This is a genomic window from Streptomyces sp. NPDC059037 (assembly GCF_042740015.1).
GTDB lineage: Bacteria > Actinomycetota > Actinomycetes > Streptomycetales > Streptomycetaceae > Streptomyces.
The window spans coordinates 1-46709 of sequence record NZ_JBHYIG010000033.1 but is presented as its reverse complement, the minus strand read 5'-3'; the positions used below and the strand labels follow the sequence as shown (position 1 = coordinate 46709).

38 protein-coding genes and 1 pseudogene are annotated in these 46709 nt (G+C 71.0%); 27 read left to right on the top strand and 12 right to left on the bottom strand.

All coding sequences use genetic code 11. The annotated features are described in order from the left end of the window. Positions 1-145 precede the first annotated feature (145 nt). Positions 146-979 (top strand): PIG-L family deacetylase, encoded by an 834-nt coding sequence (locus ACFWY6_RS10260; RefSeq protein ID WP_384687761.1) that lies wholly within the window; start codon positions 146-148, stop codon positions 977-979. Here ACFWY6_RS10260 and ACFWY6_RS10255 read toward each other — a convergent pair. Together ACFWY6_RS10255 and ACFWY6_RS10250 are read right to left on the bottom strand one after the other, a co-directional pair. Next, positions 979-1080 (bottom strand): annotated as a pseudogene (locus ACFWY6_RS10255) (ThuA domain-containing protein); the annotation flags it as partial. The gene ACFWY6_RS10260 and the pseudogene ACFWY6_RS10255 overlap by 1 nt on opposite strands. Before the next feature lie 76 nt (positions 1081-1156). Beyond that, the gene (locus ACFWY6_RS10250; RefSeq protein ID WP_384687763.1) at positions 1157-2146 is read right to left on the bottom strand and encodes a LacI family DNA-binding transcriptional regulator; all 990 of its coding nucleotides are present in this window, start codon (positions 2144-2146) and stop codon (positions 1157-1159) included. 287 nt (positions 2147-2433) lie between these two features. Here ACFWY6_RS10250 and ACFWY6_RS10245 point away from each other — a divergent pair, with 287 nt between their 5' ends. From ACFWY6_RS10245 to ACFWY6_RS10230, 4 genes are all read left to right on the top strand, one after another. Then, on the top strand, positions 2434-3360 hold the full coding sequence (locus ACFWY6_RS10245) for a carbohydrate ABC transporter permease (protein WP_384687760.1): 927 nt from the start codon (positions 2434-2436) through the stop codon (positions 3358-3360). 5 nt (positions 3361-3365) lie between these two features. After that, positions 3366-4304: a carbohydrate ABC transporter permease gene (locus ACFWY6_RS10240; RefSeq protein WP_384687759.1), complete on the top strand. Its 939-nt coding sequence runs from the start codon at positions 3366-3368 to the stop codon at positions 4302-4304. 61 nt (positions 4305-4365) lie between these two features. Next, complete coding sequence (locus tag ACFWY6_RS10235; protein WP_384687758.1) at positions 4366-5703, top strand: ABC transporter substrate-binding protein; 1338 nt, start codon at positions 4366-4368, stop codon at positions 5701-5703. 39 nt (positions 5704-5742) lie between these two features. After that, the gene (locus ACFWY6_RS10230; protein ID WP_384687757.1) at positions 5743-7794 is read left to right on the top strand and encodes a beta-galactosidase; all 2052 of its coding nucleotides are present in this window, start codon (positions 5743-5745) and stop codon (positions 7792-7794) included. A 54-nt stretch (positions 7795-7848) separates the two neighbouring features. Here the strand turns inward: ACFWY6_RS10230 and ACFWY6_RS10225 are convergent, their stop codons facing one another. From ACFWY6_RS10225 to ACFWY6_RS10215, 3 genes are all read right to left on the bottom strand, one after another. Further along, on the bottom strand, positions 7849-9351 hold the full coding sequence (locus ACFWY6_RS10225) for an RICIN domain-containing protein (protein WP_384687756.1): 1503 nt from the start codon (positions 9349-9351) through the stop codon (positions 7849-7851). Positions 9352-9418: 67 nt separating this feature from the next. Continuing rightward, positions 9419-10423, bottom strand: coding sequence for a cellulase family glycosylhydrolase (locus tag ACFWY6_RS10220; RefSeq protein WP_384687755.1), 1005 nt, complete (start codon positions 10421-10423; stop codon positions 9419-9421). Positions 10424-10800: 377 nt separating this feature from the next. Continuing rightward, entirely contained in the window at positions 10801-11625 is an 825-nt protein-coding gene (locus tag ACFWY6_RS10215; protein WP_384687754.1) for a phytanoyl-CoA dioxygenase family protein, read from the bottom strand. A 100-nt stretch (positions 11626-11725) separates the two neighbouring features. On the opposite strand from ACFWY6_RS10215, the gene ACFWY6_RS10210 reads away from it, so the two are divergent. The 4 genes from ACFWY6_RS10210 to ACFWY6_RS10195 all read left to right on the top strand — a co-directional run bounded on the left by ACFWY6_RS10210 (position 11726) and on the right by ACFWY6_RS10195 (position 15978). Next, on the top strand, positions 11726-12490 hold the full coding sequence (locus ACFWY6_RS10210; protein ID WP_384687753.1) for a helix-turn-helix domain-containing protein: 765 nt from the start codon (positions 11726-11728) through the stop codon (positions 12488-12490). 132 nt (positions 12491-12622) lie between these two features. Further along, positions 12623-13411, top strand: a complete 789-nt coding sequence (locus tag ACFWY6_RS10205; RefSeq protein ID WP_384687752.1) for a hypothetical protein — start codon at positions 12623-12625, stop codon at positions 13409-13411. Positions 13412-13495: 84 nt separating this feature from the next. Continuing rightward, positions 13496-14332 carry a cyclase family protein gene (locus ACFWY6_RS10200; protein ID WP_384687751.1) on the top strand — a complete coding sequence of 279 codons (837 nt, stop codon included), beginning with the start codon at positions 13496-13498 and terminating at the stop codon, positions 14330-14332. Continuing rightward, complete coding sequence (locus ACFWY6_RS10195) at positions 14329-15978, top strand: thiamine pyrophosphate-binding protein (protein WP_384687750.1); 1650 nt, start codon at positions 14329-14331, stop codon at positions 15976-15978. The genes ACFWY6_RS10200 and ACFWY6_RS10195 overlap by 4 nt, the downstream gene beginning before the upstream one ends. An 18-nt stretch (positions 15979-15996) precedes the next feature. Here the strand turns inward: ACFWY6_RS10195 and ACFWY6_RS10190 are convergent, their stop codons facing one another. The 3 genes from ACFWY6_RS10190 to ACFWY6_RS10180 all read right to left on the bottom strand — a co-directional run bounded on the left by ACFWY6_RS10190 (position 15997) and on the right by ACFWY6_RS10180 (position 19829). Further along, positions 15997-18255, bottom strand: a complete 2259-nt coding sequence (locus tag ACFWY6_RS10190) for an MMPL family transporter (protein WP_384687762.1) — start codon at positions 18253-18255, stop codon at positions 15997-15999. A gap of 132 nt (positions 18256-18387) precedes the next feature. Next, on the bottom strand, positions 18388-19038 hold the full coding sequence (locus ACFWY6_RS10185; RefSeq protein WP_384687749.1) for a YceI family protein: 651 nt from the start codon (positions 19036-19038) through the stop codon (positions 18388-18390). A gap of 167 nt (positions 19039-19205) precedes the next feature. Next, entirely contained in the window at positions 19206-19829 is a 624-nt protein-coding gene (locus ACFWY6_RS10180; RefSeq protein ID WP_384687748.1) for a hypothetical protein, read from the bottom strand. 138 nt (positions 19830-19967) lie between these two features. Here ACFWY6_RS10180 and ACFWY6_RS10175 point away from each other — a divergent pair, with 138 nt between their 5' ends. After that, the gene (locus ACFWY6_RS10175) at positions 19968-20474 is read left to right on the top strand and encodes an NUDIX hydrolase (protein ID WP_384687747.1); all 507 of its coding nucleotides are present in this window, start codon (positions 19968-19970) and stop codon (positions 20472-20474) included. A gap of 2 nt (positions 20475-20476) precedes the next feature. Here ACFWY6_RS10175 and ACFWY6_RS10170 read toward each other — a convergent pair whose 3' ends face one another. Both ACFWY6_RS10170 and ACFWY6_RS10165 read right to left on the bottom strand, forming a co-directional pair. Next, positions 20477-20992, bottom strand: a complete 516-nt coding sequence (locus ACFWY6_RS10170; protein WP_384687746.1) for a flavin reductase family protein — start codon at positions 20990-20992, stop codon at positions 20477-20479. Further along, positions 20989-22578, bottom strand: a complete 1590-nt coding sequence (locus tag ACFWY6_RS10165) for a tryptophan halogenase family protein (protein WP_384687745.1) — start codon at positions 22576-22578, stop codon at positions 20989-20991. The genes ACFWY6_RS10170 and ACFWY6_RS10165 overlap by 4 nt, the downstream gene beginning before the upstream one ends. Before the next feature lie 254 nt (positions 22579-22832). On the opposite strand from ACFWY6_RS10165, the gene ACFWY6_RS10160 reads away from it, so the two are divergent. From ACFWY6_RS10160 to ACFWY6_RS10140, 5 genes are all read left to right on the top strand, one after another. After that, positions 22833-24293, top strand: a complete 1461-nt coding sequence (locus tag ACFWY6_RS10160) for a flavin monoamine oxidase family protein (RefSeq protein WP_384687744.1) — start codon at positions 22833-22835, stop codon at positions 24291-24293. After that, positions 24294-27518: a ferritin-like domain-containing protein gene (locus ACFWY6_RS10155; protein WP_384687743.1), complete on the top strand. Its 3225-nt coding sequence runs from the start codon at positions 24294-24296 to the stop codon at positions 27516-27518. A 24-nt stretch (positions 27519-27542) separates the two neighbouring features. After that, positions 27543-28799, top strand: a complete 1257-nt coding sequence (locus ACFWY6_RS10150) for a cytochrome P450 (protein WP_384687742.1) — start codon at positions 27543-27545, stop codon at positions 28797-28799. A gap of 149 nt (positions 28800-28948) precedes the next feature. Continuing rightward, positions 28949-30850, top strand: a complete 1902-nt coding sequence (locus ACFWY6_RS10145) for a BTAD domain-containing putative transcriptional regulator (protein ID WP_384687741.1) — start codon at positions 28949-28951, stop codon at positions 30848-30850. Between the two features lie 196 nt (positions 30851-31046). Then, positions 31047-33923 (top strand): ATP-binding protein, encoded by a 2877-nt coding sequence (locus ACFWY6_RS10140; RefSeq protein ID WP_384687740.1) that lies wholly within the window; start codon positions 31047-31049, stop codon positions 33921-33923. A 35-nt stretch (positions 33924-33958) separates the two neighbouring features. On the opposite strand, the gene ACFWY6_RS10135 is transcribed toward ACFWY6_RS10140, so the two are convergent. Together ACFWY6_RS10135 and ACFWY6_RS10130 are read right to left on the bottom strand one after the other, a co-directional pair. After that, complete coding sequence (locus tag ACFWY6_RS10135; protein WP_384687739.1) at positions 33959-35014, bottom strand: methyltransferase; 1056 nt, start codon at positions 35012-35014, stop codon at positions 33959-33961. Continuing rightward, positions 34977-35642 (bottom strand): TetR/AcrR family transcriptional regulator, encoded by a 666-nt coding sequence (locus ACFWY6_RS10130; RefSeq protein ID WP_384687738.1) that lies wholly within the window; start codon positions 35640-35642, stop codon positions 34977-34979. Before ACFWY6_RS10130 ends, ACFWY6_RS10135 begins: the two co-directional genes overlap by 38 nt. A 171-nt stretch (positions 35643-35813) precedes the next feature. Between ACFWY6_RS10130 and ACFWY6_RS10125 the strand changes: the two genes are divergently transcribed. The 12 genes from ACFWY6_RS10125 to ACFWY6_RS10070 all read left to right on the top strand — a co-directional run bounded on the left by ACFWY6_RS10125 (position 35814) and on the right by ACFWY6_RS10070 (position 46585). Further along, positions 35814-37283 (top strand): MFS transporter, encoded by a 1470-nt coding sequence (locus tag ACFWY6_RS10125; protein ID WP_384687737.1) that lies wholly within the window; start codon positions 35814-35816, stop codon positions 37281-37283. Positions 37284-37411: 128 nt separating this feature from the next. After that, positions 37412-38119 carry a SchA/CurD-like domain-containing protein gene (locus tag ACFWY6_RS10120; RefSeq protein ID WP_384687736.1) on the top strand — a complete coding sequence of 236 codons (708 nt, stop codon included), beginning with the start codon at positions 37412-37414 and terminating at the stop codon, positions 38117-38119. Continuing rightward, positions 38116-38517: a cupin domain-containing protein gene (locus ACFWY6_RS10115; protein WP_384687735.1), complete on the top strand. Its 402-nt coding sequence runs from the start codon at positions 38116-38118 to the stop codon at positions 38515-38517. Before ACFWY6_RS10120 ends, ACFWY6_RS10115 begins: the two co-directional genes overlap by 4 nt. Continuing rightward, positions 38514-39779 (top strand): beta-ketoacyl-[acyl-carrier-protein] synthase family protein, encoded by a 1266-nt coding sequence (locus ACFWY6_RS10110; RefSeq protein ID WP_384687734.1) that lies wholly within the window; start codon positions 38514-38516, stop codon positions 39777-39779. The genes ACFWY6_RS10115 and ACFWY6_RS10110 overlap by 4 nt, the downstream gene beginning before the upstream one ends. Next, positions 39776-41029 carry a ketosynthase chain-length factor gene (locus ACFWY6_RS10105; protein ID WP_384687733.1) on the top strand — a complete coding sequence of 418 codons (1254 nt, stop codon included), beginning with the start codon at positions 39776-39778 and terminating at the stop codon, positions 41027-41029. Before ACFWY6_RS10110 ends, ACFWY6_RS10105 begins: the two co-directional genes overlap by 4 nt. Before the next feature lie 36 nt (positions 41030-41065). Then, positions 41066-41305, top strand: a complete 240-nt coding sequence (locus tag ACFWY6_RS10100; RefSeq protein ID WP_361815651.1) for an acyl carrier protein — start codon at positions 41066-41068, stop codon at positions 41303-41305. After that, positions 41302-41793, top strand: a complete 492-nt coding sequence (locus tag ACFWY6_RS10095) for an SRPBCC family protein (protein WP_384687732.1) — start codon at positions 41302-41304, stop codon at positions 41791-41793. Before ACFWY6_RS10100 ends, ACFWY6_RS10095 begins: the two co-directional genes overlap by 4 nt. Continuing rightward, a complete protein-coding gene (locus ACFWY6_RS10090; protein WP_360772621.1) occupies positions 41790-42131 on the top strand; it encodes a TcmI family type II polyketide cyclase in 342 nt (113 codons plus the stop codon). The genes ACFWY6_RS10095 and ACFWY6_RS10090 overlap by 4 nt, the downstream gene beginning before the upstream one ends. A gap of 43 nt (positions 42132-42174) precedes the next feature. Beyond that, on the top strand, positions 42175-43452 hold the full coding sequence (locus ACFWY6_RS10085; RefSeq protein WP_360772623.1) for an NAD(P)/FAD-dependent oxidoreductase: 1278 nt from the start codon (positions 42175-42177) through the stop codon (positions 43450-43452). Beyond that, the gene (locus ACFWY6_RS10080; protein WP_384687731.1) at positions 43452-44792 is read left to right on the top strand and encodes a cation:proton antiporter; all 1341 of its coding nucleotides are present in this window, start codon (positions 43452-43454) and stop codon (positions 44790-44792) included. The genes ACFWY6_RS10085 and ACFWY6_RS10080 overlap by 1 nt, the downstream gene beginning before the upstream one ends. Next, the gene (locus tag ACFWY6_RS10075) at positions 44704-45474 is read left to right on the top strand and encodes an SDR family NAD(P)-dependent oxidoreductase (RefSeq protein ID WP_384687730.1); all 771 of its coding nucleotides are present in this window, start codon (positions 44704-44706) and stop codon (positions 45472-45474) included. Before ACFWY6_RS10080 ends, ACFWY6_RS10075 begins: the two co-directional genes overlap by 89 nt. Positions 45475-45550: 76 nt before the next feature. Next, positions 45551-46585, top strand: a complete 1035-nt coding sequence (locus ACFWY6_RS10070; RefSeq protein WP_361815668.1) for a methyltransferase — start codon at positions 45551-45553, stop codon at positions 46583-46585. The last annotated feature ends 124 nt before the right edge of the window (positions 46586-46709 follow it).

Below are 46709 nucleotides of genomic sequence, written 5' to 3'. Positions count from 1 at the left end.
GTACTCATGCGGCCGAGCCGGGACCCTCCGTGCTTGTGGTACCTTTTGCCTCGCCCGTTTTCCCGCCGGAGCCGCCGGTCCCCGGGTGCGCGGTACACACGCCGCGCACCCGGATCGAGATGTACTTCTGCAGGAGGAAAGTCTTATGACTGGCCGGCCCTTGACGCTCATGGCAGTACACGCCCACCCCGATGACGAGGCCACCGGAACCGGAGGGGTCCTCGCGCGGTACGCGGCGGAAGGCATCCGCACGGTTCTCGTGACCTGTACCGACGGCCGTTGCGGTGACGGACCGGAGGGTGCCAAGCCGGGCGACCCCGGGCACGATCCGGAGGCCGTCGCCTTGATGCGCCGTCAAGAACTCAAGGAGAGCTGTGACGTCCTGAAGGTCGGCGATCTGGAGCTCCTGGACTATGCCGACTCCGGGATGATGGGCTGGCCGAGCAACGACGCCCCCGGAGCCTTCTGGCAGACCCCCGTGGAGGAGGGCGCCGCCCGACTCGCGGAACTCATGCGGCACTACCGGCCCGATGTGGTCGTCACGTACGACGAGAACGGCTTCTACGGCCACCCCGACCACATCCAGGCCCACCGCATCACGATGGCGGCGCTGGAGATGACCGAGCTGACACCGAAGGTGTACTGGACCACGATGCCCCGCTCGGGGATGCAGCGGTTCGGGGAGATCATGCGCGAGTTTCACCCGGACATGCCGGAGCCGGATCCTGCCGAGGCCGCCGCGATGGCCGAGATCGGGCTGCCCGACGACGAGATCACCACGTGGGTGGACACCATCGATTTCAGCGGTCAGAAGTTCGACGCGCTGGCCGCGCACGCCAGTCAGGGCGAGAACATCTTCTTCCTCAAGATGGGCAAGGAGAGGTTCGGCGAGTTGATGGGCATGGAGACCTTCGTACGCGTCAAGGACACCACCGGCGCGACCGTACCCGAGAACGATCTCTTCGCCGGACTGCGCTGATCCGTCTGTCCGGCAGCGCGCAGCAGGACGCGGACGTCCGCGTCGCGCGGGTGGGAGGTGAAGTCGTACCACTCGTCGGTCCAGGCCCGCTCCGCCGGCAGGTGTGAGGTCGCCGGGTGCGCGGGGTCCTCCGCGTGAACACCCCCGGATCGCCGGTCGTCTCCGCCGCGAACCCGGTCAGCGCGCTGGTGGCGGGGCGGTGCTCGCGCGTACCACGAGTCGGGTCGGCACCAGGGTGGTGCCGTGCTCCGGTTCGCCGTGTTTGACCTGGTGCAGCACGCGGTCCACGCAGCGGCGGCCCACTTCGCCGAAGTCCTGGTGGACGGTGGTCAGCGGCGGCTGGAACGAGCCGGCTTCGGCGATGTCGTCGAAGCCGACCACGGAGACGTCGTCGGGGACCTTGCGGCCGCGCTCGTTGAGGGCGCGCAGCAGGCCGAGTGCCATCTGGTCGTTGGCCGCGAACACCGCGGTGCACTCGGCGCGTTCGGCGAGTTCGAGGCCGGCGCGGTAGCCGGACTCGGCCGACCAGTCGCCGCGGACGAGTGAGGGCGGCGTGCGGCCGGCCTGCACCAGCGCCGCGCGCCAGGCTTCCGTTCTGCGCTGGGCCGCGTACGACTTCTCGGGTCCCGCGAGGTGCCAGACCGTCTCGTGGCCGAGGTCGAGGAGATGGGCGATGGCCTCACGGGTGCCGCCGACCTGGTCCGTGTCCACGACCGTGTACCGGTCTCCGGCGTCGGAGTCGGCGACGACGACCTTCACGTGCGGCGGCAGCGACAGGCGCGCGTCGTCGAGGAGATGGACCTCCATGATGACGATCGCCGCGTCGATGGCCAGTTCGCCAAGGCGCGAGAAGGCGCCGCGGACCTCGTCCTGGGTCGGCACCGCGACGGGCAGCAGCGTGACCGCGTACCCCTCCTGGGCGGCCGAGGCGGCGATCGCCTCCAGGGTGCGGACGTTGCCCGTCGTGGAAAGGGTGAAGGTGATGACGCCGATGGTGCGGAACTCACCGCTCTTGAGGGCGCGGGCCGCGCTGTTGGGGCGGTAGTCGAGCTCTCTCATCGCGGCGAGGACCTGCTCGCGGGTGGCTTCGTTGACTCCGGGGAAGCCGTTGGAGACACGGGAGACCGTCTGGGAGGAGACCCCGGCAAGCCGGGCCACGTCCGCCATCGACACGGAACGGCGTCGTGCGGGGCGGCTCGCGGGGCTGGGCCCGTCGCCCGGCGTCCGCGACGCCGGGGTGTGTTCGTCTGTGCCGTCCACGCTCTCCCTCACCAGGTGCCGCCCTTCGTGAGCAACCCTTGACCGCTCATCTGGAGGCAGTGTAGACATGCCGCCATCGAATGTTTACGTAAACATAACGCCTGACCCGCGCATAGGTCGAGCCGCTCAACCGGCCTGGGACGTTTACGTGAACTGCGGTTTCGGTTTGGCGAAGCACAAGCGAGGGACGCGAGATGACGACGCTTCAACCGCCGGCGGCAGCAGCCCCCCGCCCGGCCGGGCCGCCGCCGCGGCGCACACGCCGCTCATGGAGGGGATGGGGGTTCATCGGGCCGTTCCTGCTTGTCTTCGCGCTGGTCTTCCTGGCGCCGCTGCTGTACTCGCTCTATCTGAGCCTGTTCCGGACACAACTCATCGGCGGCACCACCTTCGTGGGCCTGGACAACTATCAACAGGCCTTGCAGGACGGCCAGTTCTGGGACGGCGTCGCACGCGTGGGCCTCTTCCTCGCCGTCCAGGTGCCGATCATGCTGGGCATCGCCCTGTTGGTGGCGCTCGCGATCGACAGCGGCCGCCTGTACGGCAAGGACTTCTTCCGGATCTCCGTCTTCCTGCCGTACGCCGTACCCGCGGTCGTCGCGACGCTGATGTGGGGCTTCATGTACGGGCCCCGCTTCGGCCTGGTCGGCGACATCAACGACGCGTTCGGCGTCCATCTGCCCGACCCGCTCTCGTCCGGCCTGGTCCTGGCGTCGATCGGCAACATCGTCACCTGGGAGTTCGTCGGCTACAACATGCTGATCTTCTACTCCGCGCTGCGCGTCATCCCGCACTCGCTCTACGAGGCGGCGCAGATCGACGGCGCCGGCCAGTGGCGGGTCATCTCGGCGATCAAGCTCCCGGCGATCCGCGGCGCCCTCGTCATCGCCACGATCTTCTCGATCATCGGCAGCTTCCAGCTCTTCAACGAGCCCGCCATCCTCCAGAAGCTCGCGCCCAACGCGATCACCACGGACTACACCCCGAACTACTACACGTACTCGCTGTCCTTCTCCGGCCAGCAGCACAACTACTCCGCGACGGTCGCCATCGTCATGGGCGTGCTCACCATGGTCGTCGCCTATGTCGTCCAGCTGCGCGGCATGCGCAAGGGAGCGTGATCCCCATGACGGGACCGAGCACCACCACCGCTCCCCGGCCCGCGGCACGGCCGCGCACCACCACACCGCGTCTGCGCACCCCGCGCCGGCACACACCCCGGCGCCCCCGGCGCAGCGTCCTGCTCACCTTGCTCACCGGCGTCGTCCTGCTCTACAGCCTCGTCCCGCTCCTGTGGCTGCTGATCAGCGCCACCAAGACCCAGGAGGGGCTCGCCGGTTCGTTCGGCCTGTGGTTCGACGGGGACTTCGCCCTGTGGGACAACATCACCGAGACCTTCACGTACCAGGACGGCGTCTTCGGCCGCTGGCTCCTCAACACCCTGCTGTACGCGGTCGTAGGCGCCGGCGGCGCCACCTTCCTCGCCGTACTCGGCGGATACGCGCTCGCCAAGTTCGACTTCCCCGGCAAGCGGGGCGTGTTCGCGGTCGTCATCGGCGCGGTCGCGGTGCCCACCACGGCGCTCGCCGTCCCGACGTTCCTGATGTTCAGCGAGATGGGTCTGACCGACACCCCGTGGGCCGTCATCATCCCGTCCCTGATCTCGCCGTTCGGGCTCTACCTGATGTGGGTGTTCGCGACCGAGGCGATCCCCACCGAGCTGATGGAGGCCGCCCGCATCGACGGAGCGAGCGAGCTGCGCACCTTCTTCCAGGTCGCCCTGCCGCTGCTCGCCCCCGGCACGGTCACCGTCCTTCTCTTCACCACGGTCGCGACCTGGAACAACTACTTCCTGCCGCTGATCATGCTCAAGGACCCCGACTGGTACCCGCTCACCCTCGGCCTCGACGCCTGGAACAAACAGGCGGCCACGGCAGGCGGCGAGGCCGTCTTCAACCTGGTCGTCACCGGCTCGCTGCTCACCATCGTGCCCCTCATCGCCGCCTTCCTGCTGCTCCAGAAGTACTGGCAGTCCGGCCTCGCCGCCGGAAGCGTCAAGGAGTAGGCGCCGGTCTGCAGGCGCGGTCGCTCATCCTGTCGAACCACGACGAAGTGGAAGTATCGCCATGCCCAAGCACTCCCGCCGCTTGCTGCGCGGACTTGGTCTTCTCACCGTTCTCGCTCTGGGGGCGACCGCCTGCGGGTCGGGCGACGACGACTCCGCCCAGAAGAAGGTCGGCGCCTCCGACATCAAGGCCGCGCTGAAGAAGGGCGGCACCGTCACCGTGTGGGCGTGGGAGCCCACCTTGAAGCAGGTCGAGGCCGACTTCGAGAAGAAGTACCCGAAGGTCGACGTCAAGCTGGTCAACGCGGGCACCAACAACGACCAGTACAAGGCGCTGTCGAATGCCGTCTCGGCGAAGAAGGGCGTCCCGGACGTCGCGCAGATCGAGTACTACGCACTGGGGCAGTACGCCCTGACGAAGCAGGTCGCCGACCTTTCGGCGTACGGCGCGGACAAGCTGGCCGGGTCGTACTCGCCGGGCCCGTGGAACGCGGTGAAGTCCGGCGGCGGCGTCTACGGCCTGCCCATGGACTCCGGCCCGATGGCGCTCTTCTACAACAAGAAGGTCTTCGACAAGCACAAGATCAAGGTGCCGACGACCTGGGACGAGTACGTCGAGGCCGGCCGCAAGCTGCACAAGGCCGACCCGAAGGCGTACATCACCAGCGACGTCGGTGACGCGGGCCTGACCACCAGCCTTCTGTGGCAGGGCGGTTCGCGGCCGTACAAGGTCGACGGCACGAAGGTCGGCATCGACTTCACCGACGCGGGTGCCAAGAAGTACACCGACACCTGGCAGAAGCTGATCGACGAGAAGCTGGTCTCTCCCGTCAGCGGCTGGAGCGACGACTGGTACAAGGGCCTGGGCGACGGCACCATCGCCACGCTGACCGTCGGCGCCTGGATGCCCGCCAACTTCGCCTCCGGCGTCAAGGGCGCCGCGGGGGACTGGCGTGCCGCACCGCTGCCGCAGTGGACCAAGGGCGCCGACGTGAGCGCCGAGAACGGCGGCAGCTCGCTGGCCCTGCCCGAGCTGGGCGAGAACAAGGAACTGGCGTACGCCTTCGTCGAGTACGCCAACTCCGGTGCCGGCGTGGGGACCCGCATCAAGAACGGCGCCTTCCCGGCCACCACCAAGGACCTGAACTCCTCGTCCTTCCAGGACACTTCGTTCCCCTACTTCGGCGGCCAGAAGGCCAACAAGATCTTCGCCGAGTCCGCGAAGAACGTACCCACCGACTGGAAGTACCTGCCCTACCAGGTGTACGCCAACTCGATCTTCAACGACACCGTAGGCAAGGCCTATGTCTCCGACACGAAGCTGTCGGCGGGCCTGAAGTCGTGGCAGGACGCGTCCGTCAAGTACGGCGGCGAGCAGGGCTTCACCGTCGAGAAGTAGCCCGCCCCGCTTGATTCCCGTTCCTCTGAAAGGACGTGCATGACCGCCCCTCTCACCTCCCGTTTTCCGTACGCGAAGGGCCCCGACGGCAGCCGGCGGATCGGTTACGGCGCCGACTACAACCCCGAGCAGTGGCCGCGGGAGGTGTGGGAGGAGGACATCCGGCTGATGCGCGAAGCCGGAGTGAACGTCGTCTCCCTGGCGATCTTCTCCTGGGCCCGGCTCCAACCCACCGCCGACGGCTGGGACTTCGGCTGGCTCGACGAGGTCATGGACCTGCTGCACGCGGGCGGCATCGGTGTCGACCTGGCCACCGCGACCGCCTCCCCGCCGCCGTGGCTGACCACCGCGCACCCGGAGATCCTGCCGGTCACCGCGACCGGCGAGACGGTGTGGCCCGGCGCCCGGCAGCACTGGCGGCCCACCTCGCCGGTCTTCCGCGCCCACGCGCTGAGCCTGGTACGGGAGTTGGCGACCCGGTACGCCGGTCACCCCGCCCTGATCGCCTGGCATGTCAACAACGAGCTGGGCTGCCACAACGTCTACGACTACTCCGACGACGCGGCCCGCGCCTTCCGCGCCTGGCTGCGTGCCCGCTACACCACCCTCGACGGGCTCAACCACGCCTGGGGCACGGCCTTCTGGTCCCAGCGCTACAGTGACTGGGACCAGATCCTGCCGCCGCGCCTCGCGGCCTCACACCCCAACCCGACCCAGCAGCTCGACTTCAAGCGCTTCTCGTCGGACGCCCTCAAGGAGCACCTGATCGCCGAGCGCGAGGTGCTGCGCGAGATCACCCCGGACGTCCCCGTCACCACCAACTTCATGGTGATGAGCGGCACCAAGGGCATGGACTACGCGGACTGGGCGGCCTCGGGCGCGCTGGACTTCGTCTCCAACGACCACTACGTCGTCCCCGGAGCGCGGGACCGCGACGAACTGTCCTTCTCCGCCAACCTGACCAGCGGCATCGCGGGCCACCGCCCCTGGTTCCTGATGGAGCACTCCACCAGCGCCGTGAACTGGCAGCCCGTCAACCTGGCCAAGAATGAAGGGGAGTTGGCCCGTGACTCGCTGCTGCATGTCGCGCACGGCGCCGACGCCGTCTGCTTCTTCCAGTGGCGCCAGTCGGCGGCGGGCGCCGAGAAGTACCACTCGGCGATGGTGCCGCACGCCGGGGCCGACAGCGAACTCTTCCGTTCCGTCACCGAGTTGGGGCGCACGCTCCAGGCCCTAGCGCCGCTCGCCGGTTCCGGGCGTGAACCCGCCCGCGTGGCCGTCCTGTTCGACTGGGACTCCTGGTGGGCCGGCGAGCTCGACTCCCATCCCACCTCGCGGCTCGACTACCACCGCGAGGCACTCGACTGGTACGCGGCACTGCTGCGCCTCGGCATCCGCGCCGATGTCGTACCCGCCCACCGCACGGACCCGTCCTCGTACGACGTCGTGATCGCCCCCGTCCTGCATGTGGTGCCGCAGACGCTCGCCAAGGAGCTCACGCGGTACGTCGAGGGCGGCGGCCACCTCGTCACCACGTACTTCTCCGGTGTCGTCGACGAGAACGACCACATCTGGCTCGGCGGCTACCCCGGAGCCCTGCGCGAGCTGCTCGGCATCCGGATCGAGGAGTTCGGGCCGCTGCTCGACGGCGACTCCGTGGACCTGGACAACGGTGCCACCGGGAGCATGTGGACCGACCGGATCGACGTGACGGGACCGGACGTCGAGGTGCTCGCCCGCTATCGCACCGGCGCCTACGTCTCCCGCCCAGCGGTCACGCGGCGCCCGACGGGCCGGGGGTCGGCCACGTACGTCTCCACGCGCCTCGGGGCCGAGGGCCTGGCCGGACTGCTGCCCGAGCTGCTCGCCCCGGCGGGGGTGACCAGTGAACTCCCGGAGCAGGCAAGGGGGTTGGTCGAGCTCGCGGTGCGCCACGACGCGGAGAACCGCTATCTCTTCCTGGTCAACCGCGGGGACGAGTCCGTAGCACTGCCCGAACTGAGCGGCGACGTGCTCCTCGGGCAGAGCTCCTCCGGCAGTCTCGTCCTGCCGCCTCGCGACGTCGCCGTCCTCCGGCAGTCCGCGACGTGAGCGTGTGCCCTACGGCTGAGTGCCGTAGGGCTCAGGAGCAGGGCTCAGGACGATTCAGGCGCCCGCGCGCCTCCACCGCTGGTTGTCGGCTTCGCTGGCGCAGGTCCACTGGACCAGCGCGGCACCGTCGTTGCCTGACCTGTTCTGTACGTCGAGGCACTTGCCGCTGTGCCGCGCGACGAGGCGGACGCCGTCCCCGGTGGTGTCCTCCACCGTCCAGCGCTGGCTTTCGGCCTCGCCGCAGGCGGACTGGACGACGGCCGCGCCGTCGTCGCTGGAGGCGTCACGGACGTCGAGGCACTTCCCGCTGTGCCGGAGCATCGCGCGCACTGTGCCGTCCCCCGAGTCCCGCAGCCAGAACTGCTGGTTGAGGCGCCCCTGCGCGCAGGACCACTGGACCGCGGCCGCGCCGTCCCCCAGGGACTCGTCGGCGATGTCGGCGCACTTCCCGCTGTGCTCCGCGGTGAGCGTCTCCCAGGTGCCGGTGCCGCTCACCTTGCCGGCCTCCGCGTCGACGGAGATCTGCGGGTAGTAGTCCATCGTCATCGTGTCCCCGGTGGGGAAGTCCAGCGGGAGCCACACGTACTGGGAGTCGTTGACGTTCCCGCCCGTCGAGTTGCCCCAGCGGTCGCCCATGTAGAGGTACGACGTCCCGGAGGCGCCCTGGACCGACAGGACGTACGCGGTCTGTGAGCCGTACGTCTTCCCGTCGCCGATGTCCTTCAGCTCGTTCCAGTCGCCGGTGATGCTGTCGGCGCTGCTGTACTTCTGCTGGTTCGGCGACCAGCCGGTGGCGCCGGACGTCAGCAGGAAGTACCTGCCGTCGCGCTTGAACATGGCCGGCGCCTCGCGCGACTGGCCCTCCCAGAGCTTGCGCACCAGGGAGTCCACCTTGGTGTAGTCCGCGGACAGCCGGTAGACGTGCAGATCGGCGTTCTCGTTCGCCGCCGAGATCATGTAGCCGGTGCCGTCGTCGTCGACGAACGTGGTGATGTCCCGCGACATGTGGTCGAGCGGCCGGAAGCTGCCCTGCCAGGCGTAGTCGCCGTCCACGGTGGAGGAGACCGCCACGGCGGCGCGGGCCTCGCCGTAGTCGGAGCCGTTCTCCTTGTGCATCCACATCACGTACTTGCCGGTGGCCTTGTTGTAAATGACCTTGGGGCGCTCGATGTTGGCCCGGTCCAGCTCCGGGTCCGACTTCTCGGTCAGGACGTGGTTGCGGAACTCCCAGGTCTTCAGGTCGGTGGAGCGGTAGGCGGAGACGTACCGGAAGGTGTTGTCCTCGTTCCGGTTCTCACCGAACCAGTAGTAGTACCCGTCCACCTTGATCACGCCGCCGCCGTGGGCGTGCACGACCTCGCCGTTCGGGTCGGTGAACTGGGTGCCGTTGGTGACGGTGACGGCGGCGGAGGCTGCCTGGGCCGAGCCCGGCGGAGCGAGGAAGGAGAGAAGGAGCCCCGCCAGGGCGGCGAACAGCAGGGCGACCACGCCTCTCGCCCTCCGCCTCCTCCTGGGCTCCGGTGTTCTCCTCGTTCTCCTCTGCGGATTCGCGGACATGACTTCTCCCTGTCGGAGTGTGGGGGATGGGGGGTGCGGGGGATGGGCGGGGCGTGCAGGCGTGCGGCTACCCGGCGTCGAGGCCCCAGGCGTGCTTGAGGCGGTCGATCCCGCTGGGGTTGCGGGGGGTGAGGCGCAGGTCCTTGCCGCTGCCCTCCAGGGCGAAGAGGGAGTAGTAGTCGTACGTGGGCCGCTCCTGGTGCTTGCCGCCGAGAGCCGGCCAGTAGATCGCGCCCATGCCGAGGGAGCGGACGGTGTCGGTGTCCGCCCGCAGGTACCGGACGAAGTTCTCGCCGCTGTCCGGGTCGTTGTAGTCGAATCCGGTGTCGGCTTCGTCGTCCATGGGCGCCCCGAACTCGTCCAGGACGGTGCGCGAGGCACAGTCGCCGAGTCCGTTCTTGAGGTCGGCGACCCACCCGTCGTAGTCCTTCGGGCCCTTTCCGAAGGCGTAGTGGTGGAGGGAGAGATAGGTCCCGGCGAGCCTGCTGTCGGCGCACACGGACTTGACCTCGTCGTTGTAGCCGGACCCGCTGACGAAGATCCGTTCCCTGGGGATCGCCGGGCGGTCGGCGATCCAAGTGGCGGCGATGTCCGCCCACTCGCCGGCGCCGTATCCGCGGGGCTCGTTCATCGGCTCGAAGTACACGTGGTCGTTGGTGCCGTACTTGTCCGCGACCGTGTTCCACATCGAGTTGAAGGCGGCCATGTCGATGATCCGGCCGTTCGAGGACGCTCCGTCCTCCCAGTAGGAGAGGACGACCTTGAACCCCTTGGCCGTCGCGGCGTCGATCGCGCCGGTGTAGGCGTCCCACCACGGCGTGCCCACCGACTTGGTGTTGACGGGGAGGCGGACGGTGTTCACGCCGATGCTCTCGAATCCGGTGTAGACGGATTCGGCCTTGGCCTTCACGGTGTCGTAGCTGTCCGCGATGTCCAGCCCTTCGGGTACGAGGGGGGCGTCGACGAAATTGTCGCCGGGGCGCGCCCAGTTCACGCCCCTGAACTGGCTGGGGTCCAGCTCGCTCGGCTCCGCGGTGGCCGATGAAGCGCCGGACACGACGGCGATCGGCACGGCCACCAGTAAGGGCAACAGGCCGGCCAGCGCGCGACGTTGGAGCCGGTGCCTTCGGGTTGGTGGCGGCGGCGTACTGGGGTGCGAGGTGATGTGGGGGGACATCTTTTCCTTCCCTGGTTCGGCGGCCAAGGGCACTCGATGGTTACGTAAACATCCGTTGGGTCGAGTGAAACCTTGGGATCGGCCCCGGCATCTGTCAAGGACTTGCGCACGGAGTGTTTGGTCCTGTGGATTTGCTCCGGCAGTGCGGCAGTTGATCGAGGGTGAGGCGCGAGAGGCGTTGACGAAGCACCGCGCCGCGCCTAACGTCCTTCGACGAAGCCACACAGAATCAAACACATGGCAACGTCATGCCGTGGTGCGCCGCGCGTACCTCACAAGCCGTCGCGGTCGTGCCAGTGCTCCTGCCAGCGCCAGTCGATGGGGTCGTCGGCGCGCTGGTACCGGATGTCCGTGGACAGGCGGGTCACTTCGTCCGGGTCGGTGTTGTCGAGGGAAGCGTGCACCAGGTACGGGGAGTGGACCACCATGTCGCCCGCCTCGTAGTCGGCGATCAGCCAGCGGGAGTCGAACTCCTCGGCCAGCGCCGGGAGATCGGCCGTGATGGATGCGGCGGGCCTGCCAAGGCGGCCGTCCTGTTCCTCGGCGCGCACCCGCTCATGACTGCCTTTGAGGTACACAAGGCCGCCGCGGGTGGCGGGGCAGTCGCCCAACGGGATCCAGGAACTGAGCACTCGGTCGGTGCCCTCCCGTAGATACACCAGGTCGTAGTGGGCCTGGGTGGCGAAGCCGATGCCCGTGTCACCCGCCCGCTGATGCCGGATGATCTTCCGCCGGTGCAGGAACGCCGATGCGTCGAGGAACCACGCGTACCAGTCGCGCAGTGCGGGCTGGGTGCAGAACTCCTGGTAGACGGGGCCCGGCACCAGCTCCTTGAACAGCACCCGGCGCAGGGCCGCCGGGTCTGGGTCGGACCGGCCGTGCTCCCGGAGCCCGGTCGGGGCGAGGGCGTCGAAGTAGTGGCGGCGGAACGCGGTCACGGCGTCCACGGGCAGGGCGCCCTTGAGGTAGAGGTAGCCGTCGCGGCGCAGGCGGGTCCACAGGGCGGCACGGTCGTGCCGCTCTGCGTCGGGTACCGGCGCGAGGGCGCCCATCCTGGTGGGCGCGGTGTCGAGTACGTAGCCGTTGGAGGTCAGCATGGCCACGATCCTGGAGTCGCCGGGCCCGCCGCACCATGCACGAATGCGGGCCCGCGGTGGGACTTTTCGGGGTACGGGCCGTCCCGCCTACAGTGACCGCATGCCGGGCTGGTCGCGTTATCTCACCCCCGCCGCCGCGCACTGGGGGCTCGGCCTGGTGTGCCTGGGAGCCGGCGGGCAGAGCGGCCGTACCGGGACGGTGCGTGAGCGGGTGCTTTCCTCGCATGCCGTGGTCCTCGTGACCGCGGGCCGTGGACGCTGCAACGACCGCCCGGTCGTCCCGCCGACCCTGTTCCACCTGCCGGCGGGCGTGCCCCACACCTACGGTCCCGACGAGCATGGCTGGAGCGAGCAGTGGGCGCTGTACGACGGCCCGGCCGCTCCTGCGTACGCCGAACTCGGCTATCTCCCGGCCGAGGCGACCCCCATGGCCGTCTCCGCGTCGGCCGCCCTGCTGTTCACCCGGCTGCGCAACGCCCTGGACCGCCCCGACCCCGAGACCGCAGCCGCCGCCGCCCTCCACGAACTGATCACCGCGCTCGGCCGCCCGCGGACCGAACACCCCGTGCTGGTCGCGCTGGCCCGCAACAGCGCACTGCCGCTCCCGGTCACGGCGCGCGAACTCGGCCTGACCCCAGAGAAGTTGAGGGACATCGTCCGTCAGCAGACCGGGCACGGCCCGAAGGAGTACGTCCAGCGGCTGCGCATCAGCCGGGCCAAGGAACTGCTCGCGGAGACGGACCTGACCGTCGTCGCCGTCTCCCGCCGCACCGGATTCAACGACCCCGGCTACTTCACCCGCCAGTTCACCCGCCGCACGGGCGTCACCCCGTCCGCCTTCCGTGCCCAGCAGCGCCGGGCGTGACCGCCAGACAAGGCAGGGCTGCCGCCAAGTAGTTGGTGGGGCGGTTGAGACGCGTGGGGCTGCTGCGCGTATGTGACGGCACACGGAAACCCATCCGGCGGTGGCGTACACCGTCGGGGACAGGAGTCGCACGTGTCGCGCAAGAAGACTCTCACCCGGAAGAAGAAGGTCGTCCTCATGGTGGGCGCCGCCGCGCTGGTGGCGGGAACAGCGGTGGTGATGACCGGTACGAGCCAGGCATCGGGAGCATGTGACGGGCTGGCCACCGCGCTGAGCAACAACGAGAAGTTCATCGCGGGTCAGCGGGCCAACCCCGACGCCCAGTCCGCCGCGCGGATCGCCAATCGGGAAGCGGTGATCGAGGAGATCAGGCGGAAGCAGGCGGCGTCGGGCTGCGATGCGGATGCCGGAGCGGGTGCGGAGGGCGGCGCGGAGGCCGGCGCGGGTGCCGGGGCCGGTGAAGGAGCGGGCGCCGGTGAGGGAGCGGGCGCCGGTGAGGGAGCGGGCGCCGGTGAAGGAGCAGGTGCCGGTGAAGGAGCGGGCGCCGGTGAAGGAGCAGGTGCCGGTGAGGGCGGCGCCGGTGGGGACGCCGCTCAGCCGCCGGCGGAGGAGCCGGGCGGCGACGCCACGGCCACGGCCCCGCCCGAGGACGGGGGAGAAGCGGGGGCGGAGGGCGAGGTCGTCTGCGCCGGTTCCACCGTCACGCTGTCCGGCGAGGCCGGCGCGCCGGCCGCGTCCAGCAACGAGTTCCCCGTCGGTACGCAGCTGAAGGTGACGAACCTGGACAACTCCAAGTCCACCACAGTGGAGGTCACTTCGGCGTCGGGCAGCTGTGTGCTGCTCAACAACGCGGCGTTCGAGGAGGTGCGCGAGGCCGGGAAGTTCCTGATCCGCAAGGCGCGGATCGAGCGCGTCGGATAGGCGGGTCCGGTAGGTGGGTCCGGTGGGTGGATCCGGGGATCCCGTGCGCTTGTGCGGCCCTGCCGGTGGCTTCAGGATGCAGGCATGTCTGAGTCAACGTCAGCATCCGCAGCCGCGCCGGGATCCTCGTCACCCTCCGTTCTCGCCGCCCTGGTGGCCGGGTTGCGCGGTGGCGCGATCGAAGTCGTCGACCTCACCGCGCCGTTGTCGTCCAGCACCCCGGTCCTTGAACTGCCGCCCGAGTTCGGGCAGACCAAGGTGTTCGAGCTGGAGGAGATCAGCAGGTACGACGACCGGGGGCCCGCCTGGTACTGGAACAACTTCCGCACCGGCGAGCACACCGGCACCCACTTCGACGCGCCCAACCACTGGGTCACCGGCAAGGACCTCGCCGACGTCGCCTCGGTGCCCGCCCACCAACTGGTGGCTCCCGCTGTGGTGCTCGACGTCACCGACGAGGTCGCCAAGGACCCCGACTTCCTCATCGAGGTGGAGCACATACAGGCATGGCAGAACCGGCACGGTGCGCTGCCCGACGGCGGGTGGCTCCTGGTGCGGACCGGGTGGAGCAGCAGGTCGTACGCGCAGGTGCCCTTCCTCAACGCGGATGAGAACGGGCCTCATACGCCGGGCCTGTCCGCCGCGTGCGCCCGCTGGGTGGCCGAGCAGTCGCCGGTGGCCGGGCTCGGCGTGGAGACGGTGGGCACCGACGCGGGCCGTGCGCACGCCTTCGAGCCGGCGTTCCCCTGCCACTCGTACCTCATGGGCAGCGGCAAGTACGGCCTGACGCAGCTGCAGAACCTGGCCGAGCTGCCGCCGACCGGGGCCGTCGTCATCGCGGGGCCGCTGCCCATCGTCTCCGGCTCCGGGGCGCCGGCGCGGGTCCTCGCCCTCGTCGAACGAGCGGGCCGGCCGTCGTGAAGGTCGCCGAAGCGGTCGGGCGGGCCCTGGTCGCGGCCGGGGTCGGCCGGGTCTTCGGCGTGGTGGGCTCCGGCAACTTCCACGTCACCAACGCGATGGTGGCGGCGGGCGCGAGGTTCGTCGCGGCGCGCCACGAGGGCGGCGCAGCCACCATGGCCGACGCGTACGCACGCGTGCGGGGCGCCGTGACCGCGGTCAGCGTGCACCAGGGGTGCGGGTTCACCAACGCCCTCACCGGGATCGGCGAGGCCGCCAAGAGCCGTACGCCGCTCGTCGTGCTCGCGGCGGAGGCGTCGAACCCGCGCTCCAACTTCCATGTAGATCAAGGGGCGTTGGCGCAGGCGGTCGGGGCGCGCAGTGCCCGTGTGACGTCGGCGGCCGACGCCGTCGCGCAGACGACCGCCGCCGTACGCCGTGCCGCCCGGGAGCGGTGCACGGTCGTGCTGAACCTCCCGCTCGACGTACAGGCACTGGACGTCCCGGACGCGGACCGGACCCTGGCCGCCGTGGTGCCGCCGCCCCCGCGTCCCGCCGTCGCACCCGCCGACGACGACATCGCGGCACTCGCCGGGATCCTCGCGCACGCCGAGCGCCCGGTCCTCGTCGCCGGACGCGGCGCGCGCGGCCCCGGCTGCCGCCAGGCCCTTGAGGCGCTCGCCGAGCGCTGCGGCGCGCTGCTCGCGACGTCGGCGGTGGCCCGCGGCCTGTTCCAGGGCAACCCGTGGTCGCTCGATGTGGCGGGCGGGTTCTCGTCACCGCTCGCCGCCGAGCTGATCCAGGACGCCGACGTGATCGTGGCCCTGGGCTGTTCGCTCACCATGTGGACGACGCGGCACGGCCGGCTCATCGGCACGGACACGACCCTGGTCCAGGTCGACGACGACCCCGAGGCGCTCGGCGCGCACCGCCCCGTCCATCTCGGGGTCGGCGGCGACGTGCTCCTGACGGCGCGGCAGACGCTCACCGCGCTGGGCGACGGCGGCGGCCGCGGCTACCGCACGCCCGCCACCGCCGAAGCGCTCGCCGCGCGGCTCGACTGGCGCGATGTCCCGTACGACGACACCGGCACCCGGGACCGTATCGACCCGCGGACGCTCAGCATCGCCCTTGACGGCATCCTCCCCGCGCAGCGCGTGATCGGCGTCGACTCGGGCAACTTCATGGGCTACCCGACGATGTACCTGTCCGTGCCCGACGAACAGGGCCTGTGCTTCACGCAGGCCTTCCAGTCCATCGGCCTCGGACTCGCCACCACGATCGGCGCGGCCCTGGCCCGCCCGGACCGTCTCGCGGTGGCCGCGCTCGGCGACGGCGGGGCGCTGATGAGCGCCGTCGAACTCGACACGGTGCGCAGGCTCGGCCTGCCCATGGTGGTCGTGGTCTACAACGACGACGCGTACGGAGCGGAGGTGCACCACTTCGGCCCGGACGGATTCCCGCTCGGCACGGTCGAGTTCCCGCCCACCGACATCGCCGCCGTGGCCCGCGGCCACGGCTTCGAGGCGGTCACCGTGCGCACGCCCGCCGACCTGAAGGCCGTACAGGACTGGGTCGTCGGCCCGCGCACCGCACCGCTGCTCATCGACGCCAAAGTGGTGCGGGAGCACGGGGCATGGTGGCTGGAGGAGGCGTTCCGCGGACACTGAGCGCGCGGCGTGCGGCGCCTAACGCCCGCCGGCCTCCTCCTTCTTCTTCTCCTCCTCGCCCTCGGCGTCGATGTGCGGGAGCACCCTGTCCAGCCACCGCGGGGTCCACCAGGCGGCCTTCCCCAGCAGGGTCATGACGGCGGGCACGAGCAGCAGGCGGACCACGGTGGCGTCGATGAGTACGCTCGCGGCCAGGCCGAGGCCCAGCATCTTCACCACGATGTTGTCGCTGACGATGAACGCGGCGAAGACGCTGACCATGATCAGTGCGGCGCAGGTGATGACCCGTGCGGTGATCTCCAGGGCATGGGCGACGCTCGCCCGGGGATCCCGGGTGCGCAGCCAGGCCTCGCGGACCCGGGAGAGCAGGAAGATCTCGTAATCCATGCTCAGGCCGAAGACGATCGCGAACATCATCATCGGTACGTAGCTCTCGATCGGGACCTTCCCGGAGACGCCGAGCGCCGGACCGCCCCAGCCCCACTGGAAGACGGCCACCACGACTCCGTAGGACGCCGCGATCGACAGGACGTTGAGTACGGCGGCCTTGACCGCGACGAGCAGCCCGCGGAACACGGTGAGGATGACGAGGAAGGCAAGGCCCACCACCACCGCGATGATCAGCGGCAGCTTCTTGGAGACGATCTCCATGAAGTCGCCCTGCGCGGCGGTCGTCCCCGTGACGTACGTCTGCGCGCTGGTCCCCGACACCGCCTGCGGCAGCACGTCGTCGGTGAGCCGGTTGAGCAGGTCCGTGGTCCGCTCGTCCTGCGGGGCGGCGACGGAGTAGGCCGTCGAGATCAGGACGTCGCCGTCCGAAGTGGGCTGGAGCGGGGTGATCGCGGCCGCGTCCGGCACATCGGTGAGGGCCTTCTGCGCCTGGGACTCCAGCGACTGTCTGTCGTTCTGCGGCACGTCGCTCTGGTCGATGACGAGGGTCATCGGGCCGTTCGAGCCCGGCCCGAAGGCGTCGGACATCAGGTCGAAGGCGCGCCGGTCGGTGAAGGACTTCGGGTCCGCCCCGTCGCCGATGTGCCCCAGCTGGAGGGAGAAGACCGGGATCGACAGGACGGCGAGCACGACGACGCCGCCGGTCAGGAACCACCAGGGCCGCCGCTCCACGCGCTGCGCGTAGCGGTGCCAGCCGCCCTGCGCCGTCGCCCCCGGCTCGGTGTTCGTCTCGGCCACGGGGGTCCGCACACGCAGCTTGTCGATCCGCCGCCCGATGAGGCCGAGCAGCGCCGGGACCAGCGTCAGCGCGCCCAGTACGGCCGTGACGACGGTGACCGCGGCGGCAAGCCCCAGCTTGCCGATGAACGAGATCCCCGAGACCCACAGGCCGGACAGGGCGATGATCACCGTGCATCCGGAGACCAGTACGGCCCGGCCGCTGGTCGCCACCGCGTGCCCGGCCGCCGTCGAGGGGTCCTGGGTCAGGAGGTTCTGGCGGTGGCGGGTGACCAGGAAGAGCGCGTAGTCGATCCCGACGCCGAGCCCGATCATCGTCGCAAGGGTCGGCGAGACCGTGGCGAAGGTGAACGCGGCCGCAAGCAGCCCCAGGCAGGCCAGACCGCAGATCACGCTGATCAGCGCGGTCACCAGGGGCAGCAGCGCGGCGATCACACTGCCGAAACCGACCAGCAGGACCACGATCGCCACACCGAACCCGATGGCTTCGCTCGTCCGGTCGTCCGGCTCGGGCCGGGCCAGCTCGCCCAGCGGGCCGCCGTACTCCACCTCCACGCCGACGGCACGCAGCGGCTGGACGGCGTTGTCGACGCCGTCCAGATAGTCGTCGCCGAGCGTGGAGGGCTGCACGTCGAAGCGGACGGTGATGTATCCCGTCTTGCCGTCGGAGGACAGCGGCCCCACGTTGGGCGTGCCGGCGGGCTGCTGCTGCGCGGACAGCGGGTTCTGCGCGGACAGCACATGAGGGAGCTTCTGCAGACTGCTGACGGCCGAGCCGACCTGGCTGCTCAGGTCGCTGAGCGACTTGGCCGAATCGTGCAGCACGACCTGCGCGCTGTAGCCGCCGGCCGCGGGCTCATGCGCCTTGAGTACGTCGAGGCCCTGCTCTGACTGGGTTCCGGGCAGGGAGAAGTCGTCGGAGTACTCACCGCCCAGTTTTCCGTTCAGAACCTGCAGGCCGACCAGAGCGGCCAGCCACACCACGATGACGATCACGCAGTGGCGGGCGCACCACTGCCCGGTCCTGCGGAGCCGGCCCCCGCGCGGCGACGGGCTCGCAGGTGACCCCTCGGTCGGGCTGTGCGGCATGGACATGCTGGCTCCCGGAGGCGTCGATCACTGCCGATTCAACGCAATGCCGGAGCTCCCGGCACCCAGGGGCGGGGAAACGGGTGATTCCCGCCCCCTGTCCGTACCCGCGGCTTGCACCACCGCGTTCCGCTATGCCACGGGCGAGTACCGGATCGCGGAGATGTCGAACTGCAGCCGCACCTTCTCGCTCACCATGGTGCCGCCCGCCTCCAGACGCTGGTTGTAGACCAGGCCCCAGTCGGTGCGGTCGATGGTGGTGGTGCCGTCGAAGCCGGCCCGCTCGTAGCCGAACGGGTCCACGACCGAACCGAGGTAGTCGAGTTGCAGCTCGACGGGCCGGGCGATCCCGCGGATGGTCAGATCCCCCGCCATACGGAAGGTCTCCCCGCCCTCATGGACGGTCGACGTGCTGCGGAACACCATCTCCGGGTGGCGGCGCGCGTCGAAGAAGTCGGCGCCTATGAGGTGCGCGTCCCGCTGCTCGACGCCCGTGTCGACGCTGCCGACCTGGATGACGATCTCGGCACTCGAGGCGGCGGGCCGGTCGCCGTCGAAGTGCAGCGTGCTGGTGTAGTCGGCGAAGGCGCCGCGCACCGTCGTGACCATCGCGTGCCGCACGGAGAATCCGATGCGGCTGTGCGGCCGGTCGATGGTCCACTCGCCCGTCAGCGCACGCAGCGCCGGGTCAAGTGCCGCGCCGGCGCCGGAGGAAGGGGTTCTGGGGCCCACAGCCGGCGTCGGCTCGAGGGTCGCGGTCTGGCGACGGCTGAAGATACCCATGATGTCGTCGTCTCCTTAGGGTTGATCACTCCGTGTTATCACGGCGGAGACTTGCTCTACGGAGAGAGATGGGAGGTCTCGTCCGGGTTCCATGCCCCTGACTGCAAAGATGCACAAGATCGACACGGATGTGGATGCACGGGTGGGTGGCCTGGCGTCACACAGGGTCATGCCGGGGAGGTCTGTTTCTTGGCGTCGCCGAAGCGGCCGGACAGCCACATGATCAGCACGATGCCCACCGGGATGGCGAGGATGCCGAGCAGCCAGGCCAGGGGGTAGTGCTCACTGATCCAGCACGCGCCACCGCTCTCGTAGCAATCGGCGTCCCGGTTCCGGCGTTTGGGCTTGATCGCGCCGAATTGGAGACCGGCGAGGAACGTGCTCGCCGCATAGGCCGTGACCGTGGTCAGCGCCCATCCGGACGCCCTGGTCAAGCCCGCCCGTCCCTGGGCGGCGCTCTGCTTCGTACGCATCGCCGCCATGGCCATCAGGGCGATCGCGGCGGGCAACAGCAGGCCGACGGTGACGGCGAAGCCGTAGCCCTCGGCCGGCCAGTGCGGTGCGAGGCCGGCCCACAGGGGAGCGGTCCAGAAGAAGGTGCCGACCGCGGCCCCCATCACCCCGAGGACGCAAGCCGTGATCTGGGGCCAGGACATGGCGCTCTTGTCCTTGGTCTTCTTGCCCTTCCTCCCGGCCGGCTTCCGCTCCTGTCGCGGCCGCGGAGTGCGCGGTTCCACCGGCAGCGCCGACGGTGTGGCCCTGCGCCGCTTCGGCCTCGATGAACCCGCCATCCCGAATGTCCCCCGCTCCGTACGTTGTCTGGGTGCCGCGACATTCCACCACGCCGCAGCCGGGCCCGACCGGGGGCCGGCTCCTGGTGCTGCGTACCGTCGTCGTGTCGTCCCCGGCCACGCAGAAAGGCATGGCGCATGAGCAGCAGTACCTCGCCCACGGAGCGGCCCGGGCGGCCCGAGCGGCCGGAGCGGGCCTTCCCCACGCCGCACGGGCTCGTCGGCGTAGGAGTCGTCGTCCTCGACGCGAGCGGGCGCGTGCTGCTCGGGCTCGGGCACGACGGGCGCTGGGAGCTGCCGGGCGGCAAGGTCGACCCCGGCGAGAGCTTCGAGGACGCGGCGGTGCGTGAACTGGCCGAGGAGACCGGCCTGTCGGCGGATGCGGAGGATGTCCGGATCGGCGCGTTCTTCGTGGACGGGGAACGCGGCGTGACCCGTGTGACGGCCGGAGCACTCGTGACGACGGCCTCAGGTGCCCCGGCCAGGGTGCGCGAGCCGGACAAGATCGAGCGGTGGGCCTGGTTCGCGCCCCGGGACGTACCGTCCGAGCTCTTCGCGCCGTCGGCCGCCGTACTGAACGGATGGCGGCCGGAACTGGGTGTGGCGTCCGGTGCGTTCCGCCGCTATCCCGCTGCCGCCGGGTGACGTCACGCCTCGCCCGGCCAGGCGGCGAACCGGCGCAGCCCGTAAAGCAGCGGCTGGGGCGGTTCGTCGGCGAGTTCGGCGTCCATCACCTCCCCGAAGACGACGGTGTGCGTGGACACGGTGGTGAGTTCGCTGACACGGCACTCGGCGACGGCGAACGCGTCATGGGCCAGCCAGGGCAGGCCCTCGCTGCCCAGGCGCTTCCAGTGCACCCGGGCGAACCGGTCGTCGACGGGGGAGGAGAAGACCTCCGCCGCCGACCGGGCCCCGGCGTGCAGCAGGTTCAGCGCGAACCAGCCCCGCTCCCGCACCGCCGCCAGGGTGCTGCTGCCCGCCGTGAGGCAGACCAGGACCGTCGGCGGGACCATGGTCACGCTGCACAGCGCGGAGCAGGTCGCGCCCCGCGGCTCCCCGAGTTCGTCGATTCCCGTCACCACCGCGACACCGGTCGGGAAGCCGCTCATCAGGGTCCGGTAGCGGTCGGCTTCGACGGGCCCGGTCTGCCTGCGCCCGTTCATGCGCTGTGCAGGCGGCTCAGATAGTCGTGGTGCGACGGCAGCGTCGCGAGCAGCCCGCGCTGCTCCTCCGCGACCCGCGCGAAGAGCGGCCGGGCCCCCTCCAGGGACTCGGTGCGGTGCAGCAGCGCGGGCAGCGGGTGCTCGGGCTGCAGGCCGAGACCGGAGAAGATGCAGTAGTAGCTGCCGTTGGTCCAGAAGTTGCGGAACTCCGCGTCGAAGTTGCCGTAGTACTCGCTCTCGCCGGCCGTCGGTGCGTTGACGGGCAGCCCCGCCCGGTACATGGCGATCTTCTCCTGGATCTGGTCGGAGAGCTTCAACTCCTTGTTGGCCCGCCAGAATTCGGTGTCGTTGCGGGGCGCGAGCGCGAAGTGCGCCTGCAGGAAGTCCCTGGAGTCGTCGAACATCGCCTCGATCTCGGCGTTGAAGCGGTCGCTGAGCACCGGCTCGAACCGCTTGTCGGGGAAGTGCTTCGCGAGCTGGTAGATGGCCGCGGTGATGAAGTAGATCCCCGTCGATTCGAGAGGTTCGAGGAAGCACGAAGACAGGCCGATGCTCACGCAGTTCTTCACCCAGGCACGCCGGTTGCGCCCGACCCGGAACCGCACGTGGTTCAGCGGCGCCTGCTCGGGGTCCAGGTCCCACAGCCGGCAGAAGTCCTCGGTGGCCTCGTCCTGGCCGGTGAACTCGCGGGAGTAGACGTATCCGGTGCCGAACCGCCCGAGCAGCGGAATGCGCCAGGTCCAGCCCGACTTCATGGCGATCGCCGAGGTGTAGGGCTCGACGCCGTGCGCCGCGTCGTCGTGCGGCACCGCGGAGGCGACCGCGCTGTTGCACAGCAGGTGGTCGCTCATGTCGACGAAGGGCTCCGCCATCGCCTGGTTGATGAGCAGCCCACGGAAGCCGGAGCAGTCGACGAACAGATCGCCGTCGAGGACCGTGCCGCTCTTGGTGCCGAGCCCCGTGATGAACCCCCGGTCGTCCCGGTGCACTTCGGTCATCTCGTCCTGGACGTGCAGCACCCCCTGCTTGTCGGTCGCGTACCGGCGCAGGAAGTCCGCCACGAGATGCGCGTCGAAGTGCCAGGCGTAGCGGGTGACCCGTTCGCCGTCGAAGCGGCGGGGCGCCGTCTTCGCGTCCATCAGCGGTGGTTCGCGGAAGCAGGAGTAGTCGTACGGCAGATCCGTCGCACCCCGCTGCCGCTCATGGACCCAGTAGTGCGACAGCGGAAGGCCGTCGTGCTCGGGCAGGATGCCGAACGGGTGGTAGAAGTGGTCGGGCCGCCCGTTGAGCTCGCGCCCCTGGGGCTGACCTTCGCCCTCGGTACGCCAGTTGATGAACTTGACCGCCATTTTGAAGGACGCGTTGCACTCGGGCATCCACTCTTCCTCCGCCAGGCCGAGATGGTCGAACAGGACCCTCTGGAGGTTGGGCACGGTCGCCTCGCCGACACCGATGCGTGGTATGCCGGGAGCTTCGAGGACGGTGATGGCGGCGGTGTTCCTGAGTGACTTCGCCAGATAGGCGGCGGTCATCCAGCCGGCCGTGCCGCCACCGAGAATGACGATCTTCTTGATCCTGCGGTCCACTGCGGGACTCCCCCTTAGATCGTTCGCCTGCAGATCGTTCGCATATCGCTCATGGCGCGGAGCGGCTCGATGCTAGGCACCGGGTGTGCGCGGGGGACGCGGACGTCGGCGCCGTCCGGCAGAACCCATGCGGCCGCGCGGGATGCCGCCCCGCACGGTCACGGGCCGGGGTAGTACGAGCCGGACGATTCACGGGTACGGGCCGCGCGGTGGGGGATGTGGCGGCCACGCGCCAAGCAGCAGACTCGGCTCCCGTGTTGATATCGAGCGAAAGGCGGACCGGCGGCGCAGTGGTAATCGGCGCCGGGATCTCGGGCCTGGTGGCGGCCCACGAGCTGGAGCGACTCGGCCACCGCGTGGCCGTGCTCGAGGGCAGCGAGCGGATCGGCGGCCGCATCCACACCCACCGTTTCGGCGACACGGACGACGCGGCGTACGCGGAGCTCGGCGCCATGCGGATCCCTCAGACCCACACCTTCACCATGCGGTACGTGGCGAAACTGGGCCTGGAGTCCGCGCTGCGCCCCTTCTCGACGATCCTGAGCGACGAGAACAACTACCTGCCCACCGGACGGGGGTTCGTCAGAGTCCGGGAGGCGGCCGGGCCCGTCGTGGAGGACCTGCGCAGGGACCTGCCCGTCGGACACCACCGCCCCGCGACCGTCGTCTTCGGCGCGTGGCTCGCGGCCACCGTGCGGGTGCTGGGCCCCGGAGAGCTGCGGGACGGACTCGTCGGGGACCTCGCGGGACTGCTCGACCTCGCCGACGGGGTCGACCTCGCGCCGTATCTGCGGGGCCCCGCCGATGACCGGATCGACCTCGGCCAGGTCTTCCGTGACCACCCCGGGCTGCGGGCGGGCTGCGGGCGACGCCTTGAGGGATTCCTCGACGACATCCTCGTGGAGACGGGTCCCGGGCTCTGGTACCTCAGCGGCGGCATGGCCCAGCTCACCGACCGGCTCGCCGCGTCGCTGCGCGGACCGGTCCTGCGGCGCCAGGAGGTGCTGGGACTCGGCGTCCGGCCGGGCGGCGTCGACATCCGGGTGCGCAGCCGGCGCGGCACGCGGACACGGGCGTACCCGCTGGCCCTGTGCACGCTGCCGTTCTCCGTGCTGCGCGGCCTCGACCTCGACGGGTTCGACGAGGACAAGCGCGACATCATCCGCTCCGTCGAGTACGGGGCGGCGACCAAGGTGGTGCTGCACTGCCGGGAGGCGTTCTGGGAACGCGACGGCATTCTCGGCGGCGCCTCCGCCACCGGCGGACGGACCCGGCAGACCTACTATCCGCCGCGCGACGCGGGACCGGGGCGCGGCGCCGTACTCCTGGGCAGCTACGCGATCGCCGAGGACGCCGATCTGCTCGGCAGCCTGCCGAAGGCCCGGCGCCCCGAGGCCGTCGTCGAGGAACTCGCCCCGCTGCACCCCGAGTTGAAGGAACCGGGCATGGTGCTCGACTCCGTGAGCGTCGCCTGGGGGCACAACCCCTGGAGCCAGGGGTGCACCTCGCGCCGCTGGGGCAAGGACGCGGCCGCGCGGACCGTCGAGCGCCGCCGCGCGGCCCGCCCGCAGGGCCGGCTCTTCTTCGCCGGTGAGCACTGCTCGTCCTGCCCCGCGTGGATCAACGGAGCGATCGAGTCGGCGCTCGGGGCGGTCACGGCCCTGGACGCCTTCGTCCAGGGGGCACCCCAACGGCACGACGATGCGGAGGATTGAGTGAGCGTCTTCGACGTCCCCCGGCTGCACTTCGCCGGCACCGCGGTCACCCGGCTGCCCACCGGGCCGCGGGGCGGCCTGTACGACCTGGCCCGCAACCAGGCCATGACGCAGGACGGGCCGTACCCCGTGGAAGGACCGGTGGGGGAGTACCACGACCACCTCGAACGGATCGGCGCCAAGGGCCACAACTTCGGTGGCAACGGGCACTTCTGGGTGGACGCCACCGTCCGCGGCTGGGAGCGGGCCCCCGGCGAGATCGACACCACCGACGCGGTGGTCGGCCGGCACGTCGACATGTGGGGCCACTACAACGACTACCTGGCCACGACCTACAACCGGGCCCGCGTCCTCGACGTCGACCCCGCGTCGAACTGGACCACCACCCTGATGATCGGCCAGTTCTGCTTCGGCAGGCTCGGCCGCTCCCACGACGTCGGCTACATGGCGGTCGGGGACGTGCGCGGCATGCAGCCGCCGCGCCGGCAGAACCCCCGGTACGTGCGCGGCCCCGAAGGGCAGCAGCCGGACGTACGGTTCAGCCGCTCGGTGGTGCACCAGTTCGCCGTGGACCGCGAAGAGGGCCTGGAGTGGCTCGACGAGGCGGAGGCGTCCGAGGCGGCACGGCTGCTGCGGGCCCGCACCACGGGCGGCGGCGCGGACGGGCTCCTCGTGCGGTTCGCGCTGAGCAACATGGCGACGCCGAAGGCCGAAGACGCCCCGGACTTCTGGCAGTTGAGGGGCACGATCGCGCCCTGGCACCGGGACGAGCCGCGCAACTGCCCCGTGGGGCGGCTGCTCAGCGCCCGCCGCACCGCAGGACCGCTGCACAGCGCGGCGGTCGAGGTGACCGACGGCCACGCCACGCTTGACCTGATCACCGCCGTGCCCGTCGAGTCCCGCAGCCCCGAGCCCGGCCCCGGGCCCATCCACCGGCTCGGCCCCCGACTGGACGCGGGCGACCTGGAGTTGCGCACCCGGGACTCGGGCCGCCTCGTCGCCCGCGTCCCGAGGGCGGCGTATCTGGGGGACACCGATGTGTCCGGCGGGCTCGTCACCGTACCCGTGGAGCGGGGCCGCACCGACGAGCCCCTGGTCCTGACCGGACTGCGGGACGGCGGGCCGCCCGTGGTGCTGCTCACCGAGGAGGAGACGACCGTCGCCGTCGACGAAGCGAGCCTCTTCCTTGAGCACCCCGACCCCCGCACCGGCGAGAGCCACGCCGTCGACGTGGAGATCCGTACGTACCGGCTCGGGCGTCCCGCGGCCGTGCCCGACCTGAGGGTCGAGCAGTACGTCAACCCGAGGGCGCTGCCCGCCGATCCGCGCGCCACCGCGCCCGGGGCCAGGAGCACCGACATCCGGACGCTCGACCTGCGGCCCGGCGGCCTCGACGCCACGGGCCCGTACGCCGCGGGCTGCGTCATCGCCACCGACCGGGAGGGCCGCGGCCGTCTCACCCTGCGGTCGGCGGCTCCCGGCGCGGCCCGGCTGCTGTTCCTGCCGGCCGCCGAACCGCCGCCCTGCGACCCCGCCGAACCGGGATCAGCCGCCCGTGGCTACGACAACGACGACCTGCTCGGCTACTGGCCCGCGATGGGCGCCATGGCGGTCCGTACGCTGCCCGACACCTGGCACCTCGACGACATCCCGCAGGACGACATCACGCCCGAGCTGCTCTACCGCGAGGTGTTCGCCCCGTACGAACTGCTCTACTCCTTCATGAAGGACGAGATCTTCAGCCTGCGGGACGCCTGCAAGGTGGCCACCTATCCGCGTCTGATGTGGCTGATGTGCGACCCGCGCAACAAGGACAAGACCTTCTACATGCCGCCCACCCGCGACATGACGGGACCGCAGACCCGGCTGCTCCTGAAGTATCTGCGCGCCGACGAGAGCGGCCGCGCGGCCCCGCCCGCCTTCGTGCCCGCACGGGCCCGCGAGGGCGCCATCACGACGCGGCAGCAGCTCTACGACGGTCTTCGCGAGGCGGCGACCATCGAACTGGCCGTCATGATGCAGTACTTGTACGCCGCCTGGTCCATCCCGCTGTACGAGGCGGGCCGGGAGTACGTACGGCGCGGCGAGTGGAGCGAGGAGCAGTTCCGGCTCGCCTGCGGGGACGGCGGCGAGACGCTCAGCAACGGAATGCGCGGCAGCCTGCTGCACGTGGCCCGCGAAGAGATGATCCACTTCCTGGTCATCAACAACATCATCACCGCCATGGGACAGCCCTTCCACCTCCCCGCCATCGACTTCGCCACCGTCAACAGTGGTCTTCGGCTGCCGCTGGGGCTCTGTCTGGAGGGCTTCGGACTGAGCAGCCTGCAGCGGTTCATCGAGCTGGAGCAGCCGCACTCGCTGCGGCGCGGCCTCGCCGACGACCCGGCGGCCGCGAACACCTCCGCAGGGGGCGGGCTCTATCCGTACGACTCGCTGAGCGACCTCTACGAAGCCATCAAGGAAGGCATCCGGCGGGTGCCCGACCTGTTCCTCGTCGACCCCGGACGGGGCGGCGGCGAACACCATCTGTTCATGCGGGAGTCGGTCAACGCGGTCCACCCCGACTACCAGTTGGAGGTCGACGACGTACGCAGCGCGCTCTTCGCCATCGACTTCGTCACCGAACACGGCGAGGGCGGAGTGATCGACACGACCAAGCCGGACGGAGAGGCGCACTTCGACACGTTCCTGCGGATGTCCGATCTGCTGATGGCCGGGCATCTGAAGGACCCCGGCGACCGGCGCGCGCCCTGGACGCCCGCCTACCCGGTGCTGCGCAACCCGACGCTCCACGCGGGGAGCGGCGCCGCCGACCAGGTGACCGAGCCCGCGGCCCGGTCGGCGATGGTGCTCTTCAACCGCTCGTACTTCCTGATGCAGCAGCTGATGATCCAGCACTTCGGCTCCGCGGCGGACGCGAGCCTGCGGCGCTCGAAGCTGATGAACGCCGCCATCGACGTGATGACGGGCATGATGCGGCCGCTGGCCGAGCTGATCGTCACCCTGCCGTCCGGGCGGCCCGGCAGGACCGCGGGGCCCTCCTTCGAACTGGAGGAGCAGCCCGGTTTCCTGGCCCGCCCGGACGTCGCGCGGCGGTCCATAGCACTGCGCTTCGCGCATCTGGCCCGATCGGCCGAAGAACAGCCGGGGCTGCCGTCGCGAGTGGCCGAACTGATGCGGTACTACGCGGACTTCTTCCGGGAGTTCGATACGCGCGGGTAATACCGACCTGGGGAACGGAATCCGATGCAAGGAACTTTTCTCGAACGGCTCAGGAAGAACATCGAGGAACCGTACGGCCTCTACCGGGAATTCAGGGAGAACGACCCCGTGCACTTGCTGCCGGGGCGCGCGGAGGCCACGGAACAGCAGTGGTTCGTGTTCCGCCACGACGATGTGGGCAAGGTGTTGACGGGCCGTCATTTCGGTCGCAGGGCCGCCGTCGGATACCGCGGATCAGGGCCGCCGCCCGCACTCATCCCGCCGGGATTTCCGCGGCTTGCCAGGAGCGTCGAGAACTGGCTCGTTTTCATGGATCCGCCGGCGCACGGGAGGCTGCGTTCGCTGATCGCCGACCGGTTCGCGGACCGGCTGCGCAGCGGTGAACTGAACGAGGCGGTGGACAGGATCACCGCGGATCTCGCCCGGGGCCTCGCCGGGCGGTCCATGGTCGAACTGGTCGACGACTACGCGGCCCCGCTGCCGTTGCTCGTGGTGCTCGAGGTGCTCGGGGTGGACCCCCGGGACCGCGATGCGCTGCGCGGGCACGCGCTCGCGCTGCGCGAGGGGAGCAGCTTCCGCCCCGGCGACCGGGCGGCCCGGCTCGCGCGGGCGGAGGAGGCGGCGGGCCGGCTCGACGACTACTTCCGGGCAGCGGTGCACGACCGGCGCCGCACGCCCCGTACGGATCTGATCGGGGAGTTGGTCGCCGCCGACGACGGGAACGGCCCGCTGACGGACGACGCGCTGGTGGGGACCTGTGTGCACCTGCTCACCTCAGGGCACGAGGCCACGTCCAACGTGGTGTCCAAGGCGGCGCTCGCACTGCTCGGCGCCCCCGCGGCGCTCGCCGAGCTGCGGGCGCGGCCCGAGGCGCTGAGCGGGGCCGTGGACGAACTGATCCGCTACGACGCGCCGGTGCAGATGGTGACCCGGTGGGCCTACCGCGACGCGCGGGTCGGCGGGCGCGCGGTGCGCCGCGGCGACAAGCTCACCCTGGTCCTCGGTTCCGCGAACCGGGACCCCGACCGCTACCCCGATCCCGACGAGCTGAGGATCGGGCGGGACGTCGGCCGGCACTTCGGCTTCGGCATGGGGATCCACCATTGTCTGGGATACGGGCTTGCCCGCATGGAGACCACCAAAGCGCTTCAGTCCATCCTTGAATTACTTTCTGAGGTGGACACGACCGACGTGCGGGTCCGCTACGCGGACGACATCGTCTTTCACGGTCCCGAAAGGATTGAACTGAAGGTTCGTCAGACGACCGGACCCGAACGCTGAACAAAAGACAACGGACCTCTGTGTAGGGTCGAATTCAGCCAAAATAAACTGTGCCTCTATTGATCAAGTGGATCGCGGTATGCTGCGATTTGCCATCCCAATCGGCATACGCTCCGATACGTGAAGAGCAAGATTTGGGGGAAGTCCGTATGAGGTTTCAGGTCCTGGGGAACTTCGAGGTTCTCGCCGGCGATCAGGTACGAACGCCGAGTGCGCCAAAGCTGAGAAAGACCCTGGCCCTCCTGATACTGAGGCACAACCAAGTGGTGTCGACCAAGGAACTGATAGACGAGTTGTGGGGAATGCGGCCGCCCAGCAAAGCGGTGCGGGCCGTGCACACGTACATATACGAACTGCGCCGGGCCCTGGAGGAGCCCGAGCTCGGCCCCACCCCCTGCCGGCTGCTGACCCGGCCCAACGGCTACCTCGTCCAGCTGCCGGACAACGCTGTCGACCTGAACGCGTTCCGCGCCCTGGTGAAGGACGGCAGCGAGGCGCTCTCCGCGGGGAACCCGGCCCGCGCGGGACGGATGCTCGCCCGCTCGCTCTCGCTGTGGCGGGGCAGCGCGCTGGCCAATGTGGACTGCGGCGAACTCCTCGAACCGCACGCCGCCGAGCTGGAGGAGAGCCGGATGCGCGCCCTGGAGCTGCGCATCGAGGCCGACTTCCAGCTCGGCAGGCACCAGCAACTGACCGCCGAACTCAAGGCGTTGGCCGCCGCCATGCCGCTGCACGAGGGGGTGTACGCGAAGCTGATCCTGGCCCTGTACCGGTCCAACCGGCGCGGCGAGGCGCTGAAGGTGTTCCAGGACCTGCGCCGCCATCTGATCAGGGAACTCGGACTCGAGCCCGGTCCCGAACTCCAGCGGCTGCAGCAGGCCGTGCTCGCCGCCGACTCCACCCTCGACCCGCCGTCGACGCCCGAGACGCGGACCTCGGCCCCCGCCCGCTGGGTCGCCGTCGGACCACCGGCCCAACTGCCGCGCGACAGCGTCGACTTCATCGGCCGCGAGGCGGTCGTCGGGGAGCTGGCCGGGACGCTGCGGCGCGGCGGCGCGAGCGACACCGCGATGCCGCTGGTCTCCCTCATCGGCATGCCGGGCGTGGGCAAGACGGCCACCGCGGTCCACCTCGCCCACACGGTCCGCCGGGAGTACCCCGACGGCCAGCTCTTCCTCTCGCTGCGCGGCACGCGGGCGGTCCCGCTGAGCGCGATGGACGGCACGGAACAGATCCTGCGGGGGATCGGGGTGCCGTCCGAGGAGCTGCCGACCACGCTCGCCGGGCGGATCGCGATGTTCCGCACCTGGTCGTCCGGCCGCCGGGTGCTCCTGGTGCTCGACGACGCCGACTCGATGGCGCAGGTCGACCCGCTGCTGCCCGGCGGCACGGGCTGCGCGGTGCTCATCACCGGGCGTACGCGGCTCTACGGCCTGCCCGGCGCCCGCAGCGTGCGCCTCGGCCCGCTCGCCGTGCGGGACGGCGTCGACCTGCTCGCGCGGCACGTGGGCAGAGAGCGGATCGCCGCCGAACCGGACGCCGCACAGGGCCTGGTCCGGTTCGTGGAGGGACTGCCGCTTGCCGTCAACTTCCTCGGCGAGCGGCTCGCCGCGCTGCCCGACGCCAAGGTCTCCGCCGTGCTCGAAGGGATCGAGTCGGCCAAGGGGGTGTGCGGGCTCTCCGAGCTGGCCGCCGTGGGCCTCGATCTCTACGGCCGGTTCGAGGCGAGCTTCAGCAGACTCGACGAGGAGACCCGGAAGATGGCGCTGCGCCTCGCGCTGATGCCGCGCCGCCGGTTCGACGTGGCCCAGGCGGCGCGGACGCTCGGCGTCGACAGTGCCGTCGTCGAGCTGCTCCTGATGCGCCTCTCCGACGCGTCGCTCCTTGAGGCCGCCGGGCCCGACGGGGCGTCACCAGATCAACGGACGTACTGGTTCCCGGAGTTGGTGAGGGAGTACGCCACCGAACGGGGCTCCGACCGGGCGCTCGCGTCGCTGCCACGGGTCGGCTCCGGGCGCGCGGACCGCTTCCGGGAGGAGTCCCGGCGCTGAGGTCCGCCGCACCGGGCGCCGGCACGGGATGGCACGCTGCGCGGCAGGTCACGCGGTGCGCGAAGGGCAGCGCATCACCGTCGCCTGAGCACTCCTTGACCGGCGATGGTCAGCCTGGGTCTGTCGTCAGGGCTCGTGGAGTCGCGCACGGCTCCCGGGCCGCGAAGGCCGCAGTGCGCGAACGGGGGGCGGGAGCATGACTGTCTGCACGGAGTTACGGGAGTTACGACGCCAAGGACCAGCGCTCGGTCAGGGCCCGCAATCGGGGGTCCTGTGGTGCGGGCACGAGCGGCAGTGGGAGCGCTTGTGCGAACTGCTCGACCGGGCCGCGGGATCGGGCGGCGGCGGCATCCTCCTGGTGGAGGGACCGCCGGGCGCGGGCCGCAGCAGGCTGCTCGCCGATGTGGCCCAGGCCGCTTCCGCGCGCGGCCTCTCGGTGGCCCGCGGCGCCGCAGACGAGGTGCGCAGCGCGGTGCCGCTCGCACCGCTCGCCGCGGCGCTCGGCGCCGACCTCGACGCATCGGCCGACGGCACCGCGTCCGTGTCCCGGCTGATCGGCCACCTCCGCTCGCACGTGGAGGAACGGCTGCGCCGCGCGCCGACCGCGGTCGTCATCGACGACCTGCAGTGGGCGGACCCGGCGACCCTGGCGGCGCTGGTCATGCTGGTCGCGCGGTTCGCGCAACGGCCGCTCGTGTGGGTCCTCGCGCGCCGCATCGAGGCCGGATCGCGGACGGAGGACCGGCTGTTCCGCCAGCTGCGGCTCGCCGCCGGGGCCGACCTCGTCAGGCTCGGACCGCTGCCCGACCCGGCGGTCCGGCAGATCGCCACCGAGGTGCTCGGCGCCGTGCCCGCACCGGAGCTGATCGCCCTCGCCGACGGCGCGGACGGCAATCCGGCCGCGCTCATCGCGCTGATCGAAGGGCTCGCCGAGGACGGCGCGGTGCACATCAGCGACGGCACCGCCCGGTTCGCACCCCACGCCGAACAGGGCCGCCCGCCACGGCGGTTCGGCCGGCTCGTCCGCGAACGCCTCGACATGGTCGGGCCGCACACCCGGCTGCTGCTCGACGTGGCCGCCGTGCTCGGACCGTCCTGCGCACCGGACGACCTGTCCCACATGCTGGCCGACCCGGTGGCGAGCGTGCTGCCGGCGCTCCAGGAGGCACTGGACTCCCGCATCCTGGTCTGCGAGGGCGACAACGTGGCCTTCCGGCACGAGCTGGTCAGGCTCGCCCTCCTGTCGACGATCCCCGCACCCCTGCGCTGCGCCCTGCACCGGCAGGCCGCGGACATGATCCTCGGCAGGGACGGCGGCCTCCTTTCGGCGGCCACCCACCTCGTGCACGGCGCGCGGTCCGGCGACGGCCGCGCGGTCGACGTGCTCGGCCGGGCAGCAGCCGAGATCGTCGCATCCGAGCCGGGCCCGGCCGCCGAACTCGCCCTGCGCGCCCTGGAGATCGCGGGACCCGCCGAGCCCGCGCCGGACGCCGTCACCGACACCGCCGTCGAGGCGCTCACCCGTGCGGGGCCGCTGCCGCGTGCCGTCGCCCTTGCGACCGAGGCGCTCGCCCGGCCGGTGTCCCCGGACCGGAGCACGTTCCTGCGGCACTGGCTGTCCACCGGGCTGCTGCTCTCGGGCCGCTCCGGCGAGGCGGTGGCCGCGGCCGAGCAGGTCATCGACGGGAGCGCCGCTCCCGCCTGGCCGCACGACGAGGCCCTGGCCAACCGGGTGTTCGGGCAACTGGCACGGGACGGGGCAGCCGCCGCCCGCGCCGCGGACCCGGCCACCGGGACGGACCTCGCCGCCGAAGCGGGCGGCGACTCCGAGTGGCCGCCAGGACGGCTTGCCGCGCTTGCCGAGCTGCGCTGGTCGGCGGGGCGCACCGGCGAGGCCCTGAACCTGGCGCGGGAGGCGGTGAAGCGGGCCGACAGCGGAGCCCCCGCGCCCTGGCATCTGCCGCCCCGGCTGACCCTGGCCACCCTGCTCTGCAGGCTCAGGGAGGCCGACGAGGCGGGCGCCGTCACCGATGCGCTCACCGAAGAGGCACCGGCGTCCGGGAGTTGGGCGCTCCGTGGCGCCTCGATGATCCTCGCCTCCCGTGCCGCGCTGGCCCGCGGCCGGCCCCAGGAGGCGACGGAGCTGGCCACCGCGGGGCTCACGGCCGCCGAGCAGGCGGGAGTGCCGCTGCATGTGCCGCTCGGTCTCACCGTGCTTGCCGAGGCCGCGCTGTGGCGGGGCGAGATCCTCGCGGCCGACGAGCAGGCCGGGCGGCTGCGGGACGCGGCACGGGAGTACGAGGGGGAGGCGGCCCGCATGGGCCGGGTGCGGGCCGACTGGATCACGGCGCAGGTCGCCGCGGCGCGGGCCGACCACGACGGCGTACGTGCCGCGCTCGGCGATGTCCGCCGCGACCCGGGGGCGCTCTCGCGGCTGCTGGTCGACGAGCCGACGGCCGCGGTCTGGCTGATCCGCGCGGCACGCCCCGCGGGCATCCCCGAACTGGCCGACGAGACGGCCGGGTTGATCGCCGTGCTCGCCGCGGACAACCCCGGGGTCTCCGCGCTGCTCGTCACCGCCGCGCACGCCCGCGGGGTGCACGAGGCCGACGCCGGGGCGCTGCGCTGGGCGGTCGACGAGCATCCCGACGCCTGGTCCCGCGCGTCCGCCGCCGAGGACCTCGGCACGCTGCGGGGCGACGTGGACCGGGAGGAGGCCGTCGCCGCCCTGGACCGCGCCATGGCCGGATACGCCCGCGTTGACGCGGGACGGGACGCGGCCCGCGTACGCCGCAAACTGCGCGAGCGCGGGGTGCGGCGCAGGCACTGGACGCACGCGGAGCGGCCCGACTTCGGCTGGGCGAGCCTGACCGTCACCGAACGCTCGGTGGCCGCCCTTGTGGCGCAGGGCCTGACGAACCGGCAGGTCGCCACCCAGATGTTCCTCTCACCGCACACCGTGGGCTTCCATCTGCGGCAGATCTTCCGGAAGTTGGGCATCCGCTCGCGGGTCGATCTCGCCCGGATGGACGCCGACGGGACCGACGGCACCGGAGGCCAGGGGGGCAAGTAGCCGGGGCGTGGCCACCGGTGCCGCACGGGATCCGGTCAGACCACCCGCTCGGCGAGGAGGACGGATGTGGGCATGTGCGGCGCCTCGTGCCGGGAGACGATGCTCAGCCCGGCGGCCGCGAGCATGTCCTGCATCTGGTCGCCGTCGTACACCTGGCCCTCCGCGGTGATGATCAGCATGAGCACCGAGAAGATGCGGGCGACACCCTCCGGGTCGGTGTCGGGGCCGCCGGGCACGAAGTCCTGGACGACCACCCGGCCACCGGGCTTGAGGGCCTCGGCCGCCCGGGTCAGGAGCTCGACACACCTGCGCTCGCCGAAGTTGTGCAGGACGTTGTTGAGCAGGACCAGGTCGTACGGACCGCCGTAGGGCGCGGTCAGGACGTCTCCGCTGAGCTCGGTGACCCGGTCGGCCACGCGCAGCCGTTGCGCGGCGGCCCTGTGCGTGCCAAGGACGTCGGGCCAGTCAAGGAGCGTGACGCGGGCCGCCGGGAACTCCGCGGCGAGCAGGCAGCCGTACAGTCCGCTGCCCGCGGCCAGGTCGAGGATGTCGAGCTCGGGGTGCGATGCCGCCCAGGGGCCGAGCAGCCCGGCCGTGAAGCGGGCGCCCTGCACGGCGAACTGGCCGCTGGCCTGGGCGAATTCCCGCCAGAAGGGATGCTCGTCCTTGGTCTCGGACGCCAGTACGCTGCCGCCCGCGCGGACCGCGTCGGCGAGCCGGCGGTCGCCCTCCCAGAGGTAGTCGTGGGTCTGGATCCGGGCCGCGTCGCCGAAGTAGGTGTCCTTGCCGAAGACGAGATAGCGCTCCGAGACCGGGGTGAGGCGGTACTCGTTCCCGGTCCGTTCGAGCATGTCGATGCCGGTGAGGGCGTCGAGCAGGATGCGCGTCGCGCGCTCGTCGGCCTCGATGGACAGGGCGACGGTGCGGGCGGTGCACGGACCGGTCACCAGCGCGTCGAAGACGTGCAGTTGGATGCCGGCCCGGAGCACCGCCGACTTGTGCACCCCGTTGAGGATCTTCAGGATCGGGGTGGGTGCGGGGGGCGCCGTGGCGTCAGGTCGGGGGGCCGTGCTGGGCTCGTTTCGGGGCATGCCGAGTCTCCTCTGCGGCGGTGCTCGGTTGCAGGACGGGCAGAACCACTTCGTCGACGACGCTCTCGATGGTCCGGTCGTCGGGGGGCGTGCCGTTCATCAGGAAGTGCATGATGATGTGCGCGGGGCCGGTCCGCGCCGCGAGGTCGGTGACGGCCGCGGGGGAGATCTCGCCGTTCTCCGCGGCGCGCCGCATGGCGGCGAGGATCGCCTCCAGGCGCGGCTCCACGAGCCGGGCGCGGAACGCCGCGACCAGTTCGGGGTGGCGCAGCAGATCGCCCATCAGGACCATGGCGGGCGGGCCGATCCGGCCGGCCAGCGAGTCGTTCATCCGGTGCAGTGCGGCGAGCAGGTTCCCGCGCAGGCTGCCGGTCTCGGGCAACTCCTCGGTGACCGGGAGCAGATGGGCGAAGGCGTCGAGGAGCAGCTCCTGCGGGGTACTCCAGCGGCGGTACAGGGCGGCCTTGCCGGTGCGTGCCCGTGCGGCGACGCCCTTGAGCGAAAGCCGGCCGTAGCCCACGGCCGCGCACTCCTCGATCGTCGCCGCGTAGATCTCCTCCTCCAGGGCCGCGCCCCGGCGTCGGGTGCGGACCGGGTGCTCCTGCTCCGTCTCCTGATCGGCCGTCACCCGGCCCCCTTCCTCCTGGGGTGCGCGGCCGGTCCCGGTGTCTGTCGCGGGGGACCTTCGCGCTCTTGTGCTCTCCATGCGGAATGGTTCTACCCTACTAAATAGAGAACCATTTGGTCTACTATTTCGGCGGGTGCCATCCGGTGCCCCCTCCGAGAGGGGTGTATGACCATGAACACGACCGCCCGGAAAGGGCCTTCCTTCCTCCCCGCCATCTCCGTGATCGCCGGCGCCCAGCTGATGGTGGTCCTCGACATCAGCATCGTGAACATCGCGCTGCCGAGCATCCGCGACGATCTCGGCTTCGCCCGGGGCGACCTGCAATGGGTGCTCAACGCCTACACACTGACCTTCGGCGGGCTGCTGCTGCTCGGCGGGCGCGCCAGCGACATCCTCGGCCGCCGCTCCATGTTCATCGCCGGCATCTGCGCCTTCACCCTCGTGTCACTGCTCGGTGGATTCGCCGCGGGACCGGGCTGGCTGATCGCCGCCCGCGCCGCCCAGGGCGTCGCCGGAGCCGTCATCGCACCGACCGCGCTGGCCCTGATCAGCACGACCTTCGAGCAGGGAAAGCAGCGCAACGCCGCCTTCGGCGTCTATGGAGCGGTCTCCGGCTCGGGAGCGGTCATCGGGCTGCTCCTCGGCGGGGCGCTCACCGACTCGCTCGGCTGGCGCTGGGTGCTCTGGGTCAACGTACCCATCGGCATCGCCATCGCCATCGGCGCGTACTACCTGCTGCCCCGTACGGCGGGCAATCCCGGACGCTTCGACATCCCGGGTGCGTTCGCCGTCACCGGCGGTCTCACGCTGCTCGTGTACGGGCTCGTCCGCGCCCCGGAGCACGGCTGGTCGGACGCGTGGACCGTGACGTCGTTCGCCGCCGCCGTGGCCCTGCTGGTGCTCTTCGTCGTCCTGGAGGCGCGCGGCAGCCAGCCGCTGATGCCGCTGCGGATCTTCGCCGACCGGGACCGCGCGGGCGCGTACGCGGTGGCCGTCCTCGTCGGCGCCTCCCTCATCAGCACCCTGTTCTTCCTGGCGCAGTTCGTGCAGGGAGTGATGGGCTACTCGCCGCTGCGCAACGGCGTGGCGTTCCTGCCCAACGCCCTGTGCGTGCTCGCCTTCTCCGGCCTGGCGGCCCGCCTCGTCACCCGGATCGGGGCCATGCCGCTGATGGCGGCGGGCGCCGCGTCGATGGGCTGCGGACTGTGGTGGCTCTCGGACATCGACCTGGACGCCGAGTACGCGTCGGGGCTGCTGCCCGGACTGCTCCTGTTCGGCTCCGGGCTCGGCCTGCTGTTCGTGCCCATGGCCATGACCGCCGTCGCCGCGGTCGCCGAACGGGACTCGGGCCTGGCCGCAGGACTCCTCAACACCTCCCAGCAGGTGGGCGGTTCGGTCGGCCTCGCCTCCCTGAGCACGGTGGCGGCCGACGCCACCAAGGACGAACTGCCGCCCGGCCGCCCGGAACCGGAACAGATCGCCCGCGCCGTCACCGAGGGCTGGTCCACCGCGCTGTCGGTGAGCGTGGGGTTCGTCGCCGTCGCCCTGATCATCACGCTCCTCATGATCCGCGCCAAGCCGCAGACGTTCCAGGCAGCCGATGACGCACGGCCCCGCGAGGAGGCCGAGACGGGCGGCTGAACCGGCGCTGACCTGGCTCCTTGTGTAAGCCCTGGGAGGTTCCTGAGAGCAGGCGTGCAGTCTCGGTCCGTCGGCATATACCCGACGGACCGAAGACCGCTCGACCAGCTTCACGGGGGGAGCCACGCATGGCACGCATCGCGCTGGGCATTCCAGTAGCTCTTGGTCAAGAACCGCGGCTCGCAGGGCTGTTGGCACGACAGCCCGCCGGGCCGGCGCCCGTGGCGACGTTCACCGCCGCGGGCACCGTGCTGCACATCGTCGAGAACGACACCGGCGCGGCGCACGGCCCGACGCCGGACGAGGAACCGAAGGCGGACCCGGAGGCCGAGAGCCTGCTGCGCGAGTGCTGCCGGGTACCCGCGGCCCGCTCGACCCGCGGGTTCCTGCGCGGCACCGTGCTCGTGCGCCGGGCCCACTTCGCCCGGCCGCACCCCGGGCCGCGCCCGCCGCACCGCCGCGCCCTGCTCTATCCCGTACGCCCGGGAAAGGCCGGGGAGTTACGGCAGCTGCTCGCCGCGGGCATCGCGCCGGGCACCTCGAAGCAGCTTTCGTCCGCCCTGGTCAGCAGCACCGTCTACGCCCGGGGCGACACCGTCGTGCGGTTCTGGGAAGCGACCGCCGACGCCGACGAGGAAGTCGGCAACCTCATCCGTGTCGTCCCGTACTCGGGCCTCGGCGCCAAGCTGAACGACCTCCTGGACTTCGACCAGGACCTCACCACCGAAATCGGCTTCCGCACCTTCTTCACGCGCTGTGCGATGACGCTCGCGCAACCGCTCCACCCGCACCCGTCCTTGCCGAGTGGCACCGCCAGGCCCGAGGAGGAAGCGTGACCACAACCCGCGTACCCGTCGTCTCCCTCGACGACGCACCGCCCAACCGCCGGCGCGGCGGCGATCTGCGCACCGTGCTCAGCCCGAAGTCCGTCGGCTCGACCTCCGGCTTTCTCGGAGTGGCGCTCATCGACCCCGGCGACCGCGTCGCGGAGCACTACCACCCCTACTCCGAGGAATTCCTCTACGTCGTCCAGGGCTCGGTCACCGTCGACCTCGACGACGTACCCCATGAAGTCGGCACCGACCAGGGCCTGATGGTGCCCATCGGCATGCGCCACCGGGTGCGCAACACCGGCGACGTACCGGCCCGGATCGTCTTCCACCTCGGACCGCTCGCGCCCCGCCCCGAACTGGGGCACGTGGACACCGAGACGCTGACCGAGGAGGTCAGGTGAGCCCCCGCCAGGCCGTCATCACCGGGATAGGAGTGGTGGCGCCCGGCGGGATCGGGACCAAGGCCTTCTGGAAACTGCTCACCGACGGACGCACCGCGACCCGGCGGATCTCGCTCTTCGACCCGGCCGGATTCCGCTCCCAGATCGCCGCCGAGTGCGACTTCCACCCGGCCGCCGAGGGCCTGAGCCCGCAGGAGATCCGCCGGATGGACCGGGCCGCCCAGTTCGCGGTCACCGCGGCCCGCGAGGCGGTCGCCGACAGCGGCATCGCGGACGAACTCCCCGCGCACCGCACCGGTGTCAGCCTGGGCAGCGCGGTCGGCTGTACCACGGGTCTTGAGCAGGAGTACGTCGTCCTGAGCGACGGCGGCAAGCACCACCTGGTCGACCACCGCTACGGCGTCCCCGAGCTCTACGACTACATGGTCCCCAGCAGCCTCGCCGTCGAGACGGCCTGGGCCTGCGGCGCCGAAGGACCCGTCAACCTCATCTCCACCGGCTGCACTTCGGGGCTCGACGCCGTCGGGTACGGCCGCCAGCTCATCGCCGAGGGCTCGGCCGACGTGATGATCGCGGGCGCCACGGACGCACCCATCTCGCCCATCACCTCGGCCTGCTTCGACGCGATCAAGGCCACTTCGCCCAGCAACGACGACGCCGAGCACGCCTCACGCCCCTTCGACCTCGACCGCAACGGCTTCGTGCTCGGCGAGGGCTCCGCCGTCCTCGTCCTGGAGGAGCGGGAGCGCGCGCAGGCCAGGGGAGCGCACATCTACGCCGAGGTCGCCGCCAGCGTCCACCGCAGCAACGCCTTCCACATGACCGGACTCAAGCCGGACGGCAGGGAGATGGCGGAGGCCGTGCGGGTGGCGCTCGACCGCGCGCGGCTCGACCCCACCGCGGTCGACTACATCAACGCCCACGGCTCCGGCACCCGGCAGAACGACCGGCACGAGACGGCCGCGTTCAAGCGCAGCCTGGGCGCGCACGCCTACGACGTACCCGTCAGCTCCATCAAGTCGATGGTGGGCCACTCGCTCGGCGCGATCGGCGCGATCGAGGTCGCGGCGTGCGCCCTGGCCCTTGAGCATCAAGTGGTGCCGCCCACCGCCAACTTGCACACCCCCGACCCCGAGTGCGACCTCGACTACGTCCCGCTGACCGCCCGCGACCACACCATGCACACCGTCCTCTCGGTGGGCAGCGGCTTCGGCGGCTTCCAGACCGCGATGCTCCTCACGCGTGACCGGGGGAGCCGATGAGCGTACGCACCGCCACCCGCACCGCCACCGCGGTCGTCACCGGCCTCGGCGTCGCAGCGCCCAACGGCCTGGGCGTGGCGCCCTACTGGTCGGCCGTCCTGCGCGGCGAGAGCGGCATCGGACCGCTGACCCGCTTCGACGCCTCCGGGTATCCCGTACGGCTCGCGGGCGAGATCTCCGCGTACCGCACCGAGGAGCACATCCACGACCGGCTCGCCGTGCAGACCGACCGCTGGACCCACCTGGCGCTCACCGCCACCGAAGAGGCACTCGCGGACGCCGGCGCCGACCCCGCCACGATGCCCGAGTACGACATGGCGGTGGTCACCTCGTCGTCGTCGGGCGGCACCGAGTTCGGCCAGCACGAGATCGAGAGCCTCTGGTCGCGCGGCCCGCGCTACGTCGGCGCGTACCAGTCGATCGCGTGGTTCTACGCGGCGACCACCGGCCAGATCTCCATCCGGCACGGGATGCGCGGCCCCTGCGGCGTGGTCGCCGCCGAACAGGCCGGTGCCCTGGACGCGTTGGGGCATGCCCGCCGGGTGGTCAGGGAAGGCGCGCGGCTCGTCGTCAGCGGCGGCACCGATGCCTCGCTGTGCCCCTACGGCCTGGTCGCCCAGCTCTCCACCGGCCGGCTGAGCACCGGCGACGACCCGGAGCTCGCCTATCTGCCGTTCGACGCCCGCGCCCGTGGCCATCTGCCGGGCGAGGGCGGCGCGATGCTGATCGTCGAGGACGCGGAGTCCGCCGCCGAGCGGGGCGCCGCCCACCGGTACGGGGAGATCGTCGGGCACGCGTCGACCTTCGACCCGGCGCCGGGCAGCGGACGCGAACCGGGCCTGCGCAGGGCGGTGATGAACGCCCTGATCGACGCCCGCATGGCGCCCGAGGAGATCGATGTCGTCTTCGCCGACGCGGCCGCCGTGCCCGAACTCGACCGGATCGAGGCCGAGGCGCTCGCCTGGGTCTTCGGGCCGCGCGGCGTACCGGTCACCGCGCCCAAGACGATGACGGGCCGTCTTTACGGCGGTGCGTCCCTTGACGTCGCCACCGCGCTCCTGGCCATCAGGGACGACGTCGTCCCACCGTCCGGCGCGGCGATCGTCCCCCGCCCCGATTACGACCTCGACCTCGTGGTGGGCGAGCCGCGGCCGGGACCCGTACGGACCGCGCTCGTCGTCGCGCGCGGCCACGGCGGCATGAACTCCGCGCTCGTCCTGCGCGAGCCGGCACCGGGCGGCCTGGACTGACGCGTACCGCACCAGCACGTCAAGCGAGGAGAAGGAATGACTGAATTCACCATCGACATGCTCCGCGAGATCACCCGCGGCGGCCCCGACGAGGACGCCGACACCGACTACACCGCACTCGACTACGACTCGCTCGCCGTCCTGGAGATCCAGTCGCAGATCGAGAACGCCCTGGGAGTGACGCTGCCCGACGGAGCGATCGTCACCACGATGACGCCCCGCCAGACCGTCGCCCTCGTCAACGACCATCTGCGGAAGCGGGAAGTGAGCTCATGACCGCGCACACCGACAACAGCATCGTCATCGACGCGCCGATCGAGCTGATCTGGGAGGTCGTCAACGACGTCGAGGGCTGGCCCGGCCTCTTCAGCGAGTACGCGTCGGTCGAAGTCCTCGAACGCCGGGGCGAGACCGTCCGGTTCCGGCTCACCATGCTCCCCGACGAGCAGGGCAAGCAGTGGAGCTGGGTGTCCGAACGCACCACGGACCCCGCCACGCACACGGTGCGGGCCCGCCGGGTCGAGACAGGGCCCTTCGAATTCATGGACATCTTCTGGGAGTTCACCCACGCCGACGGCGGCGTGCGGATGCGCTGGGTGCAGGACTTCCACATGAAGCCAGAGGCGCCGGCCGACGACGCGGCCATGACCAAGCACATCAACCACAACTCCGCGATCCAGATGGAGCTGATCCGCGACCGGATCGAGGCCATCGCCCGCTCGCGGACCGCATCGGACGCCGGCGGAAAGGAAGAGAACCGATGAACACCACCTTGATCGTCGCCCGGATGAAGCCAGGCAGCGAGGCCGACATCAGCAGGCTGTTCGCCGCGTCCGACGCCACCGAACTGCCCGACATCGTGGGGGTGCGCGAGCGCAGGCTGCTCACCTTCCACGACCTGTACTTCCACCTCGTACAGACCGAGGACCCGCTCTCGTCGACGCTCACGCCGCAGCACGACAACCCGCTGTTCACCCAGATCAGCGAGGCCCTCGACGAGTTCATCACGCCCTATCAGGGGGCCTGGGGCAGCGTCGAGAAGGCGTCAGCCCGGCAGTTCTACCACTGGCAGCGAGGCGTCGGCGTGGTCAGCAGGCCATAGCGGGCCCGGCATCTGATGGGCCGCCACGACAAGGGAGATCAGCGTGACCAACACTCCGAGCGCATACGACGTCGTCGTCATCGGCGGCGGACCGGCGGGCTCGACCACCGCCGCCCTCCTGGCGAGGGAGGGCCACCGGGTGCTCCTCCTGGAGAAGGAGAAGTTCCCTCGCTACCACATAGGCGAGTCCCTCATCCCCGGCTGTCTCGGGGTGGTGGAGGAACTAGGCCTGTGGGACCGGCTCGAACAGCTCGGCTTCACCAAGAAGTACGGCGGCACCCTGCTGTGGGGCGCCACCGACGGCACCTGGGACTTCCGGTTCAGTGACGGAAGCGGCTATGACTACTCCTTCCAGGCCCGCCGCGCCGACTTCGACGCCCTGCTCCTGACCCGCGCCAGGGAACTCGGCGCCGACGTCGTCGAAGAGGCCACCGTCAAGGACATCCTCTTCGACGGGGACCGCGCCACCGGCCTCCTCTACACGGTCAAGGGCCGCGACGAACCGGTGCGGATCACCTCCCGGATGATCGTCGACGCCTCCGGCCAGGGCCGGGTGATGGGCCGCAGGCTCGACCTCGTCGAGTGGCACGAGGACCTGCGCAACGTCGCCGTGTGGAGCTACTTCCAGGGCTGCGGACGGATCTCGGAGGAGAAGGCCGGCGACATCGTCGTCGAGAACATGTGGCAGGACGAGAACCCGCCCGGATGGTTCTGGTTCATTCCGCTCAGCGACGGCACCGTGAGCATCGGCTACGTCACCCGCACCGCGCTGCTCAAGGAGTCCGGGCTCAGCACGGACCAGCTCTTCGAGAAGGAACTCGCGGCATCGGTGGAGGTCCGCAAGCTGACCGCGGACGCCACCCGGGTCAGCGCCTACCGCACGCTGCGCGACTGGTCGTACGAGTGCAACAAGTTCCACGGTCCGGGCTGGGCCATCGTGGGCGACGCCGCCGCCTTCGTCGACCCGCTGTTCTCCACCGGCGTCACCCTCGCCATGCGGGGCGCGCTCTCCCTGTCCACCGCGGTCGACACGGCGCTGCGCGAGCCGGCGAAGGAGGCCGAGCTGCTCAAGGAGTACGAGGACAACTACCGCACGTTCCTGGGCCACGTCCTGGACTTCGTCCGCTTCTTCTACAACGTCAAGATGCGCAAGGAGCAGTACTGGGAGGGCGCCCAGGAGATCGTCGACCCCGAGCGGAAGATGCCCCCGAAGATCGACTTCGCCGCTCTGCTCTCCGGCATCACCGGCCAGGCGCCGAGCGAGGAGATCCTGCGCGAGGCGAAGCTGAGGAGCGAGCAGATACAGGCCAACCAGCCGTGATGAGCGCGATGCCCACGGAGCGGCTGCTGCTGGCCGCCGCCGCGCTGCTGTTCGCCGTACGGGCGGTGCATGTCCTGGCCCGGCGGATCGGTCAGCCCGCCGTGGTGGCGGAGCTGTCCGTGGGCATCCTGCTCGGCCTCGCCCTGACCGGCGGCATGGAGCGGGAACTGCTCACCGCGCCGGTCCGCGAAGGGCTCGCCGCCCTGGGCGGTCTGGGGCTGCTGCTCTTCCTCTTCGAGACGGGCTGCGCCACGGGGCACGGTCCCTCCCCGCGGCACGGGCGGCGGATCCTGCTGATCGGCGGCGCGAGCTTCCTGGTGCCGTTCGCCGCGGGGGCCGCGGTCGCCGCGCTGCTCGCCGACGCGTACGGCCCGGGTTCCGGACGCTCCGTCGCCTTCGTGCTGTTCCTCGCCACCGCGCTCGCGGTGACCGCGCTGCCCGTACTGGCCCGCATCATGTCGGACCTGGGCCTCGCGGACACCCGCCTGGGAGTGACGAGCATCGGCAGCGCCGCCGTGTGCGACGCGCTCGCCTGGACGGTGCTCGCCGTGGCCCTTGCCGTGGACGGCAGCGGCGAACTGAGGGAGGGGCTCGCGGGCCTTGCCGGCTGCGCGCTGTACACCGCGCTGCTGCTGACCCTGGGCCGCCGCCTCCTTGTGCGGCTCGCCACGGCGCGCGGACCGGTCGCGGCGCATCCGGCGGCCGCGCTGCTCGCCGCCGGGATCCTGCTCTCCGCATGGGTCACATCGCTGCTCGGTGTGCACGCAGTCTTCGGGGCGTTCCTCCTGGGCTTCGCCCTGCGCCCAGTGGGAGACGTCGATCCGCTCGGCCCCGCCCGCGCCGTGCTGCGCCCCGTGGCGGCACTGCTCGCACCGCTGTACTTCGTGGTCAGCGGCATGGCGGTGGACCTGGGCGCGGTCGCGTCCGAGCTGTGGCTGCTCGGTCTGCTCGGCGGGGTCGCCCTCGCAGGGAAGCTCGTCGCCGCGCTGGGGGCCGGTGCCCTCAGCGGCATGAAACCGCGCGAATCGCTGCTGCTCGGCGCGGTGTTGAACACCCGGGGCGTCACCGAGCTGGTGATCCTGTCGATCGGCTTCGGCAACGGCCTCCTCGGCGCGGAGCTCTTCGGCACGCTGACCGTGTTCGCGCTGCTCGCCACGGCACTGACCGGACCCGTGCTGTCCCGCTGGGGCCCCGGGAGAACCCCGGGCGCCGAACTCGCCCCGCCCGTATCCCTGTTGAGAGGAGACGAAGATGGACCTTGGCCTGCAAGGCCGGGTGGCGCTGATCACCGGCGGATCGACGAACATCGGCGCGGCGACGGCCGTGGCATTCGGCCGTGAGGGAGCCAGGGTCGCGCTGACCTACCGCAGCCGTGGCGAGGCCGCCGAGAAGGTGGCGCGCGCCGTGAAGGAGGCCGGCGGGCGGGCGATGGCCCTGCCGTACGACCTCGCCGACGACGCGTCCGCGCGGCGCACCGTCGACGCCGTGCTCGACCGCTGGGGCACCCTCGACGTCCTGGTGAACAACGCGGCGTCCTGGGAAGGCCCACCGCCGGGACCCCACTCGCCGCCCTTCGAGGACGGCACGGACTGGGAGCCGGTGCTCGACGCCAACCTCACCGGCCACCTGCGGCTGCTGCACCACGCGCTGCCCCGGCTGCGCCGCAGCTCCGCGGGCCGGGTCGTCAACGTGTCGAGCATCGTCGCGGCGCGCGGCGCGCACGGCACCACGGTGCTCGCCGCCGCCAAGGCCGGGCTGCACGGCGCAACCCGCTCCCTGGCCTGGGAGTTGGGGCCCGACGGAGTCCTGGTCAACGTGGTGATGCCCGGCCTCGTCCTGGACGGCAAGGACGAGGCGGAGCGGGCCGGGCTCCCGCCGCAGCTCCTCCAGGAGGTGCTGCGGGAACTGCCGACGGGCCGGCTGCCGCTGGCCCGGCACGTGGCGGACACCGTCGTCTTCCTGTGCTCGTCGGCGAACGGCGCCATCACCGGCGAGGTGGTGCGCGTCACCGGCGGCGCGTGACAGGCGTACGCCCGTCAAGAGACCGACTGCCCAGTACCGAATCCCTGCTTGACCCTCTGAGAGAGACGGAAGAGCCATGTCCGCAAATGAGTACGCACCCGAACTGGCCACCGCGGCGCGCGTGAAGGAACTGGCGATGGGCCTCTGGGTCTCCGCCATGATGATGACGGCCGTCCGGCTGCGCGTGCCGGACGAGATCGGCGACAAGCCGGTCCCCGCCGAGGAGTTGGCCTCCCGCCTGGAAGTCGACCCCGGCGCCCTCGCCCGACTGCTGCGCGCGCTCGGCACACACGGAGTGTTCAAGGAGACCGACGACGACGTCTTCGCCCACACGGACCTGTCGCGGGTCCTGCGCGAGGACGACGTGAACAGCGTGCGCTACCAGGTCCTGTGGACGGTCGCCCCGTGGACCTGGCAGACCTGGCCGCACCTGGAGACCGCCGTGCGCACCGGGGAGCGCGTCTTCCCCGACCTGTACGGCAAGGAGTTCTTCCCCTATCTCGCCGAGGACGCCCCGGAGTCGGCGGAGATCTTCAACCGGGCCATGACGCAGTCGAGCGGCTTCACCTCCGCGATGGTCGCCGACGTCCTCGACGTACGGGGAGTGCGCGAGGTCGTGGACGTCGGCGGTGGCCGCGGGCATCTGCTGCGTACGCTCCTTGAGCGGAACGCCTGGCTTGCCGGGGTGCTGTACGACCTGCCGGGCGTCGTGGCCACGGCCGACCCGGCGCTGCGCACCGGCGGTGAACTCGCCGACCGGGCAAGGGTGGTGGGCGGCGACTGCGTGGAGCGGGTGCCGCCGGGGGACCTGCACATCCTCAAGAACCTGCTGGAATGGGACGACGACCGCACGGTGGCCACCCTGCGCAACGTGGCCGACGTGGTGCACCCCGGCGGCCGGATCGTCCTGGTGCAGAACCTGGTCGACGACAGCCCCGAGCCCAAGGTGACCACCGGCATGGACCTGATGCTGCTGCTCAACGTGGGCGGCAAGAAGCACACCCGGCGGCATCTGACCGAACTCCTCACCCGGGCGGGCCTGGAGGTCGTCGACGTACGCCCCACAGCGAGCAGCCTCTTCATCATCGAGGTGGCCCGCATCGGAGCCTGACGCTGCGCGGGTAGAGCCGTGAGGTGCGCCGTTGCTCGTCTGCGGCTGCCGTCGTGGCTGGTTGCGCAGTTCCCCGCGCCCCTTCGGGGGGCGCCTAGCACCCGGGGCCGGGCCCGGGGGGGGT

Excerpts from the sequence above, each read along its gene's own strand:
- ACFWY6_RS10260 (WP_384687761.1), top strand. The coding sequence starts at position 146 with ATGACTGGCCGGCCCTTGACGCTCATGGCAGTACACGCCCACCCCGAT.
- ACFWY6_RS10250 (WP_384687763.1), bottom strand. The coding sequence starts at position 2,146 with ATGGCGGACGTGGCCCGGCTTGCCGGGGTCTCCTCCCAGACGGTCTCC.
- ACFWY6_RS10245 (WP_384687760.1), top strand. The coding sequence starts at position 2,434 with ATGACGACGCTTCAACCGCCGGCGGCAGCAGCCCCCCGCCCGGCCGGG.
- ACFWY6_RS10240 (WP_384687759.1), top strand. The coding sequence starts at position 3,366 with ATGACGGGACCGAGCACCACCACCGCTCCCCGGCCCGCGGCACGGCCG.
- ACFWY6_RS10235 (WP_384687758.1), top strand. The coding sequence starts at position 4,366 with ATGCCCAAGCACTCCCGCCGCTTGCTGCGCGGACTTGGTCTTCTCACC.
- ACFWY6_RS10230 (WP_384687757.1), top strand. The coding sequence starts at position 5,743 with ATGACCGCCCCTCTCACCTCCCGTTTTCCGTACGCGAAGGGCCCCGAC.
- ACFWY6_RS10225 (WP_384687756.1), bottom strand. The coding sequence starts at position 9,351 with ATGTCCGCGAATCCGCAGAGGAGAACGAGGAGAACACCGGAGCCCAGG.
- ACFWY6_RS10215 (WP_384687754.1), bottom strand. The coding sequence starts at position 11,625 with ATGCTGACCTCCAACGGCTACGTACTCGACACCGCGCCCACCAGGATG.
- ACFWY6_RS10210 (WP_384687753.1), top strand. The coding sequence starts at position 11,726 with ATGCCGGGCTGGTCGCGTTATCTCACCCCCGCCGCCGCGCACTGGGGG.
- ACFWY6_RS10200 (WP_384687751.1), top strand. The coding sequence starts at position 13,496 with ATGTCTGAGTCAACGTCAGCATCCGCAGCCGCGCCGGGATCCTCGTCA.
- ACFWY6_RS10190 (WP_384687762.1), bottom strand. The coding sequence starts at position 18,255 with ATGCCGCACAGCCCGACCGAGGGGTCACCTGCGAGCCCGTCGCCGCGC.
- ACFWY6_RS10185 (WP_384687749.1), bottom strand. The coding sequence starts at position 19,038 with ATGGGTATCTTCAGCCGTCGCCAGACCGCGACCCTCGAGCCGACGCCG.
- ACFWY6_RS10180 (WP_384687748.1), bottom strand. The coding sequence starts at position 19,829 with ATGGCGGGTTCATCGAGGCCGAAGCGGCGCAGGGCCACACCGTCGGCG.
- ACFWY6_RS10175 (WP_384687747.1), top strand. The coding sequence starts at position 19,968 with ATGAGCAGCAGTACCTCGCCCACGGAGCGGCCCGGGCGGCCCGAGCGG.
- ACFWY6_RS10170 (WP_384687746.1), bottom strand. The coding sequence starts at position 20,992 with ATGAACGGGCGCAGGCAGACCGGGCCCGTCGAAGCCGACCGCTACCGG.
- ACFWY6_RS10150 (WP_384687742.1), top strand. The coding sequence starts at position 27,543 with ATGCAAGGAACTTTTCTCGAACGGCTCAGGAAGAACATCGAGGAACCG.
- ACFWY6_RS10145 (WP_384687741.1), top strand. The coding sequence starts at position 28,949 with ATGAGGTTTCAGGTCCTGGGGAACTTCGAGGTTCTCGCCGGCGATCAG.
- ACFWY6_RS10140 (WP_384687740.1), top strand. The coding sequence starts at position 31,047 with ATGACTGTCTGCACGGAGTTACGGGAGTTACGACGCCAAGGACCAGCG.
- ACFWY6_RS10135 (WP_384687739.1), bottom strand. The coding sequence starts at position 35,014 with ATGCCCCGAAACGAGCCCAGCACGGCCCCCCGACCTGACGCCACGGCG.
- ACFWY6_RS10125 (WP_384687737.1), top strand. The coding sequence starts at position 35,814 with ATGAACACGACCGCCCGGAAAGGGCCTTCCTTCCTCCCCGCCATCTCC.
- ACFWY6_RS10120 (WP_384687736.1), top strand. The coding sequence starts at position 37,412 with ATGGCACGCATCGCGCTGGGCATTCCAGTAGCTCTTGGTCAAGAACCG.
- ACFWY6_RS10105 (WP_384687733.1), top strand. The coding sequence starts at position 39,776 with ATGAGCGTACGCACCGCCACCCGCACCGCCACCGCGGTCGTCACCGGC.
- ACFWY6_RS10100 (WP_361815651.1), top strand. The coding sequence starts at position 41,066 with ATGACTGAATTCACCATCGACATGCTCCGCGAGATCACCCGCGGCGGC.
- ACFWY6_RS10095 (WP_384687732.1), top strand. The coding sequence starts at position 41,302 with ATGACCGCGCACACCGACAACAGCATCGTCATCGACGCGCCGATCGAG.
- ACFWY6_RS10090 (WP_360772621.1), top strand. The coding sequence starts at position 41,790 with ATGAACACCACCTTGATCGTCGCCCGGATGAAGCCAGGCAGCGAGGCC.
- ACFWY6_RS10080 (WP_384687731.1), top strand. The coding sequence starts at position 43,452 with ATGAGCGCGATGCCCACGGAGCGGCTGCTGCTGGCCGCCGCCGCGCTG.
- ACFWY6_RS10075 (WP_384687730.1), top strand. The coding sequence starts at position 44,704 with ATGGACCTTGGCCTGCAAGGCCGGGTGGCGCTGATCACCGGCGGATCG.
- ACFWY6_RS10070 (WP_361815668.1), top strand. The coding sequence starts at position 45,551 with ATGTCCGCAAATGAGTACGCACCCGAACTGGCCACCGCGGCGCGCGTG.